This is a genomic window from Mycolicibacterium sp. SMGY-1XX (genome assembly GCF_059132455.1).
In genome coordinates this window covers 3,845,548-3,901,526 of sequence record NZ_CP101139.1, presented here as the reverse complement: position 1 = coordinate 3,901,526, position 55,979 = coordinate 3,845,548, and the positions used below count along the sequence as shown (strand labels likewise).

Here is a 55,979-nt window from a genome sequence, read left to right as displayed (position 1 = left end):
CGCTGTATCGGCGCGGACGTGGTGTTCACACGCGGGAACAGGATGCGGCTCAGCGGGATGCTGGTGTAGGTGTGCCCGGTGGGTGTGGTGATGAGGATGGTGCCGTCGGGGTGTTGGACCTCGGACCAGCCGGCGCGGAATGTTTTCAGCAGGTGGCAGCGTCGGCAGTAGCCCTTCTGATTGGACGGGTGGGTGGGCCCGCCCTCACCCCAGGTGATGGTGTGGTCGAGGTCGGCGTCCTGGACAGGCCGATCGCAGTGGGGCATGCGGCAGGTCAGGTCGCGGGCTTGCACGAAGTCGCGGTTGGCGTCGCGGAGGCGGTAACTCTCGGTCGGCTCGGCGTTGGGGGGTTTGAGGTGGCGGACTTCGGCGCCGGCGGCGATCAGGGCCGCGATGAGCGCATTGGGCACCACGCCGTAACCGGGGATGAACCCCGGCGCCCGGCCGGTCGTGGGAACTGTTGCCGCAGCGGTTGTCTCGTCGGCCGCACCGGCCTCGGGCTCGGGCTCGTCGCCCGCCGAGGGTTCAGGTTCTGCGGCGGCCGGAGCCGCGCAGTGCCGCGACGCCGACGAGTCCGGCTGCTGGCCGGAGTCGGGCTGCACCGATTCCTTGCGCGGTGTCGCAGGCTCAGCCTCGGCGCGCTGCTGGGTATCAATGTCGTTCTGTGCGTCCGCGATCGGCTCGGTGGACAAATCAGCGACCTCGGACTCCGCGACGGGCTCGGGTCCAGCCGTCGCTCCCACCTCGGACTCGACCTTGCTGCGCTTGGCGGGGTACTTGATGGTGACGTTATCGGGGCCGGTGGGGAACACACCGTCACCGTGGAGCAACGGATCGGGCTGCGCCTCGGCGAGGTCGGCGTCGCCGTAGATGTGCACCACGAAGTGCGACGCCACCCCGTCATCGGCGGCCGCGCTGCAGGTGTCGGACCCGCACAGGCATTTCAGGTGGCGGGCACCGGCGTGCAGGGCTTCGGCGGCATCGGCCATCCGCTGATCCAACGTCCGAGGATCCTCGGCACACACGGCCTTGGCCATGCTGCGTAGTGTCCCCATCAGCAGGGCCCCACCCGGTTTGGTCAACCGCATCCTGATGGTCATGACCCCGGCCTTGTCATCGGTGTGCTCCACCGACACCCCACGCCCCCGCACAGTGTTACGCACCCGCCGCACCGCATCAGGGTCGAACCGTTCCACCCACACATCCACGGCAGCCTTCAACTTGTAGTACGACAGGCCGCTCCACCCGCACAGGGCGGCGGCTTCGGCGCAGGCGTCATCGAGTTGGGCCAGAACATCCGCATCGACCACCAGCAGGGTGCGCTCCACGACGGTGGTCATCACCTTCGCTGAGATCTCCCCGCGCAGGAACATCGCGGCGAGCTTGGGGAACCGTTCCCGCATCGCCGCTCCGACACGCAGATCTCCATACGCCCGGCCCGTCGAGACGCCGAACGCGATGCCGATCTGGGCGACCACGTCGTCTTCGGCGTCGATGGCGCACAAACTGTCGTCGTCTTCGTCGGCCAGGAACACCGTGGCCCATTCGGCCATCGCCGCCATCCGCTGGGCTGCCGAGGCGGCTTCCACCCGAGCCCAGCCCACCGCGGCATCGACGAGCGGGGCGGCATCACTGCCACCTCGCAACTCGTCGATCAGCATGGGTAACTCGGGGAACATGACACGACCATACCGAGAGGCACTGACAAAAAACCGCGTCAAATGCCAAGCGACGGAATCGTTTTACCCCGCAAGTAGTTGTCGCACGGTTGTCGCACCCAGGCGGGCAGAAGTCAACCGCCCTGAGCCAGCTTCAGCACTTCCTCCGTCGTCGGCGGGCTCTGCGGGTGGAACGACAGGCACCACGGCGCACGGATGCGGTGGAACGCCTGGCCTTCTCCCGCCAGGTAGAAGTTGCCCGCCCGCAGCCGGCTGATGTCGGGAACCAGACCACCTTTGACCCGGGCCAACTCATTGGCGTAGGTGATCTGGGTCGCCGAGTTCAGCAGGCCGTACACCTGGGTGGCGGCGTTGCCGGGGATGTAGTTGTGCAGCCCCTTCGGGGACTGGGTGGCATACACCAGGCCCAGCCCGTACTTACGTGCCTGCGACGACAACGCCAGCGTGCTGCGCAGGCTGATGGTCGAACGGCCCGAGGGGGCGAAGTTCTGCGCCTCGTCCATCACCAGCAACCCGCCCAGCGGCCGGTCGCCGGCCGGGTTGCGCTTGATCCAGGCGAACAGTGCCATCTGCAACTGGTTGACGAAACCCTCACGCTGTTGTTCGGAGGTCAAACCGATCATGCTGATCACCGACACCCGGGCGCGGTACCCGTCCGACGGGGTGAGCAAAACCCCGGGATCGGCGGCTTCCCCCTGGCCGCCGAACATCGGGTCGTTGATCATCGCCGCCTGCAGGTTCTGTCCGATGTCGGCGGCGAGTTCACGCGCTCTGGCCATGGTGCTGGCCTCGTCGGGAAGATCGGAGAGCAGGTCGATGAACCCGGGCAGGGTGGTGGGTCCCTGCGAGCCGTAGTGGATCAGCGCCTCGCGCAGCACCGCCCGAAGCCGGCCCGCCTTCGACGAGTTGCCCAGGATCAACGCCCGCGGTTCCAGCGCGGCGACGGCGGAATCCACCGCTTGGGTGAACTCGTCACGGTCGTCACGCACGCTGGCGAAGTCCGGAAGCGGCTGAAACGTCAACGGCCGCCCCGCCTCTCGGTTAGGGGTCCACACCACCACCTCGGTGTTCTGCAGGTAATCGGCGGCGCGGGCATCGTCGGCGGGATCCCAGCCCGGCGGCTGTTGCGGCCAGGGGCTGCCCAGCCGGGACAGGTCGTTGTTGGGGTCCAGCACGATGGCCGACACGCCGCGCAGTGCGCACTCTTCGACGATGCGCCGGAGCAACACCGTCTTGCCTGAGCCTGACCCTGCGAAAACCGCGGTGTGCTTGCGTAATCCGATGAGCTCGACATCCTGGCGTTCGCCGGTGACCACATCGACACCGAACGGTATCGCCGTCTCGTTGCGCGGCTGGTCCTGCGCTGCGGCCGGCTCCGCCGGGTGATCGGCGGGTTCGATCACCTCGGCGGCCTGTTCGCCGGCCGTGTCACCCAGGGCATCGCGCAGCAGCCCGATCCCGTGCGCCGGTTTGCGTGTGGTCAGCCAGGTCTGGAGGTGATGAGCGTCTTCGCGAATCAGGTCGCGTAGGGCGATCATGGTGCGCAGATCGTCGTCGGTCAGCGGCAGCGTCTGCCCGCCCGCGGCTTCGAATGCCTGGATCAGCTCGGCGGTCTTCTTCCCGCTCGGCCATGGGGTGTTGCGCAGCAGGAAGAGTCTGCGTCGGTCGGTGGTGGAGTTGAAGCCCGCTGCGTCGCTTGCACTTCGGATGCGGTTCAACGCCGCCACCGCATTGGATGCGGCGATCGCCCGGAATGCCCAGTGTTGCTCGTCATCGGTGTCGGCGTCCAGGCTCTGCCGCAACCGGGCATGCAACGTGACCTTGGTGCCCGGCGGGGGATCGACGCGGAAATCGGCGCCGGCCTCACCCGCTTCCATGATCCACGACCGCAGCGCCGCATCCAGCAACTCCGGGATGGTGGTGTCCTCACCCTCGGGGTCGAAGGCCACTCCTGCGACGGCCTGGCGGCGGTAGGCCAGATAACGGGCGTCCAACGCCGACAACTCGTCGGTATCGGTGCCGACCGCCGGTGCGGGTTGCTCGGTGGGAGCCGGTTGCGCCGCAGAATCGGTTGTCAGAGAGGTCAATTCGATGACGGTATTGGTGGCCAGGCAGTGCCGTACATGGCTGTCGGCGCGTTTGAGCAGTTGCCTGGGGGTGTAGTCGGGTGCGTCGGCGAACGCCTCGGCAGTGATGGGCCAGCTCGGGTACGGCGGAGTGAACCCGACGGTCGCGTAGGCCGCGGCGAACCGGCGTTCCAGGATGGCGCGGCCGAGCTCCGGCGTCGGCAGACCCTGCAGCGGTGAGGTCACCCGGAACCGATCGGCGACGGTCGAGGTGGCCCGCACCCGGATCGACTCCCACGCGGCGGGCAGGCAGGCCACCACCGCGACCGTGCGCCGCATGGTCTGGCGCACCGACATCAACCCGTGGGCGACGTGTTCGAGATCGCGGTTGTCGGTCTGCTCGGTGGACGATTCGGTGCGTTGCGGCGACTGGGCCAGCAGGGTGTCGATCTGGTCGACGGCCAGCACGATCGGCCCGGCCAGCGCTACCACGCGGGCGATATCGCGGACCGCCTCCTGGGCGGTAGCAGTCGGCGCGGGCAGTCCCCACTTGGACCGGCCGTCGGGTTCGTCGTTGGAGCTCAGGTACGCCTGGCCGATGTCCTGCTCGCCGAAATCGAGCGAACCCAGCAGCACCAGGGAGCGCAGGGTGTGGCGGCACTGTCGCACGGTCTCGCGGTGCACCTTGAACAACCCGGTGACAAAACGCTCGAGGATGTCGGGGTTCAGTTCGTCGTCACCGACGATGGCCCGCCGGTCGGCGCGGGAGACGTGCGCGATGGACGCCAGCTCCCACAGCACGTCCTTGAGCTGGGTTTCCAACCGCACGCCGGGCCGGCCGAGGCTCTCCAGGATGCCGGCCCGCGCCGACTGCCAGAAGCTGGTGGCGTCCAGCAGTTCGACGATGAAGAAGTACCCGCCGGCCGACTGCACCCGCTCGCGAACCTGTCCCAGCATGTGGGTCTTGCCGGACCCGGCCTGACCCCGCAGCACCACACCGAGCGGGCTGCCGTCGGGCTGATGTACGGCGTCGGAGAACGCGTCGATGACCTCGCCCAACGGGCCCTCGTTGAGGCCGGTGACGTGCAGGCCGGCTTGGGGGCGCCACAGCTCGTCGGTGGTGGGTGCCCAGGTCAGCCGCAGTGAGGAAAGGGCGTCGCGTTGTCCGGTGTCCATCACGCCTCGATCGCGATCAGATGCTTGTGCTGGTCACCGATGACGACAGCGGCTTGCCAATCGTGCTCGTCGAGCACCTTCTGATTCTCTTCGGGAATCAGGTGTACGCCGGGTTTGCGATACATCCGTCTCAGTGTGTCATCGAGATCGTGGTGCGCCACATCTGGGAGCTCGGCGCGCAGGCGCGCCAGCGCCACCCAGTCGCCGGGCTGACCTGCCAGCCGGCCGTAGACGTCGTGCACCAGCTGTTCGTCGGAGGGCGTGGGCACCGTCGGCGTGTCGGGTTCGGGCCGCACCTCGACGACGGCAGCGGTGAACACCTCCGCCGGCGGCACGTCCGCTGACGTGAGATAGCGCTTCAGGCCCCGCAGCACCGTGTACAACGCCCGGGCCGCACCGGTGGCACCGCGGGGTGCGTCGGCGCCGATGATGTCCCGGCAGATGACCCAGCCGGCGTCGGTGAGCTCATGGACGTAGGAGCGGCCCACCAGAGCGCTCTCGATCAGGCCCTTCCGGTTCAACTCTTCCCGGCGGTCTTTCCGCAGTTCCGGTCCCAGCCGGGTCAGCTCGGGATTGGGCACCGGACGCGCCTCGGCCATCAACACCAACAGAACCGCCTGGTCGGTTCCGGTCAGCTCATCGAGCCCGATCTTCACGCGGGATCCCTTCGTCGCGTCGTCTGGCCACCAGCAGCCCCTCGATCATGGCAAGCACCCGTGACAGGTCGTCGGTGACCTCGTCGTTGGTGAACCGCAGGACGGCGTAGCCGCCGACGGTCAGCGCGTTGTCCCGACGGCGGTCGTCGGCGTACTTCAGCATCCCGCGGTGGTCGGGCCCATCGAGTTCCACCACCACCCGCTCGGTCGGCCACATCAGATCCACGCGGATCGGAGGGGTCAGCGGATGAGGTTGATACACATGGTTCCACGCGCGGCTGTGTGCCCACCGGTGCTGGGCCAGCGTGGCTTCGAAATGCAGCTCGATGGCGCTGCCGGGGTGTGGGCGTCCGCTCAGCGGCGGGAAGATCACCGCCGGTGTGGCGGGCCGGGTCAGCCGGTCCAGGCCGGCCGGTACGTCAAGGGTGACGACGGGGAAGCGTCCGGCGTCGACGAGGCCCGAAACGAGCATCCAGACTCCGAATCCGCGGCCGACCAGCCACTGCGCCGCGGCGCCCCTGGCGTGTCGTGTGCCGGCGTCCACCGGGTCCGCCGTCCACCACGCCAGCACCGTATCGCCGCGGCAATAGGCGGTGTGCAGAATGGCGGCCAGGCCGCGGGCCCGAGTCTCGGGATCGTGGCGCGCCGCCACCGGCTGCCCGAGTAGCGCCGCCTCTGCTACGTCGGCCAGGTAGGGGCCGAAATGGGAAGTGGTCGCGGCAGTTTCGTGGGCGAGACGGCGGATGGTGCGGCGGGCGAAGTCGCTGCGATCGACTATCCCATCGGCTGATGGCAGCCAGGCCCGGAGTTGGGCACGTGCCACCGCTTCGACCCGGTCCAGCACATCGTCGACCATTGCGGCAGCGTCGGCGTCCGTGCCCGGCGGCAATTGCAGCGTGATGATCACCGGCGCCGCGTCGGGAAGCGGATCACTGGCGATCACGAACTGTTCCACGGTGGGACCGTCCACGCAGACCACCCGGTCGGCCGGCAGGCCGGACAGCGACAACCGCACGCAGGCACCCTCCCACCGTGGACACCTGACAACGTACCGGCTGCCTAGACCAGTTCGCCGACCTTCACGCCGGGGTCGGCCAGTGCGTCGACGTCCACGGCACGCCGGGCCCGCACCACCGCTTTGATGTCGTCGAGGCCCTCCCAGACGTTGACGTTCATGCCGGCCAGCACGCGGTTGTCCGCGGCCAGCCAGAAGGCGGTGAATTCGCCGTCGTCGACATCCCCGCGGAACACCACCCGCTGGTAGCCGGGCGAATGTCCGACGTACTCCATCCCAAGGTCGTATTGATCGGTGAAGAAGTAGGGCAGCTCGTCATAACTGGCCTGCCGTCCCAGCATGCTCGCCGCGGCCACCGCCGGTTGCTTGAGCGCGTTGGCCCAGTGCTCGGTGCGGATCCGGGTGCCGAACACCAGGTTCTCGGCGGCCGCGATGTCCCCGACGGCATAGATGTCGGCGTCACTGGTCCGCATGGTCGCGTCGACGGCCACACCGCCGTCGGCCAGCGCCAGGCCGGCCCGTTCGGCCAGTTCCACGTTCGGAGCGGCTCCGACGGCGACCAGCACCGCGTCGGCGGAAATCTCGGTACCGTCGGCCAAAGTCAGGCCCGACGCGGCGATCGAGGCCACCTCGGTATTCAGCCGTAGGTCCACGCCGTGGGCGCGGTGCAGGTCGGCGAACACCTGCGCGGCCTCCGGTCCCAGTGCGTTCAGCAGCGGCAGGGCCGCCGACTCCACCACGGTGACCTCCACGCCCCGTTCGCGGGCGTTGGCCGCCACTTCCAGGCCGATCCAACCCGCGCCGACGACGGCCAGTGTGCTGCCGTCGCGCAACACCGCATCGAGGTTCTGTGCATCCTCGACGGTCCGCAGGTAGTGCACCCCGACGGAATCGGCACCGGGAATCGGCGGTGTGCGTGGCCGGGATCCGGTGGCCAGCAACAACTTGTCGTACCGCACCGTGTCGTCGTCGGGCAGTGTCACGGTGTGTGCGTCCGGGTCGATCGCGGTGACGGTGGTGCCCAGCCGCAGGTCGACATCGTGGTCGCGGTACCAGGCGGACGGGTCGACGGTGAAGTCGGTGAGGGTTTTCTTGCCCGCCAGGAAATCCTTGGACAACGGCGGGCGTTCGTAGGGCAGATGCTCCTCGGCGGCAAACAAGACGATGTGGCCGTCGAAGTCATTCTCGCGCAGCGCTTCTGCGGCTTTGGCGCCGGCGAGTCCGCCGCCGACGATGACAAATGTCTGTGATCGGGACATGGTGACTCCGTTCCGGGTCCGAGGGTACTCGGCGGAACTCAGCTGGTGAGCAGTTCGCGCAATCGCAAGGCATTTCGTACGGCGTGGCCGTAGCCGTCGTTGTTGAAGTAGACCAGCACATCCCTGCCCTGGTCCTGCCACTGCGTGATGCGATCGCGCCACCACCGCAGGTCGTCCTCGGAGTACGAGCCGGCGTACAGCTTCTCCGGGTCGGGTCCGTGCATCCGCACGTAGACGCGTGAGCTGGTGGCCCGCAGTACACACGGCAACCGCGCGCCGCTGGTCACCACATAGGCGGCGTCGTGGCGCTCCAGCAGGTCGTACACCGCGGGGTCGTCCCAGGACGGATGCCGGAACTCCACGGCGACGGGAATCCAGTCGGGCATCACGGTCAGGAAGTGATCGAGACGCTGATCATCGCGGTCCAGTTCGGGGTGGAGTTGAACCAGCAGCATCTCGCGCCGATCGCCCAGTGCCGTCCAACAGCGTTCGAAACGTTCGACCCATGGCTCGGGGGAGGCCAGCCGACGGAAGTGGGTGAGACCGCGGTGCGCCTTGACCGTCATGGTGAAGCCCTCGGGCAGACGTGCGCGCCACCCGGCGAAGGTGGCGTCCTTGGGCCAGCGGTAGAAGCTGGCATTGAGTTCAACGGTGTCGAAGACCTCGGTGTAGCGGGCCAGGCGACGCGCCGTGGGCAGCTTCGGGGGGTAGAGCACTCCATCCCAGTGGTCGTAGGACCAGCCGGACGTGCCGATGCGGATCAACTGGCCAGCGAGGTCCGCACCAGCGCGGCCGCCAGCTCCGCGGTGTTGCGCGGTGCCAGCCGGCCGAGTTCGGCGGCGTCCGAGGGCAATCCGAGGTCTCTGGCCGTCGCCCGGGCCCGTTCGTCGAAGTACGGGCGCACCCACGGCCACACGGCCTGGACTTCGCGTAGGAAGATGTCGGCGCCGGTGGCGCCGATGCCTTTGAACTCCTGCAGCAGCTTCGACGCCTTCTTCACATCCTGCCCGGCAGCGTCGGCCAGCGTGCGCAGATCATCGCCGTACTCGTCCTGCACCCGCTTCGCCATCTCCGTCAGCCGCGTGGCCGAGCTCTCGTCATAACGGGCGTAACCGGCCCGGCCGAACGCGTCGATCATGGTCCTGCGGTCGGCGTCGCGGACCGCCTCGGCGGTGCGCAGCCCGGCGCCGAACAGCTCGCGCGCGGCCTTGACCGCGATGTCGGCGTCGATCGGTTTGCTGGCCAGCATGCACAGCACCAGCAGCTGGAACAGTGGCTTCGGAGTGTCTTTCAGGGTGATGCCCGCGTCCTCGGCATAGGTGGTGCCCGCGCGGTCCAGCAACTCCTTCGTGATCTCCTTCGGTGTGGTCATACGGTCGGCGTACCCCGTGCCCGATCCGGGAAACGGTTACTTGGCCGGCAGCGTCTTGGCGTAGTCGACGCCGCGGTTCACCCAACTCTGCAGCTGGCGTTTGGTCTGCACACCTTCGGCGGCCACCCGCAGCCAACCGCGAGTTTCCCGGCCACTCATCACCATCGGCGTCACATGGGCCCGAGTCAGCAGGGTTTCGGTGTCCTGCGGGGGTATTCGCACCATGAGCCCGCCTTTACTGCTGACGGCGACGGCCATGTTGCCGCCCAGCAGGAACGCCAGCCCGCCGAACATCGCCTTCTCCTGCACGCCGCGTTCCGGGCTGAGCAGCTCCCTGACGCGATCGGCCAGATGCTCGTCGTATGCCATCGCTCCACTTTCGGCCGAGCGAGCGTGTCTGTACAGCGGCACGCCGATATCCGCGTACAAAAGCGTGCGCTCGTCCGTCGCCTACTGCGCCGGTGCCCAACCCAGCGCGGGACCGAGCTTCTCGGCCAGGTCGCCGATGATCTGCTGATAGTCCTCCGGCTCGAAGGTGAACGGCAGCGCAAACGCCACTTCGCTCGCACGCTGGAAGCCGGCGTGGTCGAACAGTCGGTCGGCGAGTTCATCGGAGGTGCCCACGTAGTCGGGGGAGAACAGCATGCCGCGCGGGCCCTGTGGGGTCTTGGTCCGCTCGAACCGGCCGGCGGCATACTCGCGGTAGCGACGCACCTGGTCAGCGGTGGCCGAATCGGTGGGAATCACCACCAAACCCTGTGACACCCTTGCCTTCTCCGGGTTCGGGTGATGGGCGCGGAATGTCTCGATGTTCTGCGCCTGGATGGTGGCGAAGTCCCAGGGTGCCTCGCCCCCCGGCATGTCCTGCGTGCTGACCACCGAACTGGTCAGGTAGTTGATCCCTTGCTCGCCGGCCCACTTCGCCGAGGACATGCCGCCGCCGTACCAGACCCGGTCGGCCAGGCCGGGGGAGTGCGGCTGGATGTGATTGGTGAACTGTTCGATGCCGACGACGCCCTCGAAATCGCTGACGGGTTCACCGCGCAGATGCCGCAGCAGACGCAGCACCCGGTCTTTCGAGAAGTCCTCGGCGTCGAAGGTGTTGGGGTACAGCGCGGCTTTGTAGTCGTCGTAACGCATCGGAGTGCCCACGGAGACACCGGGATTGATGCGGCCGCCGGAGAGGATGTCGACGGTGGCGAGATCCTCGGCGAGCCGGAACGGGTTCTCCAGTCCCAGCGGAATCACCGCGGTGCCCAGTTCGATGCGGCGGGTGCGCTGGCTGGCCGCTGCCATGATCGCCACCGGCGAGGAGATGCCGGGCTGCAGGTGCCGGCAGCGCAGCCACACACTGTCGAAGCCCAGCGCTTCGGCCCGCTCGATCACCTGCAGCGTCTCCTCGTGGCCGGGTTTCGGATCGGCGGTGTCGAAACGGCCGATGGTCAGGAACCCGAGCTTGCGCAACGGTTCTCCGCGTCTGGGCATCTGGTGAGACTATCTCCACCGCGAGCGTCATGTTTTGTTGACGGCCGCGGGAGGGCAGTGGGTGTCTCTGGGGGTGTCCTGACAGGTGCGGCTCTGCAGACGTCAGACAGCGCAAGCAGAAGCCCGGAGCCACCCCAGGGTGACTCCGGGCTCTGATCGGCCTCGATTTATGCCGCAGCCGTAGCGACCTCGTGGGCCGGTTCCAGCGCCTGCGCCACGATCTCGGCGACATCGGTCATCGGCAGCACCGTCAAGGCCGACAGCACCTCGGCCGGCACCTCGTCCAGGTCGGCCTGGTTGCGCTGCGGGATGAACACCGTCGACAGCCCGGCCCGTTGCGCGGCGAGCAGCTTCTGCTTGACCCCGCCGATCGGCAGCACCCGCCCGTTCAGCGTCACCTCACCGGTCATGCCGACATCGGAGCGGACGTTACGTCCGGTCGCCATCGACACCAACGCGGTGACCATCGTGACACCGGCCGACGGTCCGTCCTTGGGGACGGCGCCGGCGGGCACGTGCACGTGGATCTGGCGGTTCAGCGCCTTCGGGTCCACGCCGAGCTCGGAGGCGTGGGCGCGCACGTAGGACAGCGCGATCTGCGCCGACTCCTTCATCACGTCACCCAGCTGGCCGGTCAGCTTGAGACCCGCTTCACCGTCGGTCGATCCGGCTTCGATGTAGAGCACATCGCCGCCCAGCCCCGTCACCGCCAGACCGGTGGCCACACCCGGCACCGCCGTGCGTTCCGCCGATTCCGGTGTGAACCGCGGACGGCCCAGGTACTCCACCAGATCCGGCTCGTCGACGATAATCGGCGCCGCAACGGAGTCCAGTTTGGTGGCCACCTTGCGCAGAGCCTTGGCCAACAGCCGCTCGAACTGCCGCACCCCTGGTTCGCGGGTGTAGTCGGCGGCGATCTTGCGCAGCGCGGCGTCGGTCACCGTCACCTCGCTGTCGGACAGCGCAGCCCGCTCGGCTTGCCGCGGCAGCAGGTAATCGCGTGCGATGGCCACCTTGTCGTCCTCGGTGTAGCCGTCGATCTGGATCAGTTCCATCCGGTCCAGCAGTGCCGAAGGAATGTTCTCGATGACGTTGGCCGTCGCCAGGAACACCACATCGGACAGGTCCAGATCCAGCTCCAGGTAGTGGTCGCGGAACGTGTGGTTCTGCGCCGGGTCCAGCACCTCGAGCAGCGCCGCCGACGGGTCACCCCGGTAGTCGGAGCCCACCTTGTCGATCTCATCCAGCAGCACAACGGGATTCATCGATCCCGCCTCGCCGATGGCCCGCACGATCCGGCCCGGCAGGGCGCCGACGTAGGTGCGCCGGTGGCCGCGGATCTCGGCCTCGTCGCGCACACCACCGAGGGCGACGCGGACGAACTTGCGACCCAGCGCCCGGGCGACGGACTCACCCAGCGAGGTCTTGCCGACCCCGGGAGGTCCGGCCAGCACCATGACGGCACCGGAACCACGACCGCCGACGACGGCCATGCCGCGCTGGGCGCGACGTGCCCGCACCGCCAGGTATTCGACGATGCGATCCTTCACGTCGTCGAGACCGTGGTGATCGGCATCCAGGATCTCGCGCGCGCCCTTGAGGTCCGTCGAATCCTCGGTACGCACACTCCACGGCAGGTCCAGCACGGTGTCGAGCCAGGTGCGGATCCAGCCGCCCTCGGGGCTCTGCTCACTGGAGCGCTCGAGCTTGCCGACTTCACGCAGAGCGGCCTCGCGCACCTTCTCCGGCAGATCGGCCGCTTCGACGCGGGCCCGGTAGTCATCGGAGCCTTCCGGCTCACCCTCACCGAGCTCCTTGCGGATGGCGTTCAGCTGCTGGCGTAGCAGGAACTCCTTCTGCGTCTTCTCCATCCCGGAGCGGACGTCCTCGGCGATCTTGTCGTTGACCTCCACCTCGGCCAGGTGGTCGCTGGTCCAGTCGATCAGCAGCCGCAGACGCGCGGCGACATTCTCGGTCTCCAGCAGTTCACGCTTCTGCTCACTGGGCAGGTACGACGCGTACCCGGCGGTGTCGGCCAGCGCCGACGGATCGCTGATCCGGTTCACCACGTCGACGATCTGCCACGCCTCGCGGCGCTGCAGCATCGCCAGCAGCAGTTTCTTGTATTCGGCCGCCAGGGCCAAGGTGGCGGCGTCGGCCTCGGGGTCGGTGACCTCGGTGACCTCCACCCACAGCGCGGTACCCGGTCCGGTGGTCCCGGAGCCGATGTGGGCACGACGTTCGCCGCGGACGACGGCGGCTGCGCCACCGCTACCCGCCACGCGTCCCACCTGCACGATCGAGGCGATCACGCCGTAGGTCGGGTAGCGATCGTCCAGGCGCGGGGCGATGAGCAGCTTGCCGGACTCACTGGCCTGCGCGGCGTCGACCGCGGCACGGGCGGCGTCGTCGAGCTCGATGGGCACCACCATGGTCGGCAGCACCACCGGATCACTCAAGAACAAGACCGGTAAGGAGATGGGTTCAGGCATCAAACCTCCAAAGTTGATTCTGATGCGCTCAACCCTTGGGATGCGAAGTTTGTTCCCGGCCAGTCAGTCGTGCGCCAGGACCCGTCGCACCTCGTCGCGGCGTTCGTCGATCGCGCGGCCGATATCGTGCAGCAGCGCCGGCTTGGCCTCGACCAGTCGTTCCATGTGTACGCGGTCGATGGTGAGCACCGTCACCTCGTCGACGGCATGGGCGCCGGCCGACACCGGCTCGCGGGTCAAGGTCGTCTGCCCCAGGAAATCGCCTTCGGACAGCGTGCGCACCGGCAGCACCCGGCCGTCCTCGGTGGTGGCGGTCAACCGGACCCGCCCGTTGACCACGAACAGCATCCGCTTGGGGACCTGCCCGGGGAACTGGATCGTCTCGTCCGCGCCATACCGCACGATGCGGATGTCGGGAAGCAACTGCTCCTGATCGGCCGGGGTCAGCCGCAAGGTGGGCGCAACGATGCGCAGAGACGTCGCGACCCGTTGCGGGGTACTGAAGTCGTCCCCAGCCTCATCGAGGTGCAGTCCGGCGCGGCGCGAGGCGTACCAGATCCAGCGCAGGAAGGTGGTTCTGGCCGCCCAGTCGTCGGCCGGGGAGCGCAGCGGAATCTCCGTGCTGTACTTCCCGCTACCGGTGGTCACCGTCGACGGCTGGGTGCCGGGCTTGAGCTGCGGCAGGGTGGCGGCTATCCGGGTCAGCATCGCGCACACGTCATCCGGTGGATCTTCGGCGGCGAACACCGTGTCGATCGAAATGGCGTGGGCGCCGGGTGGCCGGCTCAGATTGGTGAACGAGGCTTCGGCCAGCACCGAGTTGGGCATGATCTGCAGGCCGCTACCGGTGTCGATATGGGTTGCGCGCCAGTTCACTTCGACCACGCGGCCGCGCGCCGACGGAGTGTCGATCCAGTCGCCGAGCTGAAACGGTTGCTCGAACAGCAGCAACAGACCCGAGATCACCTGGCCCACAGCGTTCTGCAGAGCCAGGCCCAGCACGATCGACGTGACACCCAGTGCGGTGAACAATCCGCCGACGTTGGCGCCCCAGACGTAGGACAAGATGATGGCCAGGCCTACGGCGATCAGCGCGAACCGCGCGACGTCGAGGAAGATCGACGGGATCCGCTTGCGCCAGCTGCCAACTGGCGCGCTGTGGAACAACGTGGCGTTGAGGCCGGACAACAGCAGCACCACCACGACGAACCCGAGCACGGTGGCCACGATCCGGACCGGGGTGGTTTCGGCCGACACCTCCGATCCTTTGACCAGCAGCAGGAGCAGCGCCCCCAGTGGCAGCAGGTAGTTGCGCACCAACGCCACCGGACGCACGAAGACGCTGCCGCGGCGGGCCAGCGCGTGTTGGACCTCGGTGAGAAGCACCAGCAGGACGGGCAGGCCGACCGCAACGACGACCGCCCACACGAACCACGAATCTGCGAACAGCTCGGCGATCATGATCGGTCCACGAGGCGCCAGACCGGCTCGTCACCGTCGTCGCCGCTGACCACACCGGCGGAGGTGAACTGGCGGCTGTCGCGCATCAAGTCGTACACCCGCGAGGTCACGTAGACCCCAGGTTGTGGTGAGCCGCTCTGCACCCGGTAGGCCAGATCCACCGCAGCGCCCCACATGTCGTAAGCCAGGCTGGCTCGACCCACCAGACCGCTGGTGACGGTGCCGGTGTCGATACCCGCCCGCACACTGAGGTTGTGATCGGTTTCGCCGTTGAAGCGCTCGATGATGCGCAGCATCTCCGCCGCGAAGTCGACGGTGCGACGCACGTTGTCCAGCCTCGGCACGTTCAGGCCGCAGCTGGCCAGATAGCCGTTGTGCAGGGTCCGGACCTGCTCGACGCCCAGATCTTCTGCGGCGGCGTCGAATTCACGGAGCAGCCGGTTGACGATCGCGAGGCTTTCCTCCGAGCTCAGCTGCGCCGACAGCTCGTCGAGGCCGACGATGTCGGCGAAGATCACGGTGACGTCCTGGTGGTCCTGGGCGATGTTCTGCTCGCCTTCCCGGTACCGCTGTACGACGGTCTCGGGCATCAACGACAGCAGCAGGCGGTCGTTCTCGCGGCGCTGCTCGTTGAGCAGTTCGTCCTTGATCGCGAGATTGCGGCTCATGTCGTTGAAGGCATGGGTCAGATCACCGAACTCGTCCCGGCTCGTCACGGGCAGGTTGATGTCGTAGTCACCCGAACTGATCTGGTGAGCGCCCGCCTCCAACCGGCGGATCGGCCGGACGAACAGGCGTGAGAACAGCATCGCCGCCAGACAGACGGCGAAGATGATCGCCGCCGTGGACAGCACCAGGGTCCTGGTGAACACCGACACCGGGGCGAAGGCCTCCGAGGTGTCGATCTTGGCGATGACACTCCAGTGCAGTCCCTCGATGTCCACCGGGGCATAGGCCTGCAGCGTCTCGTGGCCCAGGTAGTCCTCGGAGATCAAAGTGCCGCGCTCGCCCCGCTGCGCCATCTGCGCGGCGTCGGTGCGGATGGGCTGAACCAGTGTGGTGCCGTGCTGCCGCAGCGCGGTGTCGGCGACGTCGGGCGGGGTGCCGGCCTCCACCACGTCGCGTTTGTACGCCTCGGGATCCTCGACGAAAAGTCGTGAGTCCGAGCGCATCAGGTCGTCGGTTCCGGCGATGAACGTCTCGCCGGTCCTGCCCATCCCGGCCTGTTCCCAGCCTTTGTCCATCGTCATCAGCCGGTTGATCTTCGAGATGGGGAACTGCAGTGCCAGTACACCTTCCAGCCGGCCCTGCGGTCCGACCGGGGAGACCATCCAGGCCGTGGGTTCGTCGGCGGGTGCGTAGTACCCGAAGTCCGTGATGCCCACATAGTCGACGGCGTTGCTGCGCATGGCGGCTTCGTACGCGTCGCCGAGCTCGCCGCCGCGGAACGGCCCGGTGAAGATGTTGGTGCCGAGGTCCACCCCCTTGTAGGCGGTGTAGACGACGTTGCCCCTGGTGTCCAGCAGCAGCGCGTCCTCGTACTCGAAACGGGTGACGATCTCGCGGAAGAAGTCGTTGAACTGCGCGTTGGCCGCCGACCACGCGCTGCCGTCGCGGGCGTCGTCGTTGCGCAGTGCGGCATCAGCTTCGGTGAACGGCGCGGTGTAATGCGCTTGCAGGTACAACTCGGCGTTGCCCTTCGGCAGCACTGCGGGGATGTCGACCTGTTGTCCGGTCTCCTCGGCCTCGGCCTTGGCGAACTGGCTGGTGTAGTAGTCGAGCACGGCCCGCTGCTGCTGCGGGGTGACGGTGGCGGTGCTCAGCTGGTCGAACCCGCCGGTGAAGGCTTCGATGGCCTGCGTGGCGGTCGAGCCGCGCGAGTACACCACCAGCGAGTTCTTCAGATCGGCGAACTGGGTCTGGAGTTGGCGGGTCTGCGATTCGCGGATCTCGGTGAGCCTGTCGAACACCGACGACCTCAGCGAATCCCGGCCGGAGGTGTAGCCGATGAAGCCGACCACCGCCGCGGACAGGATGCTGGTCAGCAACAACATCACCAGGAGCTTCGATTGGATGCTGATCCGCGATATCAGAAGACGGCGCTCGAGTCTCCCGACTTTCGGCTCCGTGGCAGGTGTCGTCATCGGTTGAGAACACTAGCCTGAACGGTATGTCAGGGCCTTTTGATCTCGAGCGATTCGTCGCCGCTCAGGATCCGGTGTACGACACGGTGTTGGCCGAGTTGCGGTCCGGCCGCAAACGCAGCCACTGGATGTGGTTCGTGTTCCCGCAGCTCGCTGCGCTGGGCCGCAGCGCCACCGCTCGGCATTACGGCATCTCGGGTCTGGCGGAGGCGCGGGCCTACCTGGCTCATCCCGTCCTCGGACCCCGGTTGCGCCAGTGCAGCCGGTTGGCCGCGGCCATCGACGGTCGGTCCGCCGAGGAGGTGTTCGGCTTCCCCGACAACCTCAAGTTACGCAGCTCGATGACGCTGTTCGCGCACTGTGGCGAGGACCGGGCCGACTTCGATGCGGTGCTGGAGAAGTTCTACGACGGCGAGGAGGACCCTGCGACGGTCGATCAGCTCTGACCGGCCGTCAGGGCGCGACGATCAGCCAGCCGTGCGGGGGCACCTGGGGATTGCGCACCCGCTCTTCGGGTGGGGCACCCGAACCGGCGACCACCTGCCCGGTCAGTTCCAGCGACAACGGCGCATCGTCGATGTTGAGGGCCACCACCAAAGCGTGATCGCCGCTGCGGGTCTCGTAGACGTAGCCGCGGTTCTCCACGGTCAGCGGCGCCGTGCGTGCGGTGTGCAGCCAGGGGTGGCGGCGACGCAGCCCGATCAGGAACTGGTGCAGCGCGAACATCTCCTGCCCCCACGTGTCGGCCTGGAGGGGAGGCGTGCCGAACCGGGGCCGCACCGCGTCGTCGCCGCCGGCCCGTTCTTCCTTGACACCGCGGAAACCGAACTCGTCACCGGCGTAGATGGTCGGCACCCCGCCCAGGGTCATCAGCAGCACCAGGGCGTGGGCGACATGCCGTGATTCATCGAGCTTGCTCGCGATCCGCGTGACGTCGTGGTTGCCGATGAAGGTCTGCGGAACGAAGGCCTTCAGGAACTCGTTGTGCCGTCGCAGCGCCCAGTTCAGTTCGTGGAAGTTGCCGTCGTTGAGGCTGCTCCAGATGGCCTTCCACAGCTCGTACTGGGTGATCGCGTTGTAGCCGGCCTGCGCCACCATGCCGGCGTAGTCGCCGTGGATGACTTCGCCGACGAACCACGCGTCGGGATGCGCTTCGCGTACCCGCGGCAACACGTGCGACCAGAATCGTTGTGGCACAGCGTAGGCCGCATCCAACCGCCAGCCGTCGGCGCCTCGGCTCAGCCAGTGTGACAAGACGTCGACGGTGTAGTCCACCACGAGCGGATTGTTGTGGTTGAGCGTGATCAGCTCGCCGTGACCCTCGAATGTGTGGAATCGTCCCGGGCGTCCGCGGAACCACTGCGCGGCCTCGGCGTCCCCGTCGACGGCGGCGCGATACGCGGGGAAGTCGGTGCCGACGTGGTTGAACACGCCGTCGAGCAGGACTCTCAGCCCGCGGTCGTGCGCTTGCCCCACCAGCGTGTCGAAGTCACTGTCGTCACCGAGCCTGGGATCGATGCGCAGATGGTCGGTGGTGTCGTAACCGTGTGTGCGGGAAGCGAATATCGGCCCCAGCGCGATACCGGAGGCCCCGAGGGTGATCGCATGGTCGAGCCAGTCGCAGATCTGCAGCAGTCGGTGCTCGTCGGTACCCGGTGGTTGCTCGGCGGGAAACGCCCCGACAAAGCCCAGGGGATAGATCTGCCACCAGATCGCGTGCCGCACCCAGTCGGGTTCACTCATGGCCGGAACCGGGCTTCGTAGAGCGACTTCATCTCGTCCTCGAATTGTGGGGCCGGGCCGTCGGTGACCACCCGCGGCGCGACGGTGGTGATGGGCAGAGGCGCCACCGGTGACGGCGGGGCACCCCACTCCTCGAGCCACCGGGACAGCTGTTGCGACGAGGTGGCGTAGACGATTCGCCCCAGACCCACCCAGGCATGCGCTGCGGCGCACATCGGGCAGTGTTCACCGGAGGTGTAGACGGTGGCCCGGATGCGGCGCACCGGGGCGATGTTGTCGACGGCCCATCGGGCGATGGCGAACTCGGGGTGTTGGGTGGCGTCGCCGTTCTTGACCCGGTTCCGGTCCTCGAAGAGGATTTTTCCGTCGGCGTCGACCAGGATCGACCCGAATGGCTCGTCACCGTCGTCGAGCGCGACACGTGCCAACTCAACACATCGAGCCAGCCGTTCGACGTCCAGGTCGCTCAGGGCCACGAGTCCGAAGTCTACGCACCGGGCGATGACTTCTCGGGTCGCGGAGGGTCGGTGCTGCCGAAAAGGAGGCTGATTGTGCCGGACCACAGAGCCACGATCGAGAAGCCGGCGGGCTGATCAGCCGCCTGGACACCTATCACGCCTGGCTGCGCAGGTGAACCACGAGCGGTTCTGCGCGCCGAACCCGACGCCGTCGGAGCTCTAACCCATCCGGCATGCGCATGAGGCGCCGATAGGTACATCGGCGCGGGCCTTCGCGAGGTCGAGCTGCCTGCCGATGATCGCGGCCTCCGCGGCGCGTCCCATTCTCTGCAGGCACTCGTGGTAGCCGTGCAGACTCCACAGATTGTTGGGGTGTTGGCACGGCCGGGCAAGCGTCGGGTCGAGCCCGAGATCGGCCTCGTAGACCTTGGCGGCGTCGGCGACGTGTCCCTGCTCCAGTAACAGAGCGCCGTAGGCGTGGCGGGTGGGCTGCATCCACCCCCACGGCTCGTCGTAGGGCAGGTTGTCGTCCAATTCGATTGCCCGCCTGAGGTTCTGGAAAGCGGTATCGAAGTCTGCCTCACGGTACGCGATCTCACCGTCGAGCATGGCGCGTGCGACGTCGAGGATGTCGCGGCTGGTGTTGTTGAACAGGTACCGGGTTTCGGGGATCGTCGCGTACGCCGCTTCGAAGGCCTCCCGCTCGGCCTTGGCCAGGTCGATCTGTCCTTTCGCGGCGTGCGCCACGCCGCGCCCGTAGTGGATGGTGGCAGTGGTGGTGCAGTACAGCGCGGGATCCTCGGGCAGGGGTTCGGCGATCAGGTCGTCCCAGCGTCCGAACCGGATCAGCACGTGAATTCGCAACGGGACGAAGGCTTCCAGCCAGTCCGCCATGGGAGGCGAGGCGATGGACAGCAGTGTCGGGGTCAGCTGGCCGGCCAGTTCGTCGGCTGCGGCCAGCGCCACCTGCGACTGCCCGCTGAACATCGCCGAGTACACCACGAAGTGCAGATCGTGGGCCCGGTAGAGCGAGTAGAAATTGAGGGGCCCTTGATGTTCGACGAACTTGCGATCAGCCGCCACCGCCGACTGGTTCGACACCACCGAGCTGCGGTAGTCGCCGCACAGCACGTCGATGTGGGTCGGCATGTGCTGCAGGTGGCCGGCGTCGGGTACCAGGTCTCGCAGCAGGTCCGCGGCTGGTAGCGCGTCTTCGGGGTGTGCCGACATCTCCATGGTGTGGATGTAGATGTGCAACAGGCCGGGGTGGGTCCTGCCCGCGTCGGTGGCCAGGGCGGCGTCGAGGATTCGCTTGGCCTCCACCACCCGTGAGCCGGGGGCGGGCTCACCGGTGCGGGTATCCCACAGCGCCCACGCGGTGACGTTGACCAGCGCGTCGGCGGCCAGCGTCTGGACGTCGATGTCGTCGGGACAGGCGTTTGCGAGCTCGAGCATCGCGTCGGCGTACGCGGTGTGCCCGGACTCGAGCGCCGCCATGTCGTCGGCATCGTCGGTGGGGAAGCGGGCCGCCAACGCCTCGATCAGCGCACGTTCGGTCGGATCGGTCGCGCCCTGTGCGGCCAGCTGGAGTTCCATGCGCGCCCGCGCCAAGGACACCGCGATGTCCACCGGGTCGAACGCGTCCCAGGCCTTGTTGTAGTTCGGGCCGATCGCATACGCGATGCCCCACCGGGCCAGCCACAGGGTGGGGTCCAGGCTCAGGGCCTTCTCGAAGCACACGATCGCTTCATCGTGGTTGAATGCATACGCCCAGACCAGTCCTCGGTCGAACCACAATTGTGCCTCCGCGGACAGGGTTTCGACCGTTCGGTGATATGTGCCGAGGTCGTAGTACGGCTCGGTGTCGACCGCTTCGGTAGTCATGATCAAAACCCTAGATCGTCGGATCCCGGCTCGTCACGGCTTGGCTGTCCGCAGCGGCGTTCCTCTCCGGAGGGAGCCGCACCCGTAGCATCACCGTCATGATTCGCTGTGTTCGGCTGTGGACCGGGCAGGACGGTGGTTCGCATGTGCAGATCGGGCAGCTTGCCATCCGCCCGGGCCGCAACGACGACCTGGTGTCACCGTCGATGTCCGCCGCGCACGTCACGGTCGAGGAGACAGCCGGCGGGGGCTCGTTGGCGTGGCACACCGCCCCGGTGCGCCAGCTCGTCGTAACTCTCTCGGGCACACTGCGGTTCGTCACCCGTGACGGCGAGCAGTTCACTCTGCGCCCCGGCGACGTGCTACTCGCCGAGGACACCGCCGGCAGCGGGCACCAGTGGCAGCTACAGGACGACGATCCCTGGCGCCGCATGTACGTGGTGCTGGCGCCCGGGGCCGAGGTGCCGTTCGTTCCCGATTGATCGATTGACAATCGATAGATATCGAGCGATAGTCATGCAATGACCGGAGCCCGGTACGTGGTGACCGCGATCAAGGCGTTTCTGGGCGTCCTCTTCGCGATACTGGTGCTGCTGCAGACCTTTTCGCTGCCAGGGCAGTTCGCCCACCTGGCCGCGGAGTCACCCGCTCAGGCCCACCTGCGCTGGCCGCTCACCGCATTGGCCGTCTTCGGGGTGTGCTGCGCACAGGTGGTCCTCGTGTGCACCTGGAAACTGCTCACCCTGGTGCGGGACGACCGCATCTTCGACACCCGCGCCCTGGTGTGGGTGGACGGCATCCTCTGGGCCATCGGCGCCGGCTGGTCGGTGTTCCTGGCGGTGTTCCTGATCGTGGGTTTCCGGGCCGACGATCCCGGGCTGCCGCTGTTGTTGTTCCTCCTGCTGGTCGCGGGGGCGGTGTTCGGACTGGTGGTGGTGGTCATGCGCTCGCTGTTGCGGCAGGCCACCGCATTGCGCGCCGACATGGATGCCGTCATCTGATGGCGATCGTGGTGCGGATCGATGTCGAACTGGCCAAGCGGAAGATGAGTGTCGGCGACTTCGCCGAGCAGGTCGGTCTCACCCCGGCCAATGTGGCGGTGCTGAAGAACGGCCGCGCCAAGGCCGTCCGATTGAGCACGCTGGACGCCATGTGCCGGGTACTCGGCTGCCAACCCGGTGATCTCCTGGAATGGGTGGACGACGACTCCGATCAGTGACCCGCCACCACGTCGGACTCGTCGATCTCCACCGGATCCTTGGACCCCGGCAGCAGTGAGTAGGCCAGGCACACCACCGCGAAGAACAGATAACCCAGTGACACCGCCGGGTTGGCCGCCCACTCGACCTGTGGAGCGTGGATCAGGCCGATGAACGACAGCGCCGCGCCCACCCCCGCGGCGATCGCGGCGTAGCGGAATTTCTTCTCCAGGATGAAGCACACCATGCTGCCCAGGATCAGGCCCACCAGCACCGCGCCCTCGCCGAGCACCTTGAGGCCTTCGTACACCACACCGGCGCCGTTGAGTGCTTCCATCCCGACCTCGGCGGCAGAGGTACCGGCAGCATTGAGCGCGTTGTCGATCAGGCCTCGGCCCCACTCCGCGAGATTCGGTAGCAGCGCGGCCACCACGGCCACCGCGTGCAGCCGGGGCACCGCCTGGAACGCCTGCGCACCGATCAGCAGACCGATGTACAGCAGGATCGGCACGATCGCGGGTACCGGCAGTAGCGCGTCCAGCACGCCGAAAAGTCCGATGAAGCACAGGATTCCGATGGCGACGCCGCTGGCCAGTGAGTAGGAAGCCCGGCCGCCGGCATCTTTCCAGCCCGGGTGGCCGATGTAGACCGCCGGCGGGAACGGCGAACCGAACGCCGATCCGATCACCGCGCCGGCACCGTCGGCCAGCAGCACGCTGCGCAGGTTGTAGTTGTCCCCGGCGGCCGCGGCGCTCTCGACATTGCTCATGGCCTCGGTGAAGTTGTACACACCCAGCGGAATGGCGGTACCGAGCAGGGGAGCAAGGTCGGACAGGCCGTTGAACAGCAGATCGATACGCAGATCAGGGATTCCGATCGCGATGTTGGTGACCGCAGCACCCACGTCGGGCGCCGACATGAAACCGCCGATCCAGCCGATTGCCGTGCCCACCAGCAGCGCGGCCAGACCCACCGGGATGTTGAACGGCAGCTTCATGTTGGTGAAGAACCCGATCAGGATGATCGCCAGCACCGGCAGACCGATCCAGGCGGCCTCCCACATCTGCGCCGCCGGTCGCATGGAGATGAAAGTGATGGAGATACCGGCCAGGGTGCCCAGCATGGCCGCCCGCGGGGTGAGCTTGCGGATGTAGGGGCCGACGAACGCGCCGATCATCACGATGACGCCGATCAGGAAGGCCCACGCCAGACCCGCCTCCCAGGCGCGCACGGGATCATCGGTGTTCAGGTACACCGGCAGCATCACCACGAACACCACGATGAACATGTGCGGCACACTCGGCCCGTACGGCAAAGCCGTGACGTCCGAGCGGTTTTCCCGTTTGGCCAGCCGCCGGGCCAGGAACGTGTAGTACAAGTTGCCCAGGATCAGCGCCACCCCGAGGGCCGGGAGCACGGTCCCGAGCACGTCGCCGGCAGGCACGGCGATGACCCCGATCATCAGACCTGTCAAGGTCAAGACGTTGACCAGGATGTTGAACCCGAGACCGAAGAACGCGTTGAGGTCGCCTCGGGTCCACCAGGAGACGCCGGAGCCGGCCGACTTGTGAACCGGCGGGTCCGCGGGTGTGACGTCAGTGCTCATGTCGAGAGTCCTTTCAGGCGGCTGTCGGGGTCAGGGCGTTGAGTGCGGGAATGACGGCGCCGGTGTCGGCGACCCACCCGAAGATGCCGCCCTGGGCCGCGATCATCTTCAGGCCGACTTCCTGGAACTCTGGGAAATACGAACCGACACAATCGGATACGACCAGGCATTCATAACCCCGGTCGTTGGCCTCGCGGGTGGTGGTGTGCACACACACCTCGGTGGTGACGCCGGTGACCAGCAACTGGGTGATCCCCGCCGCGGTCAGCACGTCCTGTAGTTCGGTGGCGTAGAACGCGCCCTTTCCGGGTTTGTCGATCACGAGTTCACCCTCGATCGGTGCCAACTCGTCGACGATGTCGTGGCCGTACTCGCCGCGGATCAGAATCCGTCCGTACTTGCCGGGATCTCCGATGCGTTTCGACGGCGCACCGCGGTTCAGCTTGGCCGGCGGGCAGTCGGCCAGGTCGGGCCGGTGCCCCTCGCGGGTGTGGATCACCATGACGCCGGCCTCGCGGGCCGCGGCGATCAGCGCCGCCAGTGGCGGCACCACTTTCAGCAGCTGGTCGACGTCGTTGCCGAGACTTTCCCCGAAACCGCCGGGCAGCAGGAAATCCCGCTGCATGTCGATGACGATCAGGGCAGTCTTGCCTGCGACGAGGGAGAACGGGGACGGCGCTGCGGGAATGTCGACGGCGGTGTTCACACATGCTCCTCGGAGGTCAGATCAGCGGACTGGGAAAGGGCCGAACGCGGTTCGTCGAGCAGCTGAGCCGCCAGCTGCAGCGCCACATCGTCGGTCTGTGCGGCGCCGAGCAGGGTGGCGCTGTAGGGCCGCCCGTCGGAGAGGGTGCCGAGCGGCACCGCTACGCCCAGCAGGTCCAGCAGATTTCCGAAGTGGGTGTAGTGACCCAGCATCGTGTTGGTCTCGATGGGCCGGTCGAGCACCTGCTCGACGGTGAAGGTGGTCCCGATCGTCGGTACCACCAGAACATCCATGCCCTGCCACAGCCGCCCGACCTCCGCGCGCAGTTCCTGCAGGCGCTGCAGCGCGGCGAAGGCGTCGACGGCGGTGTATTTCTGCCCGCTGAGCAGGATGTCGCGTACCACCGGATGGATCGAATCAGGCTGAGCGGCAAGGAAGTCCCCGAACACCACCAGCCGCTCGGCAACCCACGGACCCTGGTAGAGCAGTTCGCCGGCGGCCAGGAACGGCGCCAGCGACACCTCCACGGTGTCGACCTGGCCGGCCAGTCGGTGCCGGAACGCCAGGTGGGCCTGTTTCATGGCCTCGTCGCCGAAGAACTCGAGTTCGTCGACGGCGGGCAGTCCGACACGGATCGGCGCACCGTCGAATCGGGGGCCGCGGTCTCGGGACCACGCGTCGTCGTCATCGCGGCCCGCCATCACGTCGAAGGCGCGGTCCACGTCGTCGATGCATCCGGCCATCAGCGTGATGCAGTCCAGCGACTTGCACGCCGGTACCAGTCCGACCGTACTGATCAGGCCCCGTGAGGGTTTGAACCCGATGACGCCGTTGAGCGCCGCGGGTACCCGGCCGGATCCGGCGGTGTCGGTGGCCACGGCGAAGGGCACCTGACCCAGGGCCACGGCCAAGGCCGAACCCGAGCTGGAGCCGCCGGAGATCATATTGCCGCCGTACACACTGCGCGGCATCGGGTACGGGGTGCGGGTGCCGTTCAGGCCGGTGGCGAATTGGTCGAGATTGGTCTTGCCGACGTAGAGGGCGCCGGCGTCGAGCAGGCGCTGTACGACGGGGGCGGTGCTGGTGGCCACGTAGGAGTAGTCCGGGCACGACAGGGTGGTCGGTACCCCCGCGACGTCGATGCTGTCCTTGACGCCGAAAGGCACCCCATAGAGGGGCAGAGCCCTTGCGCCAGGGCGGTTTTCGATCTCCCTGGCCGCCGCCAACAGTTCCTCGCGGGGCACCGTGGACAGCCACGTCCCGTCCTCACCGCGGGCGGCGATGGCGTCGGCCACCCGGGCCGCGGTCTTGGTGGGCGAACCCGAACCGCCGGCGTGGGATTCGAGGATCTCCGCGGCGGAGGGGCCCAGCGACGGCCCGGGGGAGTACGTAACCATAACTGTCGATTGTCGACAGAATGATGGCGCTGTGAGGTCGGCTGTGTGTCGATTGTGTTAGCAACGCCGGTGCAACGAGGGCGACTACAGCCGCAGGTAGCTCAGGTGACCGTGATCGTGCATGGCGGCCAGTACCACCGCGGCGTCGTTGGTCGACAGCGCCGCCACGATGGCCTCATGCCGCTCGATACCGTCGTCGGCGTGGTGGTGCCGCGCCTCTTCGCGCAGATTGACCGCCATGGGCAGCTGCAGCTTCAGCAGGATCGGTTCCAGGGCGATGTCGAGTTGGCGGTTGTCGGCCAGTGCGACGACGGCGGCGTGGAACTCGCGGTGGGCATCGTCGCGGTCGAGGTCGGTTGCGGCGGCCTTCATCTGGGCCAGCGCCTCGTGGACCGGACGCAGCGCCGAGGCCGGGTCGCCCAGGGGCAGTGCGCCTTCGATGGCGTGACGCTCGAGCACCCCGCGCAGTTCGAACAACTGCAGGATGTCCCGCGGCGACCAGGCCGTGACCCGCGATCCTCGCCGGGGCAGGTGCTCGACGAGGCCCTGTTGGGCCAATTGCCGTAACGCCTCGCGCAGCGGCGCCCGGCTGATGCCCAGGTCGGCGCACAACTGTTCCTCGATGATCTTCTCACCGGGCTGCAGTGCGCCGCTCATGATGGCGTCCCGTACGCGGCGGGCCGCGACCTCGTTCAGGGTCGCGGGCAGGGTGTGCTGTCTGGGTGCCGCCATGGCTGGAGTCCGGAGGTCCTCTCGAGGGTGGATCGCGTCGATTGTCGACAACAATAAAGGTGCTGCCGGAGGCTGGCTAAGCTGAAATGCGGGAGGACGATGCGGCATGACGCGAAATGACCACGCCACCAAGGCTTCACACGATCTACCTGAAATCGGAGCGCAGGCCCGGCGATTGGCCGATCTGGGGATCATCGGCGGTGTCAGCGGTTCGCTGCCGTCCGGGCGGGGCCTGCTGGTGCTGAACCCGCGGTGGGCGCCGGCGTCGGCGCTGGCCCCACAGATGACACGCGCAGGCAAAGCGGGGTTCGTGGTCACCGATATGACCGACGTCGACGAGTTCCGTCCCATCGAGTCGGTGACCGTGCCGACAACGGCGTTCTACCTCGTGGAGGATCCCCAGCGGGGAGACGAGATGGTGAACTGGAGCCCCGACGAGGCGCTACCGGCCATCGCCGGGGCCGGACGCACACCGCTCACTCTGACCGAGGGAATCCAGTGGGTGATCCAGTGCCCCGCCGTCCTGGAGCGCAATCACTGCTTCATGACCATCGCCTCGCGGTTGCGCCGGCCGAACGGCGCTCTGGACAGCCGCACCCCCGCGCTGTGGATCAGCAACGGCACCGGCCGCGACGGTCGCGCCCGCCGCGACGCCCCGAAAGTCGGCTGGTGCTGGGCGGGCAATCGGCACACCTGGCTGGGTTTCGCGTCCGCCGCGGGCCGGAGCGAGGTTCAGCTCTCGGCGTCGGCGATCGACAGCAGGTGACGGGTGATCGTCTCGACCTCCACCGCCAGGACACGCTGGGCGATGTGCGATTTGTCCAGAAACGAGGTCGCGGATTCGCGGAGCTGCTGTTCGGCGGCCACCAAGTGCGTGGCGTCCAGGGTCCAGGCGCGTCCCGCGCGCGGCGTGTCCCCGCGCAGCGCATCGACGAAATCGTCCACCGCCACCACGAAGCGGCGGTCCAGGGTTTCCGGTCGCACCCCGGCAACGTGGCGTTCGAGCACGGCGCACGATGCGGTGATCGCGTTGAGTCCCGCCCGGTAGGTGGTGAGCCAGCGTCGGACCACCGAGGCGTCCGCGTGCACGCTGCCGCTGGCCGCGTCGAATGCTGATCGCGCCCGCATGGCACGCTCCCAGGCGGCGGCGATCACGGTCTCGGCATCGGAGAGTGGATGGACGAAGGCGCTGATCACCGTTGCGGCATAATCGATTTCGGCCTTCAGTAGTTCGCCCGCGCGCTGATACAGGCGCACCAGTGCGCCATCCGGGAGCAGCACGTGACTGCCGATGGCCAGGGCCGCCCCCAGGCCCGCCGCCAGCAACCGCTCACGCCAGGCCTCCCGGGGCACCGAACCCTCGATGTCGATCAGGAACACGATCGCCGCACTCAGCGCAACTATCGCCGGAACGTGGCCGAGGCCTTGCACGGCGTACGCGGCGCCGACGAACAGCACCGCAAAGACGGCCGACACCACCCCGGTGGGGTGCCAGAGGACAGTGGCCGAGGTGGCCAGGGTGATACCGCCGATGGTGGCGAGAACCCGGATGACGCAGAGGGTGTAGGTATGGGCGGTTTCGGGACGTAACACCAGAAAGACGGTCAGCGCGATCCAGTAGCCCCGGGGCATCCCGGTGACCGCCGCGACGGCGGTTCCGATCGCCGCGGCGCCCGCCAGTCGCATCGCATGCCGGAGAATCGGCGAGCTCCACCTGAGCTGGGCCCGCAGCGACGCGAGCACCGAACCGACGGCCCGCACCGGTACGCCGGACCCGGTGAACCGCAGCGCCGTCGCCTCGTGCAATTGCGCCTGGAGGCGGCGCGCCCGGGCCATCGCTGTCTTCGGTACTCGGTCGACCGCCCGGTCCAGGGCGGCCAGCGCCTCCTCGGCGTCGCTGCGACCACCACCGCCGAGGGCGTCGAGGGTGTCAGCGGCGGCCGACACCACGGTGTGGGTGGCCGGGTTCTGCGAATCAGACTGCAGTGCAGTCAGACTCATCGCTATGCGCTCGGGTAGGCCGTAGCGCGGACGGGTATAGGCCTCGCGCAGGGTCAGCAGTGGTGCCACGTCCAAAGTCGCGGCCGGATCGGCCACCAGTTCCCGGGCCCCGGTGGCCACCGAGCGATAGGCGGTGGTGAGCGCGGTCCGCTGGATGTGCCACTGACGTCGCGGCCATGCCGCGACCAGCAGCGCCTGGGTCAGGCCGCCGGCGAGGGCCAACAGTGCGGTGATCGACGCGGCACCCAAGGGGGCGGGCTGATGCCCGCATGTCACCAGCAGCGCACCCAGCGCTGTCGCCACCAGACCCGCGTCGGCGCTCACCGCCCATGCCAGTCCCGCGGCCACCGCGCACATCACGACCACAAGGAGGAACAGCACGTCGTGTGCTGCCGCCCAGGAGCCGGCCAGCGTGACGATCGCGGCGAGAGCCGACACCCCGAGCACCCTCGGCATGCGTCGTGGATTGTCTTGCAGGGCCACCGCCCCGGCGATGGCCGCGCTGCCACCTGCGGCCATCGCCGCGCCCGGCGACCCCCATTCGAGGGCGAGCACCACCGCCAGCAGGATTCCGAGCAGGCTGCGCGCCACCTCGCCGATGTACGGCCATGCCGGCCTCATCTCAGACATTATGCGCTGCTGCCCAGCAGGTAGATTCCATCCATGGAGAAGGTCATCTTCGTGCTCCGCGCCGAGCCCGGCGGGGGCGACGACGCCTGGTGCGACCAGTTGCGGGGGCCGGCGGCTGCCGAGCTACTGGATCTCGGTCTGCCCGGACTGACGGTCAATGTCAAGGATGCCGCGGTGCGAGACTCGCTGATGACGCTGTCCACACTCGATCCTCCGGTGAACGCGGTGGTGAGTGTGTGGACCCAGCAGTCCTACGGCCCGCAGCTGGACGCGGCCGCCGCCGTGCTCGAGGCCGTCGCCGCCGACGTTTTCGGCTACCTGGTCACCGAATCGATCCCGCTTGCGCCGCCGGAGACTGAATTCGGCAGCAGGACAAGCGGTTTGGCAAACATTGCGCTGTTGCGCAGGCCGGCCGGGCTCGATGAGGCCACCTGGCGGCACCGGTGGCAGATCGACCACACCCCGGTGGCCATCGAAACGCAGGACACCTTCGGCTACATCCAGAACGCCGTCGTGCGTGCGGTGACGCCCGGCGCGCCCGAACTGGCCGCCATTGTCGAGGAGCTGTTCCCCGATGCCGCCGTCACCGATCTCAAGGCGTTCTTCGGCGCCGACGACGATGATGAGCTCGGTCGTCGGATCACCCGGATGGTGGCCAGCACATCGGCCTTCGGCGCCAACGAGAACATCGACACGGTACCCACCAGCCGCTATGTGTGGCGTGACGCGTTCGCACGGTCATGACCAGCCTCCGCGAAGCTGTCGCGCTTGCCCGGGCCGAGAGCGGGCTGGCCGTGGTCTCGACCGTGCGTGCCGACGGCACGGTCCAGGCCTCTTTGGTCAACGCGGGCATCATCGACCACCCGTCCACCGGCACACCGGTGCTGGCCTTCGTCACCTACGGCAAGGTCAAACTGGCCAACCTCCGGCAGCGGCCCGCCCTGGCCGCCACCTTCCGCGCCGGCTGGCAGTGGGCCACTGTCGAGGGCCGGGCGGAACTGGCCGGACCCGATGACCCGGTGGACTGGCTGACCGACCTGCCCCAGCTGTTACGGCAGATCTTCACCGCCGCCGGCGGTACCCATGACGACTGGGATGCCTACGACCGAGAGATGGTGCGGCAGCGCCGCACCGCGGTGCTGATCACACCAACACGCATCTACTCGAACTAGAGCCTCTAGTCTCTACAGGCGTGACACTGCAGATCGCCGATGACAACCGGGTCCGCACGCTGACGCTCAGCCGTCCGGAGGCGCTCAACGCCTTCAACGAGGCGCTCTACGATGCCACCACGGTCGCCTTGCGGGAGGCCGCCGACGATCCCGAGGTCGCGGTCGTGCTGATCACCGGGCAGGGCCGCGCGTTCAGTGCGGGCACCGATCTCGCCGAGATGCAGGCCCGCATCACCGATCCGGACTTCACTCCCGGCGAATACGGTTTCCTGGGTCTCATCGACGCCCTCACCGCGTTTCCCAAGCCGCTGATCTGCGCTGTCAACGGCTTGGGGGTGGGCATCGGCACGACGATCCTGGGTTTCGCCGATATCGCGTTCATGGCCAGCACGGCGAAGCTGAAGTGCCCGTTCACCAGTCTCGGGGTGGCCCCGGAGGCGGCGTCGTCCTACCTGTTGCCGCGGCTGATCGGTCACCAGAACGCCGCCTGGCTGCTGATGTCGTCGGAATGGGTGAGCGCAGCCGAGGCGCTGCGGATGGGTCTGGTGTGGAAGGTGTGCGAACCGGAGGAGTTGCTGACCGAGGCCCACACGCACGCCGCTGTGCTGGCATCGCGGCCGATCGCCAGCCTGCAGGCCGTCAAAGCGACGATGGTGGCCCCGATCCGGGCCGAGATCGAGGCGGCACGGGCGCGAGAGAACGCGTGTTTTGTCGAGTTGATGGGGGCGCAGGCGAACGCGGAGGCCTTGGCCGTGTTCAATGACAAGGCGGCCGACGAAAAGTCCTAGTTCAGGATGCCACCGCGGTGTCGGCGGCCAACGTTGCGGCAATGATCGCCCGCACGGTCACGCGGCACCGCCCACAGTCCGAACCTGCCCCGCACGCTGCGGCAACCTGCTTGGACGTGCAGGCGCCCTTGGCGATCGCGTCGGCGACACAATGGCTCGTCGCGCCGGTGCAGAGGCAGACGTACATTAGCGCAGTCTAACCTAAGTAGGCCCGAAGTGTTAGGGCATCCTCAGTTAGGTGTGCCTACGTTAAAACCGCAGGTAGAGATGGGTTTTTCCGGCGATTCATGCGTGCTTTGACCGCTGAACTGGGCTAGATTCGTGGGAGCAGCGGATCCGCGCACAGCCCAGCGCGCCCGCGAGCCACTGCAGTTTCCTCGTGTTGTCAGCCCATCTGTCATGCCGTTCGCGCCCTTCGAAGGAGCCCCCATGCAAGGCGATCCAGACGTCCTCAAGTTGCTCAACGAGCAGCTGACCAGCGAACTGACGGCGATCAATCAGTACTTCCTGCACTCCAAGATGCAGGACAGCTGGGGCTTCACCGAGGTGGCCGCGCACACCCGCAAGGAATCGTTCGAAGAGATGCAGCATGCGGAGGCGCTCACCGACCGCATCCTGTTGCTGGACGGGCTGCCCAACTATCAGCGGCTGTTCTCGCTGCGGGTCGGCCAGACCCTGCGTGAGCAGTTCGAGTCGGATCTGGCCATCGAACTCGAGGTGGCCGAACGGCTGCGCCCCGGCATCATCCTGTGCCGAGAGAAACAGGACAGCACCAGTGCCAACCTGCTCGAGAAGATCATGGCCGACGAGGAAGAACACATCGACTACCTCGAAACTCAGCTGCAGCTGATGGACCGCCTGGGTGAAGAGCTCTACCTCGCGCAGTGCGTCTCGCGGCCGCCCGGGTCGCAGCAGGAGTGATCTGTCGCGGCCTGCGCGTAATCTCGTCGGCGTGTCATTAGTCGCGGGTATCGATTCATCCACGCAGTCGTGCAAGGTCCTGGTTTGTGACGCCGAAACCGGCGCCATCGTCAGGTCGGCCTCGGCTCCGCATCCTGGCGGAACCGAAGTCGACCCGGCTGCCTGGTGGGACGCGTTGCAGACCGCGATCGCCGGTGTCGGCGGGCTCGACGATGTCGAGGCCGTCGCCGTCGGTGGCCAGCAGCACGGCATGGTCTGCCTGGATTCCTCCGGTGAGGTCGTCCGAAAAGCGTTGCTGTGGAACGACACCCGGTCCGCGGATGCCGCGGTTGACCTGACCGCCGAACTCGGCGGCGCCACCCGCTGGGCGCAGGAGACCGGCCTGGTTCCGGTGGCCTCCTTCACCGCGACGAAGCTTCGCTGGCTGGCCGACCATGAGCCCGAGAACGCCGATCGCACCGCCGCGGTGTGCCTTCCGCACGATTACCTGACGTGGCGGTTGGCGGGTTCCACCGATATCGCGGATCTGGTGACCGATCGAAGCGACGCCAGCGGTACCGGTTACTTCTCGGCCGCCGACAACAGCTACAAGGAGGATCTGCTGCTGTTGGCCACTCGCGGCCGCCTCCCGCGCCTGCCCCGGGTGCTCGGACCGCACGAGTCCGCGCTGCGCCTCGCCGGCGGCGGTGCCGCGCTGGGCCCCGGCGCCGGCGACAACGCCGCGGCCGCGCTCGGCTTGGGCGCCGCCTCGGGTGATTGCGTCATGTCCCTGGGTACCTCGGGGGTCATCAGTGCGGTCGGTGAGACGGCCTCGCATGACCCCGACGGCATTGTCGCCGGTTTCGCCGACGCCACCGGCAGGCAGTTGCCGCTGGTCTGCACCCTCAACGGCGCACCCGTGCTGGCGGCGGTGGCCAAGATGCTGGGCGTCGATCTCGGGCAGTTCGCCGAACTGGCGCTGTCGGCACCTGCCGGCAGCGAAGGCCTGGTGTGGATTCCGTATTTCGACGGCGAACGGTCACCGAACCTGCCCGACGCCCGCGGCGCATTGCAGGGTGTGAGCACCACCAACCTCTCGCCGGCCAACGTCGCCCGCGCCGCCGTCGAAGGGCTGTTGGCGTCGATGGCCTACTGCCTCGACAAGATCGCCGAGCAGGGGGTCGCGGTCGAGCGGGTCCTGTTGGTCGGCGGGGGCGCACATTCCGCGGCGGTGCGCCGGCTGGCACCGGCCGTGCTCGGACGTCCCGTCGAAGTGCCCACCCCGGGTGAGTACGTCGCGCTCGGCGCGGCCAAACAGGCCGCGTGGACGCTCGTCGGCGGCGAGGAACCACCGCAATGGCAACTGGAGGGTTCAGAAACGTACACCGGGGAACCCACGCCCCATGTCGTCGACCAGTATCACGCTGCACGAGGTCTCACACTGGGGCAACGCAAGATAATGCTCGTCTGACCGCCGTGTCGAACCCCGTGAGCAACGAGTCGGCCAGCTCGCTCGTCAGCCCTCAGCGCCGCAATCTCATCTTCGTGGCCGTGCTGTTGGGCATGTTGCTGGCCGCACTCGACCAAACCATCGTCGCCACCGCGCTGCCGACGGTCGTCGCCGACCTCGGCGGCGCCGGCCACCAGTCGTGGGTGGTCACCAGCTACCTGCTGGCGTCAACGATCGCCACCGCGATCGTCGGCAAGCTCGGCGACCTGTTCGGCCGCAAACAGGTGTTCCAGGTGTCGGTGCTGTTCTTCCTGGCCGGCTCCGTGCTGTGCGGGCTGGCCGGCTCCATGTCGATGCTCGTGGCCGCCCGCGCGCTGCAGGGCATCGGTGGTGGCGCCATCATGGTCACCGCCATGGCGGTGATCGGCGAGGTCATCCCACTGCGTGAACGAGGCCGCTACCAGGGCGCGCTCGGTGCGGTGTTCGGCGTCACCACGGTCATCGGACCGCTGCTCGGCGGTTTCTTCACCGACCATCTGAGCTGGCGGTGGGCGTTCTGGATCAACGTGCCCGTCGGCGTCGTCGTCCTGATCGTCGGCGCCGTCGCCATCCCGGCGCTGGCGCGGGCCACCAAACCCGTCATCGACTACGCCGGCATCCTGTTCGTCGGGCTCGGCGCCTCCGGACTGACCCTGGCGACCAGTTGGGGCGGCGGCGAATACGCCTGGACGTCACCGGTGATCATCGCGCTGTTCGTTGGATCCTTCGCCGCCCTGGGCGTGTTCATCTGGGTCGAACTTCGGGCCAGGGAGCCCATCCTGCCCATGCGGTTGTTCCGTAGCCCGGTGTTCTCGGTGTGCTGCATCCTCGGGTTCATCGTCGGCTTCGCCATGCTCGGCGCGCTGACGTTCCTGCCGACGTTCATGCAGTTCGTCGACGGGGTCTCGGCCACCGAGTCCGGCCTTCGCACGTTGCCGATGGTGCTCGGGCTGTTGTCCACGTCGATCGCCAGCGGTCAGATCGTCGGCCGCACCGGGCGCTACAAGATCTTCCCGATCGCCGGCACCGCGATCATGACCGTCGGCTTCCTGCTGCTGTCACGGATGGACGCCACCACTTCGATCTGGTTGCAGTCGATGTATCTGTTCGTACTGGGCTGCGGTATCGGGCTGTGCATGCAGGTTCTGGTGCTCACCGTGCAGAACACCTCCCGGTTCGAAGACCTGGGGGTGGCGACCTCCGGTGTCACCTTCTTCCGCACCATCGGAAGTTCGTTCGGCGCGGCCATCTTCGGCTCGCTGTTCGCCAACTTCCTGGCCGGCCGCATCGCACCCGCGCTGGCCGCCGGTGGTGCGCCGCCGGTGGCCGCCGAGTCGCCCAAGGCGCTGCACGAACTGCCCGCCCAGATGGCGGCGCCCATTGTCGACGCCTACGCCGACTCGCTGGGACAGGTGTTCCTGTGTGCGGCGCCCGTGGCGCTGGTCGGGTTCGTGGTCTCGCTTTTCCTCAAAGAGGTGCCGCTGCGCGACATGGACGCCGTCTCGGCCTCCGACCTGGGCGAGGGCTTCGGCATGCCCAGCGGCGAGTCGCCGGAGAAGATCCTCGAGACGGCCGTCGGACGGATGTTCCGCGATTACCCGGAGATCCGCCTGCGCCACATCGCCGGCCGGTACGGCGTCGACATGGATGTTGCGGGGCTGTGGGCGCTGCTGCAGATATACCGGCAGAACCAGGTGTTCGGCAGTGCGCGGCTCTCCGAGATCGGCGACCGGCTCCGGATGCCGTGCGAGGTGCTCGAGCCCACCTTCGACAAACTGACCGCCGACGGGTACGCCCTGCGCACCGGTGACCAGATGTGGCTCACGCAGTCCGGGGTGCGCCAGGTGGACGCCGCCTCGGCCGCCATCGTCGGCCGCATCGTCGACAAGCTGGCCCAGTCGCCGACCTTCCAGGGGCGGCCGGACCGTGAAGAAGTCGAGGCTGCGCTGGAACGGATCGCGCACCGCATGTTGGTGCAAGGAGAGAGCGGCACCGAAAAGGACGCAGGAAAACTAGAACACGTTCCTGCGCCGGGTTCCTCCGCGTAGCATCGCGGCCATGAGCCGAATCGGAGAGTTCCCCGACGATGATGTGGCGGGCTGGATCCTGAAGTCGCCGGAGATCGGCGCCGCGATGGCGGGCTTCACGCACGCCGTCTACAACAACAACCGGTTGCCGCTGCGGGTGCGTGAACTCGCCCGCATCGTCATCGCCCACGACAACGAGTGCGCGGTCTGCATCAACACCCGCGACGCCGACGGCCCCGCCGCCGGAGTGGACGAGGAACTCTACGAACACGCCGAGCAGTGGCGTACCTGGCCCGGATACAGCGAGCAGGAACGTATCGCCGCGGAGTTCGCGCACCGCTTCGGCACCGAACACACGAAACTGCGTGACGACGAGGACTTCTGGGAGCGTGCGAAGCCGCACTTCTCCGACGAATTGATGGCCGACCTCGCGCTGTCGTGTGCGATGTGGGTGGGCATGGGGCGGATGCTGCGCACCCTCGACATCGGCCAGACCTGCAAGCTGACCATTCCCAGCCGCGCCTGACCGGGCATGATGGCTGCATGACAGCCACTCCTGCCCCCGCGGCATCGATAGCCCAGCTCGAGGCCAACGACGTGGTGACAGTGGTGGGCACCGTGGTCAATCCCGCGGGACTCACCCACGCCAAGACTGTCCCGATCATGCGTATCAACGCGTTCGCCGATCCCGGCCTGGGCGCCAGCCCGGTCTGGCACGGGTTTGCCATCGACCAGGCGGGCATCGCCTTCACCGACGACATCAGCGTGGTCGGTGACGAGCGCATCCGGATCGACCTCACGGCGCTGCGCATCATCGGTGACGGATTGGCCTGGGCGCCGGGAGAATTCTTCACCCAGGACGGGCAGCGGGTACCGGCCTGCAGTCGCGGTGTGCTGACCCGCGTCGAGGAACAACTGGCCGCGCACGGGCTGCGCGCCCAGGTCGGTCACGAGCTCGAGTTCGTCCTGGTGGGGCTCGACGGTGCGGCGCTGCCGACGAACGCGTGGGCGCAGTACGGCCTGGCGGGAGTGCTCGAATACGAAGGTTTTGTCCGCGACGTCACGGCCGCGGCGACGGCTGCGGGGGTCAGCATCGAGCAGTTTCACCCCGAATACGGCGGTAACCAGTTCGAGATTTCGCTGCGGCCGCGCACCCCGGTGGCCGCGGCCGACCATGTGGTGCTGGCGCGCATCATCGTGAGCCGGGTTGCCCGCCGCTACGGACTCCGGGTCAGCTTCTCCCCGGTGCCGTTCGCCGGCGCGGTGGGTTCCGGTGCGCACCAGCACTTTTCGCTCACCCGCGGGGATCAGCCACTGTTCTCCGGTGGTGCCGGGCCCTACGGTATGACACCGGAAGGGCAGAGTGCCATCGCCGGGGTGCTCGCTGGTCTTCCGCAGGCCCAGGGTGTGCTGTCCGGCTCGATCCTCTCGGGGCTGCGGATGCAGCCCGGGCACTGGGCCGGTGCCCACGCCTGCTGGGGAGCCGAGAACCGGGAGGCCGCCGTGCGGTTCCTCGTGGGTGGCCCCGCCAACCCCTACGGGGCCAATGTCGAGGTGAAGATCGTCGACCCGTCGGCCAATCCGTACTTCGCGTCCGCGGCCATTCTCGGCCTGGCACTTGACGGTATCGAGCGCTCGGCCGCGCTGCCGCCCGAGACCGCCGTCGATCCGGCCACTCTGAGTGAGGACCAGCGGGCCGAGGCAGGCACCGTGCAGCTGCCGGACTCGCAGCCGCAGATCATCGCGGCGTTGGACGAGTCGGCGCTGCTGCGCGGGATCCTCGGTGACAAGGCGGTCGACGTTCTGGTGGCCGTCCGGCGGTACGAGATCGAGCAGTTCGGTGAACTGTCCGCCGAGGATCTGACGGCGAAGTTCCGGTTGGCCTGGAGCCTGTAGCGTGTCGCTGGCTGAGCACCTGGCTGAGCACGTGGCCGGGGTGGCGCTGATCGACCATCATGTGCACGGTTGCTGGGTGAGTGAAGGAACCCGGCAGCGGTTCGAGAACGGACTCAACGAAGCCAACACCGAACCGGTGGCGGCGTTCGACTCGGCGTTCGACAGCCAGCTCGGATTCGCCGTGCGCAAGCACTGTGCGCCACTGCTGAGTCTGGCCGAACATGTTGAGCCACAACAGTACTGGGAACGCCGCAGCGAGTTCACCGAGCAGCAGCTCGCCAAGGTGTTCCTGCCCGCGGCCGGTGTCACCGACTGGGTGATCGACACCGGGTTCGCCGCCGGGGTCACCGGTGTGGCCGAGCACGCGAACCTGGCCGGCGGACACGCCCATGAGGTGGTACGGCTCGAACAGGTGGCCGAGGAGGCCGCAGCAGCCGAGGGCGATTACGCCACGGCGTTCACCGAGGCACTGCAGCGGCGTGCGGCCACGGCGGTGGGCACCAAATCGATTCTCGCGTACCGCGGTGGATTCGAGGGCGACCTGTCGGAACCGGCGCCCGCCGAGGTGGAGGACGCGGCTGCACGCTGGCGTGACACGGGCGGCACTCGGCTGACCGACCGGACCCTGCTGCGGTTCGGGCTGTATCAGGGTCTGCGTCTCGGTAAGCCGCTGCAACTGCACGTGGGCTTCGGTGATCGCGACTGCGATCTGCACCGCACCAATCCGCTGCACCTGTTGGAGTTCCTGCGGAACTCCGGCGACACCCCGGTGACACTGCTGCACTGTTATCCCTACGAGCGCGAGGCGGGATACCTGGCCCAGGCGTTCAACAACGTCTACCTCGACGGCGGGCTGAGCATCAATTTCCTGGGGGCCCGGGCGGCGGCCTTCATCGCCCGGTTGATCGAGATGGCGCCGTTCCGCAAGATCCTGTACTCATCGGACGCTTTCGGCCCAGCCGAGTTGCACTATCTGGGCGCGCGTCTGTGGCGCAATGGAATCGCGCAGGTACTGAGCGGTTTCGTCGAGACGGGGGAATGGAGCGAGCCGGACGCGATCCGCGTCGTCGATCTCATCGCCTCGGGCAATGCGCGTCGGATCTACGGACTCGAGGCGCCCTGAACTGATTCACAACCGCGCCACAGTACATCTACAGCGGGCGGGAGTTGCATGGCGGTCATGGCACACGACAACGAGTCCGACGTGGTTCTGATCGTCAACGCGGATACCGATATCGCCCGCGAGGCGGCCCAAGACATTCTCGACAGCGGTGCGCGGGTGGTGGTGACCGCCCGCACGGCCGCCTCGCTGACCCGGATCCTGCTCCGTCGCAGCCGGGATCGCATGTTCGCGATTGCCGCCGACCTCGATGATCCACGTCAGCGGAGCCGGTTCTGCGAACGGGTGCTGACCGAGTACGGTCCACCCACCTGGGTGGTCGACGGCCGCACCGGTGAGGCGGTGGCGTTGACCCGGCGTGGCTTGCTGAGGCCGGCCGCCTAGGTCAACCGTCCGCCCGCGGCGCGCCACTGGATCAGGCCGCCGCTCATGTTGACGGCCTCGAACCCGTTGTGCACCAACAGGTTTGCCGCGCTGGCAGAGCGGATGCCGCCTGTGCAGAAGGCGATGAGCAGCCGGTCGTCGGGAAGCTCGAGGCAGCGTTCGGGCAGGACCTCCAATGGCATGTGCACGGCGTCGGGAATGTGGACGCGGTTCCATTCGAACTCGCGACGTACATCCACCACCAGTGCGCCCTCGGCGACGAGGCCGAGGGCTTCGTCGGCGCTGACGGCCGGTGGCCGCCGCAGATAAGGCCGGAACCTCACATCCTTCAGTTCAGCTGAAGGATGACGTACTACCGGCCACCCATCGTGTGACGTCTTCGTGCAGCGCCTGCGCCAGCGCCGGGTGTTGCGTCGTGAACGCTGAATCGAGGCGGGCGAGCTCGGTGGCGGCGCGAGCCAACAGTGACTCGCCTTCGGTGGTGACCCGCAGCCGCGACGCGGCCCCGGCATGCGCGGTGCCGTCGTCGACCAGTCCGGCCTCGACCAATGAGCTCACCGCGGCGTGCGCGCTCTGCACGGTGATCCGTGAGCGCCGGGCCAACTCGCTGAACGAGATGTCCGGTGTCCGACGGATGTGTCCCAGCAGCCCGTACTTGCGGGTGGTCACACCGAGCGGTTTCAACGCCTCGGCCAACGCGGCCTCCCAGACCCGGCTCATCGCCAGCAGCGCGATGGTGGGGCTGAACGGCGCCTCGGACATGGAGGCAGGTTACTGCCTCAAACCTCTCCGCTGGCGTCGTAGACCCACGACATATCGGCAGTGGCGAAGTCCTCCAGCCACGTCGGCGGCGCGTGATCGGCCAGCGCCCCCATGTCCCAGTAGTCCTTCCACAGGGTGATCCGGCCGTCCACCACGCGGTGCACCGTGACGAAGCGCAGCAGTGCGGATTCGCCGGTGGCCCAGTTCCACTGCTCGGAGTGCTCGTACATCACGTTCTCACCCTCGGCCACCAGTACACCGTCGAAATTCTGGTAGCCGGCCAGGGATTCCAATCCGATCTTGAGCCGTTTCACGATGTCATCGGGTCCCTTGGCCGCCGCGGCGGCCCCGACCGGCATGTCGAGATAGATGCAGTCCTCGGACAGGAACGTCTTCACGGCCTCCCAGTCGCGGGCCGAGAGCGCACTCCACATCCCCAGCACCACGTCAGTGCACGTCACCACCTGCTCAACGGACATCGGCGAGCTCCTGGTCCCGGTGCAGCGCCGGTACAGGTTGGCCCGCGCGCAGGAAGCTCCCGGTGCGGGTGACACCCACCAGCTCGGTCGGCACCCCGTTGCGGAAAACCGTTCGCCCACCGACCATGACTGCGGTGACGGTGGCGTCGTTGCGGTTCACCATCCGCGACAGGCCACCGTACTGGGCAACGGGCTCCTCGGCGTAGGCGTCCAGGGACTCATCGAGTTTCTCGGGGTCGATCACCACCACGTCGGCGCGGTCGCCGAGACGCAGATGTCCGGCGTCGAGGCGGTACCAGTCGGCCAGCTCGCCGGTGAGCCGGTGTACGGCCGCCTCGATCGTCATGAACGGGGTGCCCGCGCGCTCGGCATTGCGGACATGGCGCAGCAGCCGCAACCCCATGTTGTAGAACGCCATGTTGCGAAGATGCGCCCCGGCATCCGAGAAACCCATCTGCACACCGGGTTCGGCGGCCAGTTTCTTGAGCACCTCGGGTCGGTGGTTCGAGATCGTCGTGCGCCAGCGCAGTGCCCGGCCGTGTTCGAGCACCAGGTCCAGGAACGCGTCCACCGGGTGCAGACCGCCGCGGTCGGCGCCGACCTGGCCGAACGATTTCCCGATCACCGAAGCATCGGGACAGTCGACGATCTCGGCGTCGAAGAAGTCGCGGTGCCACACCCGGATGCCGAGCTTGCTCTCGTACTCCTTGCGGAACTGCCTGCGGTAGGCCTCGTCGCGCATCAGCTCGTTGCGCTCCACCTCGTCGCGCAGGTGCAACGCGGCCGCGCCCGCGCCGAACTCCTCGAAGATCACCAGGTCGATACCGTCGGCGTACACCTCGAACGGCACGGGCAGGTGCTGCCAGCGGAAGTCGCCACCGAACCGGTTCACCACTGCCGCCAGCGGTCCCATGATCTTCACGGCGTACGGGTTGGCTTTGACGTCGGCCGCCGACAGCAGGCTGGTCTTGAGTTTCTTGCGGAACAGTCCGAGCGACTGGAACACCTGCGAACCGACGTTGAACGGGTTCTCGATATCGGGGCCCGACTGCAGGATCCGGCCGTTGCGCCGCAACAGCGACTTGAGCCGGCGCAGTTCGGTTGGCCTGGCGTAGGTGGACGGCAGCGTGCGCGACCGGCAGGTCTCACCGTCGAGCTTGTCGAAAAGCAGCTGCTGCGAGGACATCCCGACCATGCCGGCATCGATCGCCTCGGCGAGCATCCGCTCCATCTCCGCCTGTTCGGCCCGGGTGGGCCGCTGGTCGCCGCGGGTGGCCCGGTCCAGGCCCATGGTGGCGGTCCGCATGTCGGAGTGGCCGATGAAGGCGGCCACGTTCGGCCCCAGCGGCCGGGACTCCAGGGCGGCGATGTACTGCGCGCACGAGCTCCAATTCTTGTGGTCGTCCACCGCGGCGATCACGTGTTCGCGGGGAATGGCCTCGACGCGGCCGAACAGGTCACCGGCCTCGGTGCCGTCGACGTAGACCGTCGACAGCGAGCACGAGCCCAGCATGACGGTGGTGACACCGTGGCGAAGCGATTCCGGCAGAGCCGGCCCGCCGAGCACCTCGACGTCGTAGTGGGTGTGGATGTCGATGAGCCCGGGCAGCACCCACTGTCCGGAGGCGTCGATCACCTGGGGGCAGCCGGCCTCGTCGAGCGGCTCGGGGCTGATGGCGGCGATATGGCCGTCGCGGATGCCGATGGTGCGCACCACCGAAGCGGCACCCGAACCGTCGAACCACCGGCCGTCACGGATGATCGTGTCGTACGTCACAGCGTCAATAGAACCTGTTGCAGAAACCGGTGTCAACGATTCAGTGAACAGATTCTGGAGTCTGTTCACCGCCAGGAGTCGGGCTGGGTGCCGTCGAGGTCGGTGACGCCGTAGGCGCGGGCCAGATCCGCCGACGTGACCGACGCCTGGTTCCACCTGGCCCGGTGGGCGTCGGCGGCCAGTGCGGCCACCCCGCGGCCCAGATAGCGTGGACTCTCGGACTGGGCGAAGCCGGGCGGGGCCGTCGGTAGACCGCCTGGACGCTCCGGCGACAACGCTTCGCGCCACGAGTCTTCGGTGACCGACCAGTTGTCCAGCATCATCTCCGACCGCAACCAGCCGGGGGTGACGGCGACTGCGGTGGCGCCGTGCTGGGCCAACTCGTGTCCCTGGGAGAACGCCAACCGGTTCACCGCCGTCTTCGCCAGGTCGTAGAACACCGAGATCCGGTACTTGTTCGCGTTGTATTCCGTTGTACCGTCGGTGATCTCGACCAGGAGGCCACCGGGTTTGGTGAGCAGCGGCAGGAGGTGATGCGAGGTCACCAGATGGGTCTCGACGCCGAGGCGCAGGATCCGCAGGCCGGCTTCGAGGTCGTGTTCCCAGATCGGGGTGTTCCATTGTGCCGGTGGGCCTTTCAAGATCTCGGCACCCCAGATGTCGTTGACCAGGATGTCGATTCGGCCATAATCGTGGCCCAGCCGTTGCGCCAGATTCCCGACGGCATCCCGATCCAGATGGTCCACGGCCACCGCGACGCCGACCCCGCCCGCTTGATCCACCAGTGCGGCGGTCTGCTCGATGGTCTCGGGCCGGTCGTAATCCGAATGTAGTGGGGTGACCGAACTACTGCGGCCGGTGCAGATGACCGTGGCGCCCGCTTCGCCGAGCCCGATCGCGATGCCGCGGCCGGCGCCGCGGGTCGCGCCGGCCACCACCGCAACCTTGCCCCGCAGCGCGTGTGTTGCCCGCATACTCAAAGAATGACACCGCTGCAGCGTTACATCGCCGAGGAGATCGCGACTGACCACGTTGACGGGCTGCTGACCCGACGAGAGGCCATGCGCCGGCTGGGGCTGCTGGGGGTGTCCGCGGCCGCGGCGTCGGCGCTGATCGCGGCCTGCAGTGACGAGAAGGCGTATCAGGCAGGTACCTCCAGTGAGAGTCAGGCGCCGGCGCCGTCGACTCCGGACATGCCCGCCGAACCGCCGCCGGGCATGGATCAGGCGCTGCAGACCAGTGCGATCACGTGGGCCGGGCCGGCGGGGGAGCTGCAGGGCGCCTGGGCGCAGGCCGACCAGCCGCGCGGCGGCGTCCTGGTGATCCACGAAAACAAGGGTCTCAACGACTGGACCCGCTCGGTCGCCGGCCGGCTGGCCGGCGCGGGATATTCGGCGCTGGCCATCGACCTGCTGTCGGCTCAGGGGGGCACCGCCACCTTCGCCGATCCCGCCGAAGCCACCGCGGCCCTGGGCAACATCGCGCCGGAGGCGCTGATCGCCGACATCAAGTCCGGGATCGCTGAACTGCAGCAGCGGGTGCCCGGCCAGAAGGTCGCGGCCGTCGGGTTCTGCATGGGCGGGGGCCTGGTCTGGCGGCTGCTGGCTGCCGGTGCCCCGGAACTGGCTGCGGCAGTACCGTTCTACGGTCCGACGCCGGACAACCCGGACTTCGCCGGCTCGGCCCAGGTGGCCGTGCTGGCGTTCTACGGAGAACTCGATGCCCGCGTCAACGCCACCGAGCCCGCGGCCAGCGCCGCCCTGGACGCCGCCGGGATGCCCCACGATGTCGTCATCGAACCCGGCGCCGACCACGCCTTCTTCAACGACACCGGCCAGCGCTACAACGCCGTCGCCGCGCAGGACGCGTGGACCCGCATGCAGGACTGGTTCGGCCAGTATCTGGCCCCGAGCTAATCCAGTGTGGCCGTCACGGTCACCCGGCCCTGGGGATCGCGCACGGCCACCGCCTGTCCGGACCGGTCACCGTCGGGCAGATGCACCGTCAACGGAGCCCCCGTTCCGAGGAAGTTGCGCCACCACGTCTTCTGGTCCGGCATCCCGACCCAGATGGTCACGGTGTCGCCGCGGCGCCGGTAGTTGACGGGCAGGGTGAATCGCTTGCCCGATTTGCGTCCGGTGTAGCTGATCTCGGTGAAGTACTTCCGCATTACCGGGCCCACCACCGGGACGTGGGTGAGTGTGGTGACCGCGGTGTTGACCGCGGTGACAAGAAAACGGACCGGTCCGCCGAATGCCATGGAGCCTCCTGTTGCGAAGATGGCCGGTGATGACTTCCACTTTGCCCGAGGTGCTCGCGACCCTCGAACTCGACCGAGTCAACCAGAGTTTCTTCGTGGGCACGCAGCTCGACGGCCCGGCTCACCACATCCTCGGCGGCCATATCGCCGCCCAGGCCCTGACGGCCGCCGCGCACACCGTCGCCGGGGATCGGCCCGCCCGCGGCATGCAGGCACATTTCCTGCGCAGCGGTGACGCCCGCCGACCCGTCGACTTCGAGGTGGTGGCGCTGCACGACGGTGGCACGTTCTCGACGCGTCGCGCCACCGCCCGTCAGTCCGGTGCCATCCTGGCCGAAGCCACCGTCTCGTTCGGCAAGACCGCCGACGACGATCCCACCTATCAGCCGGCCATGCCCGTCGTGCCCGAACCGGAAACGGTGGATTCGGTACCGCGCCACGGCGTCTGGTCCAGTCTCGAATGGTTCGAACGGCGTAACGTCGACGACGGCGCCCGGCTCTGGTGGCGTCCCGACGGCACGGTTCCCGACGACCCCATCCTCGCCACCGCGCTGGTGGCCTATCTGTCGGCGGTCACGCTGGTGGAGGCGGCCCTGGCGGCACGCCGTGGCGCGACGGCCCACACGTTGTCGCCGATGCTCGATCATTCGGTGTGGTTCCACGGCATCCCGGATCTGTCGGATTGGCTGCTCTACGAACAGGTTTCCGGAAGCGGCGCGCACCGCCGGGCACTGACCTGCGGGCAGATGTTCGACCGGCGCGGCACCCTGGTGTGCACCGCCACCCAGCAGCTCTACTTCCCACCGGCGCGCTGAGTTCACCGAGGATTCACCCATCCGCTGAGGCCCCGTTGTTGACCGCACACGCCTGACCGTTGGAATGCACTCATGCGGGTCGTCCAGGTGGCCAACTTCTACGGTCCCCGATCTGGCGGGCTGCGCACGGCGGTCGACCGGTTGGGCGCCGAATACTGCGCCGCCGGGCACGAGGTGTTCCTCATCGTTCCCGGGCCACTGGCCCAGCACACCGTGATGCCCTCCGGGGTGGTGCGGGTGGCGGTGCCCGCCCGCAAGATTCCCTTCACCGGCGGTTACCGGGCTGTCATGCCCAAACCGGTGACCGACGTCCTGGAAAACCTGGAACCCGACGCGATCGAGGTGTCCGACCGCTTCACCTTGCGCGGCCTGGGCAGATGGGGGAGTCAGCGCGGGGTCACCACGGTCATGATCTCCCACGAGCGCCTGGACCGCCTCACGGGACAGATCCTGCCGAGGCGCATCGCCCGCAGCGTCGCCGACTTCGCCAACAGGCGCACCGCTGCCGACTACGACACCGTGCTCTGTACCACGGCGTTCGCCCGCGAGGAGTTCGACAGGATCGGCGCGACGAACGTGGCGACGGTGCCGCTGGGGGTGGATCTCGACCTGTTCCATCCGCGCCGTTACTGCGCACGGGTCCGGCGACTCCTGGCAGCCCCCGAACAATTGCTGCTGGTGCACTGCGGCCGGCTCTCGATCGAGAAGCGCGTGGATCGCAGCATCGATACCGTTGCGGCCCTGCAGGATTCGGGTGTGGACGCCCGCCTGTTGATTGTCGGCGACGGCCCGCTGCGGCCGCGGCTCGAACGCCAGGCCGCCCGGCTGCCCGTCGACTTCACCGGATTCATCGACGACCGCGAACAAGTGGCGGCGTTCTTGGCCACGGCCGATGTCGCGCTGGCGCCCGGACCGCACGAGACCTTCGGACTGGCGGCGCTGGAAGCCCTGGCCTGCGGCACCCCCGCGGTGGTGTCCCGCACATCCGCGCTCACCGAGGTCCTCACCTCCGACAGCGGCGCGTGTGCGGACAACGACCCGCAGTCCATCGCCGCGGCCGTGGGGGAAATACTCGGCCGGCCGGAGCGGCAACGCCGCCACGACGCCCGCCGGCAGGCCGAACGGTTCACCTGGCCCAGATCGGCGCAGGGGATGCTGCTCGCGTTGGGCGGCAAAGAAGTGTGACGGCGGTTTGATGTTCGGCGATCAGGGGCAACCAGGGCTTATTGACGGGGCCGTCTGTCGGCCCACCGATCGAAGGAACCGACATGGATACCACTGTTTGGATCATCGTCGCGGTCGTCGTGGTACTGCTGGTTCTCGCAGTGCTCGCGGTCGTCGGCCGAAACCGTCGCAACAAGCAACTGCAAGGCAAGGCGGAGCGCATCCGTGAGGAAGTCGAACACGACAGCATCCAGGTGAGACGGCGTGAGGCCCTGGCTGACGAGACCGCCGCGAAAGCGCGCGCGGCGCAGGCGGAAGCCGAGGCCAAAGCGGCAGAGGCCAGGCGTCTTGCCGACCGTGCCAATCTGCATCGGGATGCGGTTTCCACGTCGCAGGAGGAGCTCGACGAGCGGCGTGCACATGCCGACTCCATCGATCCCCGGGTCAAGGCGAACGAGCAGCCGGTGACCGAGGACCCCCAGGCCGTCCCGCAGCACCAGCCCGGGCGGCACGAGCAGCCGGTGCAGCACCAGCAGCAGCCCCCGGCTTCCCGCGCCCGCTAGGGACTCACGGCACCGCGGGGGTGCGGGCGGGGCCCAGTCGGACCGGTAGCTTCGACCAGCCCCGCAGCACCCTGGTGTCGCGCCGGGTTCCCCCGGCAGCCGTCGACACCACGGGAAAGCGGTCGAAGAACGCGGCCAGGCCCACCTCGCCTTCGGCCCTGGCCAGCGCCGCGCCCAGGCAGAAGTGCCTGCCGCCGGAAAAGGACAGATGCCGCCCGGCATTGTCCCGGGTGACATCGAATCGATGCGGGTCTGCGAACACCGCGGGGTCCCGATTGGCCGCGGCGAGATAGATGACCACCATCTCGCCGCGGCGCACCGGTGTTCCGGCCACCTCGGTGTCACTGCGGGCTATCCGGGCGCTGAGCTGAACGGGGGAGTCGAGCCGCAGAACCTCTTCGACCGCCCCCGGCCAGTGCTCGGGATGCTCGCGCAGCAGCGCCAATTGGTCGGGGTGGTCGATCAGCATGCGAATCCCGTTGCCCAACAGATTCACTGTGGTCTCGAATCCGGCGGCCAGGACCAGACCGGCGACGGCGCGCAATTCGGGGTCGGTCAACTGGCCCTCGGCGTCGGAGGCATGGATCAGTTCACTCATCAGATTGTCGCCGGGTTGCGCACGGAGCCGGTTGAGGTGGTCGTCGAGCCAGGTGTTGAAACCGATCAGCCCACGTTCGACGCGCTGATACTGCGCCCAGCTCAGACCGATGTCGAGGCTCGGTGCGGCGAGTTCGCCGAACTGCAGCACTTTCGGGCGGTCGTGCTCGGGGACACCCAAGATGTCGCTGATCACCGCGACCGGCAGTTGGGCGCAATACCGTTCGACGATGTCGACGGTCTGGTTGTCGCCGGCGTCGCGGGCCAGCTCGTCGAGCAGCGAATCGGCGGTCTGTTGCACGCGTTCGCGGAGGGTGCCCACGGCACGGGTGGTGAACACCGAGGACACCGTCTTGCGGTAGCGGGTGTGCTCGGGTGGTTCGACGGCCAGCAGGGACGGCGGCCGCAACGGATGCAGCGCCCGGGTGCGGGTGAGTTGTTCGAGCCGGCGCAGCGGTGCCGGGAGATTGGCGCCCAGCTGGATCACCCGGAAATCCTCGGACCGCAACAGCTGGTGGGCGACGGCGTGATCAACGGTGAGAAAGCTTACGCGGCAACGGATCAGCGGTCCGTGGGGTCGGAGTTCGTCGTAGAACGGGATCGGGTCGGCCCGTACTACGGGGTCCGCGATCAGCCGGCCTTGCGGGTCGCCGCGCCGGGCGGCCAGGCGCGCAATCGTGCGCACCACGCCGTGCATGGCCAGCCAGTGGACACGTTCTCTCACGCCTGCCTCCGTGGTGTCTTCGGTGGCACCCACGCTACGAGGACGTCGCCGAACTCGCCAGCAGCTATCCGGGATGGCGGTAGGCTCCGACCATGATTCGGCGACTCGCGGGGCTGACCGGTGTCCTTGCGGCGTGCCTGGGGAGCACGGTCCCCGCGGCCGCTACCCCGGGGCCGATCGAATGCGACTACATCCTCAGCGCGCCCTACGTCGTGGATGTGGCGGGGACGGCGATGGTGACCGCCACCGTGGTGCCCGCCGCCTGTCCGGATGCCGTCACCACCGTGCTGCAGGCCTGCCTGTCCACCCCCGGCAAGGTGGGCCGTTGCGACAACACCAACGGCAACACCATGTCACAGGTGTATCTGTCGCCGTACGTTCCCGGGCTCAACTACACCGCGCGAGGACGCGGCTGCGCCGCGGTCACCACACCGCCCACGTCGCTGTGCTCGTCGCTGGGGCCCACGTCTGCTGTGCTCTGACCGCTAACGCGGCGTCCAGCTGATCGGCAGCCGTTTGATGCCGTGGATGAACGCCGACAGCAACCGTGCCGGTTCTTCGGTGGCGGTGAGGTCGGGCACCTGCCGGTGCAATTCCTCGAACACCACCCGGATCTCGCGGCGAGCGAGGTTGGCGCCCAGGCAGAAGTGTGCGCCGCCGCCGCCGAATCCCAGGTGCGGGTTGGGATCGCGGCGCACATCGAAGCGCCACGGGTCGTCGAATTTCGTCTCGTCGCGGTTGGCCGAGCCGTACCACAACGTCACCTTGTCGCCTTGGGCCAGTTGCACACCGCTGAGCTCACAGTCGCGCGTGAGGGTGCGTCGCATGTACGACACCGGTGAGGCCCAGCGCACGATCTCCTCGACCGCGGTGGGCGCGATGCCCTCGAAGTCCTGCCACCAGAGGTCGCGTTGGTCGGGGTAGCGCGACAGTGCCAGCACGCCATGGCTGATCGCGTTGCGGGTGGTCTCGTTGCCGGCAACGGCGAGCAGGATGAAAAACGACGCCACCTCGGCCGACGTCAGCCGTTCACCGTCGACCTCGGCCTGCACCAGGCTGGTGGTCAGGTCGTGGCCCGCGGTGGTGCGCCGGTCTTCGGCCAGTGCGTGCGCGTAGGCGCCGATACTCATGGCCACTTGAACGAACTCGTCGAAATCGGTTGTCAGATCAGGATCTCCGAAGCCCAGGATGATGTTGGTCCACGCGAAGATCTGGTCGTGGTCGGATTCCGGGATGCCCATCATGTCGCAGATGATCTGCAGGGGGAGCGGGCCGGCCAATTCGGTGACCAGCTCGGCGTTGCCGTCGGGGTGTCGTTCGAGCATGTCGCTGACCAGACGACGCGCACGGTCGCGCACCGATTCCTCGATGCGGGCCACCACTTTCGGGGTGAACGCCCGGCTCACGATGGACCGCAGTCGCTGGTGTCGCGGGTCGTCGAGCGCGATCATCGACCCGAAATACTCGGCCAGCTCCGGGGTTTGGTCACCGATGGTGATACCGGAGGCCGAGCTGAAGATCTCCGGGTTCCGGCTCGCGAAATGCACGTCGTCGTAGCGGGTGAGAGCCCAATGCCCGGGCCCGGGCTGGAATCCCTCGAACTGCTGGCCGGTGTCCTCACCCTCGCTACCCAGAACAGCCTCGGGGAAGAACGCGATCGGTGACTCGCGGCGCAGGGTGGCGAAGGCGCCGTCACGCAGGTCGTCGTCTTGCTCCCAGAACTCCCACGTGCCCAGGTTGATCGCCTCGCGCGGCACATCGGGCGGCGGCTGGCCGTTGGTGCGGGTGGTGATTCCCATCTTCGCTCCTGTGCGTCGAGGACGGATCAGCCCCGAGCCTAACCGCCGGCCTCGGCGCCGGGGGTCAACTGTGCACGCAAGGTCGAAGCCAACCACCGTTCGAAGCGAGCAGGTGACCACCCTCGTCGCTGCACCAGTCGGCTGTAGAGGGCGGGGTCGGCGAGCAGCCAGGCGATATCGGCGGCGTGCGCGGGCGTGAGGTCCGGCGCCAGAGCATCGATCACACGCAACCGGGCGATCACTTCCCGCGCACCGGCCAGGCGTTCACGGTCGGACTGCTCTCGCACCTCGCGGGCGCCGGCGTCGTGGTCGGCCGCGGTGTTGAGGGCTTCGTGCAGTGCCGCCACCCGCCGGTCGATGCCCACCAGCAGCCTGGCCCAGCCGTCGAGGAGCGCACCCGGGTCATCGCCGGTCAGCAGTGCACTCACGTCAGGGCGTTCGGCCAGGGCCACCGGCTCGTCATCGCCGGCGATCGCCCAGTCCAACGCGAGCTTGAGGACGTCGGCTTTCCCGCCGACGGCGGTGAAGACCGTCTTGCGGCTGACCCCGGCCGATATCGCGATGGCATCGACAGTGGTGGCGCCGTATCCCTGGGTGACGAACAGCTCCGCGGCGGCGGCCACGATGGTGCGGCGGGTCTCGCGGGCCTGCGCCGCCCGTAGGTCCGAGCGGTAGTCGCGCTTGACAACACCGCTCATTCTAGGTAACTCTCGGAGTATTCATTGCACCACAAGTTACCTCAATTGGAGCTCTCATGCGAACAGTGGTGGTGGGCGGAGGCCCCACGGGTCTGTTCACCGCGATCGCGCTGGCCCGGCGCGGCCGCGAGGTCGTGGTCGTCGATCGCGACCCGGGTCCACCACCGCACGGGCCCTGGAAACGCCGCGGGGTGATGCAGTTCCACCAGGCACACACCTTCCGGGGCCAGGTGGTCGACGCACTGCGAGCCGAAATGCCGGACGTGTTACAGACATTGGTGGGGTCCGGAGCGGAGATCGCCACCGCCCCGGACGGGTCTGCGGTGGCGGCGCTGTGCCGGCGGGAGATCTTCGAACGGGTGTTGCGTGCCCACGCCCACCGCCAGCCGGGGCTCACCGTGGTCACCGGCCACGTCGACGCGGTGGTGCGTGAACGCGGCCGGGTGGTGGGTGCCGTCGTCGATCGCAAGAGGTTGTCCGCGGAGTTGGTGATCGATGCCGCCGGGCGCTCCAGCCGGGTGATGCGGGCGCTTCGCGAGCCCGCCGACGGTGGGCCCTGCGCGGCCGTCTACGTCACCAGGCAGTACCGGCTGAATGACCCCGGTGTGCGCGGCCCGGTGAATTCTCCGATCGGACTGTCGCTCGGGATGGCCGGCTATTTCGTCGTGGTCTTCCGACACGACAACGGCATGTTCTCGGTGACCCTGACCCACGGCGGCACCGACGACCGGCTGCGCGAGCTGCGCCGGGCCGATGTGTTCGACGCGGTACTGCGCGCCATTCCCGGGGTGGCCGACTGGGTTCATCCGCAGGTGTCGACGCCGGTCACCGACGTGTTGCCGGGCGGGCAGCTGTACAACTCCTACCGCGGACAGTGCGGCGTCGACGGCCGGGTGGTTCCGGGTCTCGTGGCAGTCGGTGACGCGGTATGCACCACGACGCCGCTGGCGGGTCGTGGGGTTGCCCTGGCGTTCCGGCAAGCCCGCCACCTGGTTGCGGCTCTGACGGACCACCCGGCGGATCCCGCCGCTGCAGCCGCCGCCTTCGACAGCTGGTGCCGGACGCACATCAGGCCGTGGTTCGTCGACCACATGCGCTGCGACGCGGATCGGATGCGGCGATGGGCCGGGGGCGACGTCGATCTCACCACGAGCCTGCCGTCGGACCTCATTGTGGCTGCAGCGCAGGCGGATTCGAGCCTGCGCCCGATGGTCGAGCCCTACGAGCGGATGCTGGCGCTGCCGCAGAGCCTGGATGAGCTGCAGGGTGCCGCTCTGCAGGTGTATCGCAGTGGCTGGCGACCCGAGCTACCGCCGGGGCCCACCTCGGCCGACCTCACGGCGATGTGTGAGCAATTCACGGTGACCGAACCAGCCGTGGCCTGAGGCTCGATGAAGCGAATGGCAAAGCCGCATTCCGGCGTTAATCAGAATCGAATTCCAGAATTCGCCGGCAGCAAACTCAAGACACCGAGTTTGTCCGACCGTGATCACCGCGTCTGCAACGGAATGAGCGCCATGATTTCGTTGATGGTGGCGCGGATATAGGAACCCGGCTGACGTTGTGTCGGCGCGGGCGCCAGCGGCGCGCGGACGGCGGTGAACGGTGTGCCCGCCTTGGTGCCGCACTTCGGCCAGGCCTTGAGCCCCTGAGATGCGAGAACGTTCTCTGCCACCCTGATCTGCTCGGAGCGGGGGGCTTGCGCGGGGTTGCCGACGCCTCCGTTGGCCTGCCAGGTGGCGGGCTTGAACTGCAGCCCGCCGTAATGGCCGTTGCCCGTGTTGATCGCCCAGTTGCCGCCGGATTCGCACTGCGCGATGGCGTCCCAATTGACGCTGTCCGCGTTCGCCGTGCCGGTGGTCAGTGCCAGCATCCCGTACAGAATTGCGCCCGTGAATGCGACCAGTGCGAAGAGTTTCCCGACGATCTTCATGTGGGGTGTTTCGCATCACATGACGCACCCGTTACTGGCGTCGCACAAGTTTATTCAAATCACAGAAGCTTATTTCTGTCACATAACTTTAAGCCGATCTCAGGAATATCACGAGTCACATTAGCGTAATTCTCCACGACAAAGTCGAATGAATGGAGCTGCCCATGAAGATCCGCTTCGGTGTCGGCCTGGGACCCGAAACCCCGGCTCACCGCCTTCCCGCCGTGGTCGACGCCCTGGAAGAGGCGGGAGTCGATTCCGTGTGGTTCTCCGAACTGGTGTACTCCGACGCCGTCGACCCGTTCATCGGCATGGCCGCAGCTCTGGCGCGCACCACCCGGCTCAAGGTCGGCACGTCGGTGGCCGTCCTGCCCGGCGGCCGCCATCCCGTGCTGGTCGCCAAACAGCTGGCCTCACTGGCTGCCATCGGCCCCAAACGGGTGCTGCCCGCCTTCGGGCTGCGCTCGGCCACCCCGGCCGAACGAGACATCTTCACCGTGCCGGACGGAAAGCGTGCTGCGGTGTTCGACGAATCGCTGCGGCTGCTGCGTGCCGCGCTGACCGAGAAGCCGCTGAGCTTCACCGGGGAGTTCTTCACCGTCACCGACGCCGGCATCGGAGCACTGCCGGCACCGCCGCTGGACCTCTGGCTCGGCGGTTCCGCCCCGGCAGCGTTCCGCCGAATCGGCCGGCTCGCCGACGGCTGGCTGGGCAGCTTCCTCACCCCGGCGGAGGCCGGGCACGCCCGCGAGGCGATCCAGCGCGAGGCGGCCGCGGCGGGCCGCGAGATCGAGGACGACCATTTCGGCATCAGTCTGGCGGTGGCCGAGGCAGGGTTACCTGAGCAGCTCGCGACCGCGATCCGGGCCCGCCGCCCCGACGTCGATCCGGCTGAACTGGTTGCCGGCGACTGGGATCAACTCCACGCCCAGCTCGACGGTTACATCGCCGCGGGACTGAGCAAATTCGTCATCCGGCCCGCCGGCCAGATGGACACCGAAGAGTTCAGTACCCGTCTTGCCGAGGAGCTGCTGCCCCGTCAGAACTAGACGGCTACCATCCGGGGCGTGAATCGCACGGCGCAGGTGGCAGCCGCAACAGGTCTACTGATGCTGGCCGTGCTGCCCGCCGGCCCGGGTGCGTCGGCCGAGCCACCGGCGACCGCCTACCAGTTCGCCGCGTGCTACGACCCGACGCAGCCGGTGCTCGAAAAACCGCCGACCGTGGTGTACGGCTGCGACCACACCAGCGTCATGGAGAACATGACCTGGACCGAGTGGGGCGCTGCCGGCGCCACCGGCACCGGCGTCGACAACGCCGTCGAATGCAAACCCAACTGCGCTCAAGGCCGGCGGCTGGTCAACCCGATCATCGTGCACGCGTGGAATCCGGCTCCCGCCGACAAGCCGGGGTGCCCGGCAGGCGTCGAGTTCTTCCGCGACTTCACCGTCGCCTACCCCGAATCCGTGCCGCCGTGGGTCCAGCCGGGAACCTCGTGGACCGAGGACGTGAGCTACCTCTACATCGACGGGATGCCGGCGGTGCACTTCACGGGTCAGACGCCCTACAGCTGCACACCGCCGTCGTACTGACTCGAGGACTTTCGGTCCTGAAGAAAAGGACTTTCGCCGGGTCCGGAGCTCCGCAGACCTTCCTACCGTCACAACCATGACGTATGTGATCGGTTCCGGATGTGTCGACGTGATGGACAAATCGTGTGTGCAGGAGTGCCCGGCGGACTGCATCTACGAAGGACTGCGGTCGCTCTACATCAACCCCGTCGAGTGTGTCGACTGCGGAGCGTGCCGGATCGCCTGCCGGGTCGATGCCATCTACTACGAAACCGACCTGCCTGACGACGAACTCGCTCACCTCGAGGACAACGCAGCGTTCTTCGCCGGTGTGCTGCCCGGGCGTTCCGAGCCGCTGGGGGAGCCGGGCGGGGCCGCTGGGCTGGGCCCCACCGGAGTGGACACCCCGTTGGTGGCCGCGATGCCCGTTCGCGAGGTGCCCGCACACTGATCTCCGGTTCGCATTCATCTCGCCGATGAGGTAGAGAAACGGGGTGGGTCTGTCTGTAGGCTCACGCGAGGCGCGTCGACGATGACGTCGCGATCCCGGATCCGTTCCAGCTCCTTGACTCGACGTTCGTTGCGGCGGAAACGCGGTCCGGGCACGAAGGGAGTGCAAGTGATGGCCACGGTGCTCGGTGTGTCGGTGACGCCGACGACTGTCCGGTCCGTGTTGGTGGAAGGACGTGGCGCGGACGGGGCCACGCTCGGCCACGACGAGTACGACGTTCTCGAAGAAGTCGGTGCAGCGCTGCGGCGCGCCCGCGATGAGGCTGAAGCCGATGACCAGGCGGTGTCCTCCATCGGCGTCACCTGGAGCGACGACGCCGAGCTGGAAGCGTCGACGGTGCTCGACGGGATGGCGCGGGCGGGACTGACCGGCGTCAGCGCCGTACCGCTGTCCGAAGCCGTCGAAGCCCTGGCCAGCAGCATCGGCCGGGTCATCGGGTACCAGCGCACCGCCTTGTGCGTCGTCGAGCCGGAGACCGCGGCCATCGCGGTGGTGGACACCGCCGATGATTCGGTGGATGTGCTGATCAGTCACGCGATCGACAGCGAAGGTGCGCTGATCGACTGGGTCGGTGCCGCCCTGGCCGACGAGATGCGTCCCGACGGACTGTTCATGGTGGGCTCGGTGCCCGGCCTCGACGACACCGCCACCACGCTCCAGGACGAACTCGAGCTGCCGGTGTTCAATCCGCCGGAAGCCGAGCTGGCCCTGGCGCACGGCGCCGCGCTGGCCTCGGCGGAGAACACCACCTTGCGACCCTTCGATTTCACGGTTCCCGTGGCGCCCAAGCCACGCCGCAATCCCGTCGCCGCGCCCATGACGATGCTGGTCGCCGGCGCTGTCACGTTCGTGGTGTCGTTGTCGGTTGCCGTCGGCGATCAGTTGGTGCCCGCCAGGGACGCGGTGCCGACCTCGACCCAGGAGGTGCAGAAGACCGCGGGCACACCACCGTTGGCGCGGCCCACCCCGCCGGCTCCGGTGGCCCCGCCCCCGCCGCCGGTGGCACCGCCGCCTCCTGTGGTCGCACCCGTGGCCGCACAGGAGGTGCTGCCCCCGGCCGAGGCGCTTCCCCCGGCTCCCGAGTACGTTGCCCCAGCCCCCGAGTACGTTCCCGAGGAGGTGCCGGCCGCGCCGCCGGTCGTGGTCCCACCCCCGGCGGCCGTTCCCCCACCGCCGCCGGTGTACCAGGCGCCCGTCCAGATCCCGGAACGCAGGACTCTGTGGGAGCGGTTCAAGGACAAGCTGAAACCCGGTCCCGACGAACCCGAGTGGCAGCTGGCCCCCGGCGCGGTGCCGCCGCCCGGAGTGCCGATCCCGCCGGGCTGATCAGACCAGCTGGGCGGCCCGCTGCTTGCCGGTGTAGTCCACCTGCCAGTGTTTGATGCCGTT

57 protein-coding genes (2 of these 57 only partly in view) are annotated in these 55,979 nt (G+C 67.8%); 25 read left to right on the top strand and 32 right to left on the bottom strand.

Annotated elements, in window-relative coordinates:
* The 12 genes from NL241_RS18890 to NL241_RS18835 all read right to left on the bottom strand — a co-directional run.
* Positions 1 to 1,679 carry the 5' portion of an HNH endonuclease signature motif containing protein gene (locus NL241_RS18890; protein WP_494394706.1) on the bottom strand. Its footprint begins 241 nt before the window's first position, so only the first 1,679 of its 1,920 coding nucleotides appear in the window; the start codon lies at positions 1,677 to 1,679; its stop codon lies off the left edge, out of view.
* Between the two features lie 113 nt (positions 1,680 to 1,792).
* Positions 1,793 to 4,921 (bottom strand): helicase HerA domain-containing protein, encoded by a 3,129-nt coding sequence (locus NL241_RS18885; RefSeq protein ID WP_494394705.1) that lies wholly within the window; start codon positions 4,919 to 4,921, stop codon positions 1,793 to 1,795.
* Positions 4,921 to 5,577: a hypothetical protein gene (locus NL241_RS18880; RefSeq protein ID WP_487696978.1), complete on the bottom strand. Its 657-nt coding sequence runs from the start codon at positions 5,575 to 5,577 to the stop codon at positions 4,921 to 4,923. Before NL241_RS18880 ends, NL241_RS18885 begins: the two co-directional genes overlap by 1 nt.
* Positions 5,558 to 6,592, bottom strand: a complete 1,035-nt coding sequence (locus NL241_RS18875) for an endonuclease domain-containing protein (RefSeq protein WP_487696976.1) — start codon at positions 6,590 to 6,592, stop codon at positions 5,558 to 5,560. The genes NL241_RS18880 and NL241_RS18875 overlap by 20 nt, the downstream gene beginning before the upstream one ends.
* Before the next feature lie 44 nt (positions 6,593 to 6,636).
* Positions 6,637 to 7,851 carry an NAD(P)/FAD-dependent oxidoreductase gene (locus NL241_RS18870; RefSeq protein ID WP_487696974.1) on the bottom strand — a complete coding sequence of 405 codons (1,215 nt, stop codon included), beginning with the start codon at positions 7,849 to 7,851 and terminating at the stop codon, positions 6,637 to 6,639.
* Positions 7,852 to 7,889: 38 nt separating this feature from the next.
* Positions 7,890 to 8,615, bottom strand: a complete 726-nt coding sequence (locus NL241_RS18865; RefSeq protein ID WP_487696973.1) for a DUF72 domain-containing protein — start codon at positions 8,613 to 8,615, stop codon at positions 7,890 to 7,892.
* Positions 8,612 to 9,223 (bottom strand): HhH-GDP family DNA glycosylase, encoded by a 612-nt coding sequence (locus NL241_RS18860; protein WP_494394704.1) that lies wholly within the window; start codon positions 9,221 to 9,223, stop codon positions 8,612 to 8,614. The genes NL241_RS18865 and NL241_RS18860 overlap by 4 nt, the downstream gene beginning before the upstream one ends.
* Before the next feature lie 36 nt (positions 9,224 to 9,259).
* Positions 9,260 to 9,592: a TfoX/Sxy family protein gene (locus NL241_RS18855; RefSeq protein ID WP_487696969.1), complete on the bottom strand. Its 333-nt coding sequence runs from the start codon at positions 9,590 to 9,592 to the stop codon at positions 9,260 to 9,262.
* A gap of 81 nt (positions 9,593 to 9,673) precedes the next feature.
* The gene (locus tag NL241_RS18850; RefSeq protein WP_487695393.1) at positions 9,674 to 10,708 is read right to left on the bottom strand and encodes an LLM class flavin-dependent oxidoreductase; all 1,035 of its coding nucleotides are present in this window, start codon (positions 10,706 to 10,708) and stop codon (positions 9,674 to 9,676) included.
* Positions 10,709 to 10,875: 167 nt separating this feature from the next.
* Complete coding sequence (gene lon, locus NL241_RS18845) at positions 10,876 to 13,200, bottom strand: endopeptidase La (protein ID WP_494394703.1); 2,325 nt, start codon at positions 13,198 to 13,200, stop codon at positions 10,876 to 10,878.
* 63 nt (positions 13,201 to 13,263) lie between these two features.
* Complete coding sequence (locus NL241_RS18840) at positions 13,264 to 14,658, bottom strand: mechanosensitive ion channel family protein (protein WP_494398337.1); 1,395 nt, start codon at positions 14,656 to 14,658, stop codon at positions 13,264 to 13,266.
* The gene (locus tag NL241_RS18835) at positions 14,658 to 16,805 is read right to left on the bottom strand and encodes an adenylate/guanylate cyclase domain-containing protein (protein WP_494394702.1); all 2,148 of its coding nucleotides are present in this window, start codon (positions 16,803 to 16,805) and stop codon (positions 14,658 to 14,660) included. Before NL241_RS18835 ends, NL241_RS18840 begins: the two co-directional genes overlap by 1 nt.
* Positions 16,806 to 16,831: 26 nt before the next feature.
* On the opposite strand from NL241_RS18835, the gene NL241_RS18830 reads away from it, so the two are divergent.
* Positions 16,832 to 17,251: a DUF1810 domain-containing protein gene (locus tag NL241_RS18830; RefSeq protein WP_494394701.1), complete on the top strand. Its 420-nt coding sequence runs from the start codon at positions 16,832 to 16,834 to the stop codon at positions 17,249 to 17,251.
* Positions 17,252 to 17,258: 7 nt separating this feature from the next.
* On the opposite strand, the gene NL241_RS18825 is transcribed toward NL241_RS18830, so the two are convergent.
* The 3 genes from NL241_RS18825 to NL241_RS18815 all read right to left on the bottom strand — a co-directional run bounded on the left by NL241_RS18825 (position 17,259) and on the right by NL241_RS18815 (position 20,890).
* Positions 17,259 to 18,548, bottom strand: coding sequence for an alpha-amylase family protein (locus NL241_RS18825; protein ID WP_494394700.1), 1,290 nt, complete (start codon positions 18,546 to 18,548; stop codon positions 17,259 to 17,261).
* Positions 18,545 to 19,024, bottom strand: a complete 480-nt coding sequence (locus NL241_RS18820; RefSeq protein ID WP_494394699.1) for a nucleoside deaminase — start codon at positions 19,022 to 19,024, stop codon at positions 18,545 to 18,547. Before NL241_RS18820 ends, NL241_RS18825 begins: the two co-directional genes overlap by 4 nt.
* Positions 19,025 to 19,225: 201 nt before the next feature.
* Positions 19,226 to 20,890 carry a tetratricopeptide repeat protein gene (locus NL241_RS18815; protein WP_494394698.1) on the bottom strand — a complete coding sequence of 555 codons (1,665 nt, stop codon included), beginning with the start codon at positions 20,888 to 20,890 and terminating at the stop codon, positions 19,226 to 19,228.
* Between the two features lie 98 nt (positions 20,891 to 20,988).
* On the opposite strand from NL241_RS18815, the gene NL241_RS18810 reads away from it, so the two are divergent.
* The 3 genes from NL241_RS18810 to NL241_RS18800 are packed head-to-tail and all read left to right on the top strand — an operon-like array spanning position 20,989 to position 22,109.
* Entirely contained in the window at positions 20,989 to 21,372 is a 384-nt protein-coding gene (locus tag NL241_RS18810) for a cupin domain-containing protein (protein ID WP_487695404.1), read from the top strand.
* 39 nt (positions 21,373 to 21,411) lie between these two features.
* On the top strand, positions 21,412 to 21,891 hold the full coding sequence (locus NL241_RS18805) for a DUF2975 domain-containing protein (RefSeq protein ID WP_494394697.1): 480 nt from the start codon (positions 21,412 to 21,414) through the stop codon (positions 21,889 to 21,891).
* Entirely contained in the window at positions 21,891 to 22,109 is a 219-nt protein-coding gene (locus NL241_RS18800) for a helix-turn-helix domain-containing protein (RefSeq protein WP_494394696.1), read from the top strand. The genes NL241_RS18805 and NL241_RS18800 overlap by 1 nt, the downstream gene beginning before the upstream one ends.
* Here the strand turns inward: NL241_RS18800 and NL241_RS18795 are convergent.
* The 4 genes from NL241_RS18795 to NL241_RS18780 form a co-directional block, all read right to left on the bottom strand.
* Positions 22,103 to 23,695, bottom strand: coding sequence for a SulP family inorganic anion transporter (locus NL241_RS18795; protein ID WP_487695408.1), 1,593 nt, complete (start codon positions 23,693 to 23,695; stop codon positions 22,103 to 22,105). The two genes, NL241_RS18800 and NL241_RS18795, sit on opposite strands and share 7 nt — an antisense overlap.
* Before the next feature lie 13 nt (positions 23,696 to 23,708).
* A complete protein-coding gene (locus NL241_RS18790) occupies positions 23,709 to 24,401 on the bottom strand; it encodes a cysteine hydrolase family protein (RefSeq protein ID WP_487695410.1) in 693 nt (230 codons plus the stop codon).
* Complete coding sequence (locus NL241_RS18785) at positions 24,398 to 25,798, bottom strand: allophanate hydrolase (protein ID WP_494394695.1); 1,401 nt, start codon at positions 25,796 to 25,798, stop codon at positions 24,398 to 24,400. The genes NL241_RS18790 and NL241_RS18785 overlap by 4 nt, the downstream gene beginning before the upstream one ends.
* 84 nt (positions 25,799 to 25,882) lie before the next feature.
* A complete protein-coding gene (locus NL241_RS18780) occupies positions 25,883 to 26,530 on the bottom strand; it encodes a GntR family transcriptional regulator (RefSeq protein ID WP_487695413.1) in 648 nt (215 codons plus the stop codon).
* 106 nt (positions 26,531 to 26,636) lie between these two features.
* Between NL241_RS18780 and NL241_RS18775 the strand changes: the two genes are divergently transcribed.
* The gene (locus tag NL241_RS18775; RefSeq protein ID WP_494394694.1) at positions 26,637 to 27,296 is read left to right on the top strand and encodes a DUF5701 family protein; all 660 of its coding nucleotides are present in this window, start codon (positions 26,637 to 26,639) and stop codon (positions 27,294 to 27,296) included.
* On the opposite strand, the gene NL241_RS18770 is transcribed toward NL241_RS18775, so the two are convergent.
* Entirely contained in the window at positions 27,263 to 29,161 is a 1,899-nt protein-coding gene (locus NL241_RS18770; RefSeq protein WP_487695417.1) for an FUSC family protein, read from the bottom strand. The two genes, NL241_RS18775 and NL241_RS18770, sit on opposite strands and share 34 nt — an antisense overlap.
* A 33-nt stretch (positions 29,162 to 29,194) precedes the next feature.
* Between NL241_RS18770 and NL241_RS18765 the strand changes: the two genes are divergently transcribed.
* Genes NL241_RS18765 through NL241_RS18755 form a run of 3 tightly spaced genes read left to right on the top strand, consistent with a single transcriptional unit; the run spans position 29,195 to position 31,121 of the window.
* Positions 29,195 to 29,905, top strand: a complete 711-nt coding sequence (locus tag NL241_RS18765) for an EthD domain-containing protein (protein ID WP_487695418.1) — start codon at positions 29,195 to 29,197, stop codon at positions 29,903 to 29,905.
* Entirely contained in the window at positions 29,902 to 30,333 is a 432-nt protein-coding gene (locus NL241_RS18760; RefSeq protein ID WP_487695420.1) for a TIGR03618 family F420-dependent PPOX class oxidoreductase, read from the top strand. The genes NL241_RS18765 and NL241_RS18760 overlap by 4 nt, the downstream gene beginning before the upstream one ends.
* 20 nt (positions 30,334 to 30,353) lie before the next feature.
* Positions 30,354 to 31,121 (top strand): enoyl-CoA hydratase/isomerase family protein, encoded by a 768-nt coding sequence (locus NL241_RS18755; RefSeq protein ID WP_487695421.1) that lies wholly within the window; start codon positions 30,354 to 30,356, stop codon positions 31,119 to 31,121.
* A 1-nt stretch (position 31,122) separates the two neighbouring features.
* Here the strand turns inward: NL241_RS18755 and NL241_RS18750 are convergent, their stop codons facing one another.
* Positions 31,123 to 31,308 (bottom strand): (2Fe-2S)-binding protein, encoded by a 186-nt coding sequence (locus NL241_RS18750; protein ID WP_487695422.1) that lies wholly within the window; start codon positions 31,306 to 31,308, stop codon positions 31,123 to 31,125.
* A 242-nt stretch (positions 31,309 to 31,550) separates the two neighbouring features.
* Here NL241_RS18750 and bfr point away from each other — a divergent pair, with 242 nt between their 5' ends.
* Genes bfr through NL241_RS18715 form a run of 7 tightly spaced genes read left to right on the top strand, consistent with a single transcriptional unit; the run spans position 31,551 to position 38,937 of the window.
* Positions 31,551 to 32,042: a bacterioferritin gene (bfr, locus tag NL241_RS18745; protein ID WP_487695424.1), complete on the top strand. Its 492-nt coding sequence runs from the start codon at positions 31,551 to 31,553 to the stop codon at positions 32,040 to 32,042.
* A 31-nt stretch (positions 32,043 to 32,073) separates the two neighbouring features.
* Positions 32,074 to 33,492 carry a xylulokinase gene (gene xylB / locus NL241_RS18740; RefSeq protein WP_487695425.1) on the top strand — a complete coding sequence of 473 codons (1,419 nt, stop codon included), beginning with the start codon at positions 32,074 to 32,076 and terminating at the stop codon, positions 33,490 to 33,492.
* Between the two features lie 5 nt (positions 33,493 to 33,497).
* Positions 33,498 to 35,558: an MDR family MFS transporter gene (locus tag NL241_RS18735; RefSeq protein WP_494394693.1), complete on the top strand. Its 2,061-nt coding sequence runs from the start codon at positions 33,498 to 33,500 to the stop codon at positions 35,556 to 35,558.
* 10 nt (positions 35,559 to 35,568) lie between these two features.
* On the top strand, positions 35,569 to 36,063 hold the full coding sequence (locus tag NL241_RS18730) for a carboxymuconolactone decarboxylase family protein (protein ID WP_487695428.1): 495 nt from the start codon (positions 35,569 to 35,571) through the stop codon (positions 36,061 to 36,063).
* A 17-nt stretch (positions 36,064 to 36,080) separates the two neighbouring features.
* Positions 36,081 to 37,433: a type I glutamate--ammonia ligase gene (locus NL241_RS18725; protein WP_494394692.1), complete on the top strand. Its 1,353-nt coding sequence runs from the start codon at positions 36,081 to 36,083 to the stop codon at positions 37,431 to 37,433.
* Position 37,434: 1 nt separating this feature from the next.
* Positions 37,435 to 38,556, top strand: a complete 1,122-nt coding sequence (locus NL241_RS18720; protein ID WP_494394691.1) for an amidohydrolase family protein — start codon at positions 37,435 to 37,437, stop codon at positions 38,554 to 38,556.
* A gap of 57 nt (positions 38,557 to 38,613) precedes the next feature.
* Positions 38,614 to 38,937: an SDR family NAD(P)-dependent oxidoreductase gene (locus NL241_RS18715; protein WP_494394690.1), complete on the top strand. Its 324-nt coding sequence runs from the start codon at positions 38,614 to 38,616 to the stop codon at positions 38,935 to 38,937.
* Here the strand turns inward: NL241_RS18715 and NL241_RS18710 are convergent.
* The 5 genes from NL241_RS18710 to NL241_RS18690 form a co-directional block, all read right to left on the bottom strand.
* A complete protein-coding gene (locus NL241_RS18710; RefSeq protein WP_494394689.1) occupies positions 38,934 to 39,260 on the bottom strand; it encodes a rhodanese-like domain-containing protein in 327 nt (108 codons plus the stop codon). The genes NL241_RS18715 and NL241_RS18710 overlap by 4 nt on opposite strands.
* A 10-nt stretch (positions 39,261 to 39,270) precedes the next feature.
* Complete coding sequence (locus tag NL241_RS18705; protein WP_494394688.1) at positions 39,271 to 39,699, bottom strand: MarR family winged helix-turn-helix transcriptional regulator; 429 nt, start codon at positions 39,697 to 39,699, stop codon at positions 39,271 to 39,273.
* A gap of 17 nt (positions 39,700 to 39,716) precedes the next feature.
* A complete protein-coding gene (locus NL241_RS18700) occupies positions 39,717 to 40,178 on the bottom strand; it encodes a nuclear transport factor 2 family protein (RefSeq protein WP_487695439.1) in 462 nt (153 codons plus the stop codon).
* Positions 40,168 to 41,955, bottom strand: a complete 1,788-nt coding sequence (locus NL241_RS18695) for an N-acyl-D-amino-acid deacylase family protein (protein ID WP_487695440.1) — start codon at positions 41,953 to 41,955, stop codon at positions 40,168 to 40,170. The genes NL241_RS18700 and NL241_RS18695 overlap by 11 nt, the downstream gene beginning before the upstream one ends.
* Before the next feature lie 65 nt (positions 41,956 to 42,020).
* On the bottom strand, positions 42,021 to 42,929 hold the full coding sequence (locus tag NL241_RS18690; protein WP_487695442.1) for an SDR family oxidoreductase: 909 nt from the start codon (positions 42,927 to 42,929) through the stop codon (positions 42,021 to 42,023).
* Positions 42,930 to 42,938: 9 nt separating this feature from the next.
* Between NL241_RS18690 and NL241_RS18685 the strand changes: the two genes are divergently transcribed.
* On the top strand, positions 42,939 to 43,871 hold the full coding sequence (locus tag NL241_RS18685; RefSeq protein WP_487695443.1) for a dienelactone hydrolase family protein: 933 nt from the start codon (positions 42,939 to 42,941) through the stop codon (positions 43,869 to 43,871).
* Here NL241_RS18685 and NL241_RS18680 read toward each other — a convergent pair.
* A complete protein-coding gene (locus tag NL241_RS18680; protein WP_487695444.1) occupies positions 43,868 to 44,215 on the bottom strand; it encodes a hypothetical protein in 348 nt (115 codons plus the stop codon). The genes NL241_RS18685 and NL241_RS18680 overlap by 4 nt on opposite strands.
* A gap of 29 nt (positions 44,216 to 44,244) precedes the next feature.
* On the opposite strand from NL241_RS18680, the gene NL241_RS18675 reads away from it, so the two are divergent.
* The 3 genes from NL241_RS18675 (at position 44,245) to NL241_RS18665 (ending at position 46,757) form a co-directional block, all read left to right on the top strand.
* Complete coding sequence (locus NL241_RS18675; RefSeq protein ID WP_487695445.1) at positions 44,245 to 45,030, top strand: acyl-CoA thioesterase; 786 nt, start codon at positions 44,245 to 44,247, stop codon at positions 45,028 to 45,030.
* A gap of 72 nt (positions 45,031 to 45,102) precedes the next feature.
* Positions 45,103 to 46,215, top strand: a complete 1,113-nt coding sequence (locus NL241_RS18670) for a glycosyltransferase (protein ID WP_494394687.1) — start codon at positions 45,103 to 45,105, stop codon at positions 46,213 to 46,215.
* Between the two features lie 83 nt (positions 46,216 to 46,298).
* Entirely contained in the window at positions 46,299 to 46,757 is a 459-nt protein-coding gene (locus NL241_RS18665) for a hypothetical protein (RefSeq protein ID WP_487695447.1), read from the top strand.
* A gap of 4 nt (positions 46,758 to 46,761) precedes the next feature.
* On the opposite strand, the gene NL241_RS18660 is transcribed toward NL241_RS18665, so the two are convergent.
* Entirely contained in the window at positions 46,762 to 48,078 is a 1,317-nt protein-coding gene (locus NL241_RS18660; protein WP_494394686.1) for a cytochrome P450, read from the bottom strand.
* Between the two features lie 92 nt (positions 48,079 to 48,170).
* On the opposite strand from NL241_RS18660, the gene NL241_RS18655 reads away from it, so the two are divergent.
* Complete coding sequence (locus NL241_RS18655; RefSeq protein ID WP_494394685.1) at positions 48,171 to 48,560, top strand: hypothetical protein; 390 nt, start codon at positions 48,171 to 48,173, stop codon at positions 48,558 to 48,560.
* Between the two features lie 3 nt (positions 48,561 to 48,563).
* Here NL241_RS18655 and NL241_RS18650 read toward each other — a convergent pair whose 3' ends face one another.
* Together NL241_RS18650 and NL241_RS18645 are read right to left on the bottom strand one after the other, a co-directional pair.
* Positions 48,564 to 49,877, bottom strand: a complete 1,314-nt coding sequence (locus tag NL241_RS18650) for a cytochrome P450 (protein WP_487695450.1) — start codon at positions 49,875 to 49,877, stop codon at positions 48,564 to 48,566.
* A gap of 38 nt (positions 49,878 to 49,915) precedes the next feature.
* Entirely contained in the window at positions 49,916 to 50,575 is a 660-nt protein-coding gene (locus NL241_RS18645) for a TetR/AcrR family transcriptional regulator (RefSeq protein ID WP_487695451.1), read from the bottom strand.
* A gap of 56 nt (positions 50,576 to 50,631) precedes the next feature.
* On the opposite strand from NL241_RS18645, the gene NL241_RS18640 reads away from it, so the two are divergent.
* The gene (locus NL241_RS18640; protein ID WP_494394684.1) at positions 50,632 to 51,960 is read left to right on the top strand and encodes an NAD(P)/FAD-dependent oxidoreductase; all 1,329 of its coding nucleotides are present in this window, start codon (positions 50,632 to 50,634) and stop codon (positions 51,958 to 51,960) included.
* A 104-nt stretch (positions 51,961 to 52,064) separates the two neighbouring features.
* Here the strand turns inward: NL241_RS18640 and NL241_RS18635 are convergent, their stop codons facing one another.
* Complete coding sequence (locus NL241_RS18635; RefSeq protein ID WP_487695454.1) at positions 52,065 to 52,508, bottom strand: transglycosylase family protein; 444 nt, start codon at positions 52,506 to 52,508, stop codon at positions 52,065 to 52,067.
* A gap of 164 nt (positions 52,509 to 52,672) precedes the next feature.
* Between NL241_RS18635 and NL241_RS18630 the strand changes: the two genes are divergently transcribed.
* The 4 genes from NL241_RS18630 to NL241_RS18615 all read left to right on the top strand — a co-directional run bounded on the left by NL241_RS18630 (position 52,673) and on the right by NL241_RS18615 (position 55,916).
* Positions 52,673 to 53,557, top strand: a complete 885-nt coding sequence (locus NL241_RS18630) for a TIGR03854 family LLM class F420-dependent oxidoreductase (RefSeq protein WP_494394683.1) — start codon at positions 52,673 to 52,675, stop codon at positions 53,555 to 53,557.
* A gap of 18 nt (positions 53,558 to 53,575) precedes the next feature.
* Positions 53,576 to 54,100 (top strand): hypothetical protein, encoded by a 525-nt coding sequence (locus tag NL241_RS18625; RefSeq protein ID WP_494394682.1) that lies wholly within the window; start codon positions 53,576 to 53,578, stop codon positions 54,098 to 54,100.
* Between the two features lie 76 nt (positions 54,101 to 54,176).
* Positions 54,177 to 54,530, top strand: a complete 354-nt coding sequence (fdxA, locus tag NL241_RS18620; protein ID WP_487695456.1) for a ferredoxin — start codon at positions 54,177 to 54,179, stop codon at positions 54,528 to 54,530.
* A 171-nt stretch (positions 54,531 to 54,701) separates the two neighbouring features.
* A complete protein-coding gene (locus NL241_RS18615) occupies positions 54,702 to 55,916 on the top strand; it encodes a DUF7159 family protein (protein WP_494394681.1) in 1,215 nt (404 codons plus the stop codon).
* Here the strand turns inward: NL241_RS18615 and NL241_RS18610 are convergent, their stop codons facing one another.
* On the bottom strand, positions 55,917 to 55,979 hold the end of the coding sequence (locus tag NL241_RS18610) for a cytochrome P450 (protein ID WP_494394680.1). The gene runs 1,194 nt beyond the window's last position; the window shows 63 of its 1,257 coding nt (coding positions 1,195–1,257); its start codon lies beyond the right edge, outside the window; its stop codon occupies positions 55,917 to 55,919. It abuts the gene before it with no gap.

Bases quoted from the DNA above. Each gene is read 5' to 3' on its own strand.
- NL241_RS18885 (WP_494394705.1), bottom strand. From the start codon at position 4,921: ATGGACACCGGACAACGCGACGCCCTTTCCTCACTGCGGCTGACCTGG.
- NL241_RS18870 (WP_487696974.1), bottom strand. From the start codon at position 7,851: ATGTCCCGATCACAGACATTTGTCATCGTCGGCGGCGGACTCGCCGGC.
- NL241_RS18860 (WP_494394704.1), bottom strand. From the start codon at position 9,223: ATGACCACACCGAAGGAGATCACGAAGGAGTTGCTGGACCGCGCGGGC.
- NL241_RS18855 (WP_487696969.1), bottom strand. From the start codon at position 9,592: ATGGCATACGACGAGCATCTGGCCGATCGCGTCAGGGAGCTGCTCAGC.
- NL241_RS18850 (WP_487695393.1), bottom strand. From the start codon at position 10,708: ATGCCCAGACGCGGAGAACCGTTGCGCAAGCTCGGGTTCCTGACCATC.
- lon (WP_494394703.1), bottom strand. From the start codon at position 13,200: ATGCCTGAACCCATCTCCTTACCGGTCTTGTTCTTGAGTGATCCGGTG.
- NL241_RS18835 (WP_494394702.1), bottom strand. From the start codon at position 16,805: ATGACGACACCTGCCACGGAGCCGAAAGTCGGGAGACTCGAGCGCCGT.
- NL241_RS18830 (WP_494394701.1), top strand. From the start codon at position 16,832: ATGTCAGGGCCTTTTGATCTCGAGCGATTCGTCGCCGCTCAGGATCCG.
- NL241_RS18825 (WP_494394700.1), bottom strand. From the start codon at position 18,548: ATGAGTGAACCCGACTGGGTGCGGCACGCGATCTGGTGGCAGATCTAT.
- NL241_RS18815 (WP_494394698.1), bottom strand. From the start codon at position 20,890: ATGACTACCGAAGCGGTCGACACCGAGCCGTACTACGACCTCGGCACA.
- NL241_RS18810 (WP_487695404.1), top strand. From the start codon at position 20,989: ATGATTCGCTGTGTTCGGCTGTGGACCGGGCAGGACGGTGGTTCGCAT.
- NL241_RS18805 (WP_494394697.1), top strand. From the start codon at position 21,412: ATGACCGGAGCCCGGTACGTGGTGACCGCGATCAAGGCGTTTCTGGGC.
- NL241_RS18800 (WP_494394696.1), top strand. From the start codon at position 21,891: ATGGCGATCGTGGTGCGGATCGATGTCGAACTGGCCAAGCGGAAGATG.
- NL241_RS18795 (WP_487695408.1), bottom strand. From the start codon at position 23,695: ATGAGCACTGACGTCACACCCGCGGACCCGCCGGTTCACAAGTCGGCC.
- NL241_RS18785 (WP_494394695.1), bottom strand. From the start codon at position 25,798: ATGGTTACGTACTCCCCCGGGCCGTCGCTGGGCCCCTCCGCCGCGGAG.
- NL241_RS18780 (WP_487695413.1), bottom strand. From the start codon at position 26,530: ATGGCGGCACCCAGACAGCACACCCTGCCCGCGACCCTGAACGAGGTC.
- NL241_RS18775 (WP_494394694.1), top strand. From the start codon at position 26,637: ATGACGCGAAATGACCACGCCACCAAGGCTTCACACGATCTACCTGAA.
- NL241_RS18770 (WP_487695417.1), bottom strand. From the start codon at position 29,161: ATGTCTGAGATGAGGCCGGCATGGCCGTACATCGGCGAGGTGGCGCGC.
- NL241_RS18765 (WP_487695418.1), top strand. From the start codon at position 29,195: ATGGAGAAGGTCATCTTCGTGCTCCGCGCCGAGCCCGGCGGGGGCGAC.
- NL241_RS18760 (WP_487695420.1), top strand. From the start codon at position 29,902: ATGACCAGCCTCCGCGAAGCTGTCGCGCTTGCCCGGGCCGAGAGCGGG.
- NL241_RS18750 (WP_487695422.1), bottom strand. From the start codon at position 31,308: ATGTACGTCTGCCTCTGCACCGGCGCGACGAGCCATTGTGTCGCCGAC.
- bfr (WP_487695424.1), top strand. From the start codon at position 31,551: ATGCAAGGCGATCCAGACGTCCTCAAGTTGCTCAACGAGCAGCTGACC.
- NL241_RS18730 (WP_487695428.1), top strand. From the start codon at position 35,569: ATGAGCCGAATCGGAGAGTTCCCCGACGATGATGTGGCGGGCTGGATC.
- NL241_RS18725 (WP_494394692.1), top strand. From the start codon at position 36,081: ATGACAGCCACTCCTGCCCCCGCGGCATCGATAGCCCAGCTCGAGGCC.
- NL241_RS18715 (WP_494394690.1), top strand. From the start codon at position 38,614: ATGGCACACGACAACGAGTCCGACGTGGTTCTGATCGTCAACGCGGAT.
- NL241_RS18705 (WP_494394688.1), bottom strand. From the start codon at position 39,699: ATGTCCGAGGCGCCGTTCAGCCCCACCATCGCGCTGCTGGCGATGAGC.
- NL241_RS18700 (WP_487695439.1), bottom strand. From the start codon at position 40,178: ATGTCCGTTGAGCAGGTGGTGACGTGCACTGACGTGGTGCTGGGGATG.
- NL241_RS18690 (WP_487695442.1), bottom strand. From the start codon at position 42,929: ATGCGGGCAACACACGCGCTGCGGGGCAAGGTTGCGGTGGTGGCCGGC.
- NL241_RS18685 (WP_487695443.1), top strand. From the start codon at position 42,939: ATGACACCGCTGCAGCGTTACATCGCCGAGGAGATCGCGACTGACCAC.
- NL241_RS18680 (WP_487695444.1), bottom strand. From the start codon at position 44,215: ATGGCATTCGGCGGACCGGTCCGTTTTCTTGTCACCGCGGTCAACACC.
- NL241_RS18675 (WP_487695445.1), top strand. From the start codon at position 44,245: ATGACTTCCACTTTGCCCGAGGTGCTCGCGACCCTCGAACTCGACCGA.
- NL241_RS18670 (WP_494394687.1), top strand. From the start codon at position 45,103: ATGCGGGTCGTCCAGGTGGCCAACTTCTACGGTCCCCGATCTGGCGGG.
- NL241_RS18665 (WP_487695447.1), top strand. From the start codon at position 46,299: ATGGATACCACTGTTTGGATCATCGTCGCGGTCGTCGTGGTACTGCTG.
- NL241_RS18655 (WP_494394685.1), top strand. From the start codon at position 48,171: ATGATTCGGCGACTCGCGGGGCTGACCGGTGTCCTTGCGGCGTGCCTG.
- NL241_RS18650 (WP_487695450.1), bottom strand. From the start codon at position 49,877: ATGGGAATCACCACCCGCACCAACGGCCAGCCGCCGCCCGATGTGCCG.
- NL241_RS18645 (WP_487695451.1), bottom strand. From the start codon at position 50,575: ATGAGCGGTGTTGTCAAGCGCGACTACCGCTCGGACCTACGGGCGGCG.
- NL241_RS18640 (WP_494394684.1), top strand. From the start codon at position 50,632: ATGCGAACAGTGGTGGTGGGCGGAGGCCCCACGGGTCTGTTCACCGCG.
- NL241_RS18635 (WP_487695454.1), bottom strand. From the start codon at position 52,508: ATGAAGATCGTCGGGAAACTCTTCGCACTGGTCGCATTCACGGGCGCA.
- NL241_RS18630 (WP_494394683.1), top strand. From the start codon at position 52,673: ATGAAGATCCGCTTCGGTGTCGGCCTGGGACCCGAAACCCCGGCTCAC.
- fdxA (WP_487695456.1), top strand. From the start codon at position 54,177: ATGACGTATGTGATCGGTTCCGGATGTGTCGACGTGATGGACAAATCG.
- NL241_RS18615 (WP_494394681.1), top strand. From the start codon at position 54,702: ATGGCCACGGTGCTCGGTGTGTCGGTGACGCCGACGACTGTCCGGTCC.